Origin of the sequence: Staphylococcus sp. 11511212 (genome assembly GCF_011394755.1) — a bacterium.
Taxonomy (GTDB): Bacteria; Bacillota; Bacilli; order Staphylococcales; family Staphylococcaceae; genus Staphylococcus; species Staphylococcus chromogenes.
On sequence record NZ_JAANBQ010000003.1, the window covers coordinates 1 to 57,671 of the forward strand.

51 protein-coding genes, 34 tRNA genes, 1 rRNA gene and 1 pseudogene (1 of these 87 running past the window's edge) are annotated in these 57,671 nt (G+C 34.4%); 76 read left to right on the forward strand and 11 right to left on the reverse strand.

The genetic code is table 11. From position 1 onward, the window contains the following. Window positions 1–14: 14 nt before the first annotated feature. The 39 genes from rrf to G8Y84_RS01490 all read left to right on the forward strand — a co-directional run bounded on the left by rrf (window position 15) and on the right by G8Y84_RS01490 (window position 16,450). Window positions 15–129, forward strand: a 5S ribosomal RNA gene (rrf, locus tag G8Y84_RS01300). A 10-nt stretch (window positions 130–139) separates the two neighbouring features. After that, window positions 140–215, forward strand: a tRNA-Val gene (locus G8Y84_RS01305). Between the two features lie 8 nt (window positions 216–223). Next, window positions 224–299 (forward strand) — tRNA-Thr (locus G8Y84_RS01310). A 5-nt stretch (window positions 300–304) separates the two neighbouring features. Continuing rightward, window positions 305–380: transfer RNA gene (locus G8Y84_RS01315), tRNA-Lys, on the forward strand. Window positions 381–385: 5 nt separating this feature from the next. Next, window positions 386–467 (forward strand) — tRNA-Leu (locus G8Y84_RS01320). 4 nt (window positions 468–471) lie between these two features. Next, window positions 472–546 (forward strand) — tRNA-Gly (locus tag G8Y84_RS01325). Window positions 547–553: 7 nt separating this feature from the next. Continuing rightward, a tRNA-Leu gene (locus G8Y84_RS01330) sits at window positions 554–642 on the forward strand. An 11-nt stretch (window positions 643–653) separates the two neighbouring features. Next, a tRNA-Arg gene (locus G8Y84_RS01335) sits at window positions 654–727 on the forward strand. A 14-nt stretch (window positions 728–741) separates the two neighbouring features. Next, window positions 742–815, forward strand: a tRNA-Pro gene (locus G8Y84_RS01340). Window positions 816–837: 22 nt separating this feature from the next. Next, window positions 838–913: transfer RNA gene (locus G8Y84_RS01345), tRNA-Ala, on the forward strand. Window positions 914–943: 30 nt separating this feature from the next. Then, window positions 944–1,017, forward strand: a tRNA-Met gene (locus G8Y84_RS01350). A gap of 28 nt (window positions 1,018–1,045) precedes the next feature. Beyond that, window positions 1,046–1,119 (forward strand) — tRNA-Ile (locus G8Y84_RS01355). 9 nt (window positions 1,120–1,128) lie between these two features. Beyond that, window positions 1,129–1,221 (forward strand) — tRNA-Ser (locus G8Y84_RS01360). A gap of 18 nt (window positions 1,222–1,239) precedes the next feature. Beyond that, window positions 1,240–1,313: transfer RNA gene (locus tag G8Y84_RS01365), tRNA-Met, on the forward strand. An 11-nt stretch (window positions 1,314–1,324) separates the two neighbouring features. Then, window positions 1,325–1,401 (forward strand) — tRNA-Asp (locus G8Y84_RS01370). Window positions 1,402–1,411: 10 nt separating this feature from the next. Continuing rightward, window positions 1,412–1,487: transfer RNA gene (locus G8Y84_RS01375), tRNA-Phe, on the forward strand. 14 nt (window positions 1,488–1,501) lie between these two features. Continuing rightward, a tRNA-Thr gene (locus G8Y84_RS01380) sits at window positions 1,502–1,577 on the forward strand. Window positions 1,578–1,582: 5 nt separating this feature from the next. After that, a tRNA-Tyr gene (locus G8Y84_RS01385) sits at window positions 1,583–1,666 on the forward strand. A 7-nt stretch (window positions 1,667–1,673) separates the two neighbouring features. Beyond that, window positions 1,674–1,747, forward strand: a tRNA-Trp gene (locus G8Y84_RS01390). Between the two features lie 2 nt (window positions 1,748–1,749). Beyond that, window positions 1,750–1,822: transfer RNA gene (locus tag G8Y84_RS01395), tRNA-His, on the forward strand. 16 nt (window positions 1,823–1,838) lie between these two features. After that, window positions 1,839–1,910, forward strand: a tRNA-Gln gene (locus tag G8Y84_RS01400). 8 nt (window positions 1,911–1,918) lie between these two features. After that, window positions 1,919–1,993: transfer RNA gene (locus G8Y84_RS01405), tRNA-Cys, on the forward strand. An 11-nt stretch (window positions 1,994–2,004) separates the two neighbouring features. After that, window positions 2,005–2,079, forward strand: a tRNA-Gly gene (locus G8Y84_RS01410). Window positions 2,080–2,104: 25 nt separating this feature from the next. Further along, window positions 2,105–2,179, forward strand: a tRNA-Gly gene (locus tag G8Y84_RS01415). Between the two features lie 23 nt (window positions 2,180–2,202). Next, window positions 2,203–2,277 (forward strand) — tRNA-Gly (locus tag G8Y84_RS01420). Window positions 2,278–2,314: 37 nt separating this feature from the next. Then, a tRNA-Leu gene (locus tag G8Y84_RS01425) sits at window positions 2,315–2,398 on the forward strand. A 426-nt stretch (window positions 2,399–2,824) separates the two neighbouring features. Beyond that, window positions 2,825–3,328, forward strand: a complete 504-nt coding sequence (locus tag G8Y84_RS01430) for a hypothetical protein (RefSeq protein WP_103159615.1) — start codon at window positions 2,825–2,827, stop codon at window positions 3,326–3,328. Between the two features lie 43 nt (window positions 3,329–3,371). Beyond that, entirely contained in the window at window positions 3,372–4,430 is a 1,059-nt protein-coding gene (locus tag G8Y84_RS01435) for a PTS sugar transporter subunit IIC (protein WP_037577252.1), read from the forward strand. A gap of 129 nt (window positions 4,431–4,559) precedes the next feature. Next, on the forward strand, window positions 4,560–6,017 hold the full coding sequence (locus G8Y84_RS01440; protein WP_107367489.1) for an ABC transporter substrate-binding protein/permease: 1,458 nt from the start codon (window positions 4,560–4,562) through the stop codon (window positions 6,015–6,017). Beyond that, entirely contained in the window at window positions 6,010–6,732 is a 723-nt protein-coding gene (locus tag G8Y84_RS01445; RefSeq protein WP_037577247.1) for an amino acid ABC transporter ATP-binding protein, read from the forward strand. Before G8Y84_RS01440 ends, G8Y84_RS01445 begins: the two co-directional genes overlap by 8 nt. 287 nt (window positions 6,733–7,019) lie before the next feature. Then, a complete protein-coding gene (gene queG, locus G8Y84_RS01450) occupies window positions 7,020–8,153 on the forward strand; it encodes a tRNA epoxyqueuosine(34) reductase QueG (RefSeq protein ID WP_037577244.1) in 1,134 nt (377 codons plus the stop codon). After that, window positions 8,150–8,620 carry a tRNA (uridine(34)/cytosine(34)/5-carboxymethylaminomethyluridine(34)-2'-O)-methyltransferase TrmL gene (gene trmL / locus G8Y84_RS01455; protein WP_037577242.1) on the forward strand — a complete coding sequence of 157 codons (471 nt, stop codon included), beginning with the start codon at window positions 8,150–8,152 and terminating at the stop codon, window positions 8,618–8,620. The genes queG and trmL overlap by 4 nt, the downstream gene beginning before the upstream one ends. Window positions 8,621–8,637: 17 nt before the next feature. Further along, on the forward strand, window positions 8,638–9,807 hold the full coding sequence (nagA, locus tag G8Y84_RS01460; protein ID WP_107372125.1) for an N-acetylglucosamine-6-phosphate deacetylase: 1,170 nt from the start codon (window positions 8,638–8,640) through the stop codon (window positions 9,805–9,807). An 18-nt stretch (window positions 9,808–9,825) separates the two neighbouring features. Continuing rightward, window positions 9,826–10,425, forward strand: coding sequence for a 6-phosphogluconolactonase (locus tag G8Y84_RS01465; RefSeq protein ID WP_037577237.1), 600 nt, complete (start codon window positions 9,826–9,828; stop codon window positions 10,423–10,425). Window positions 10,426–10,442: 17 nt separating this feature from the next. Beyond that, window positions 10,443–10,607: an SAS053 family DNA gyrase inhibitor gene (locus G8Y84_RS01470; RefSeq protein WP_157946077.1), complete on the forward strand. Its 165-nt coding sequence runs from the start codon at window positions 10,443–10,445 to the stop codon at window positions 10,605–10,607. Window positions 10,608–10,706: 99 nt separating this feature from the next. Then, complete coding sequence (locus G8Y84_RS01475; RefSeq protein ID WP_105963531.1) at window positions 10,707–11,117, forward strand: hypothetical protein; 411 nt, start codon at window positions 10,707–10,709, stop codon at window positions 11,115–11,117. A 144-nt stretch (window positions 11,118–11,261) separates the two neighbouring features. Beyond that, window positions 11,262–12,647, forward strand: a complete 1,386-nt coding sequence (gene fumC, locus G8Y84_RS01480) for a class II fumarate hydratase (RefSeq protein ID WP_165806071.1) — start codon at window positions 11,262–11,264, stop codon at window positions 12,645–12,647. Window positions 12,648–12,668: 21 nt separating this feature from the next. After that, a complete protein-coding gene (gene ppx / locus G8Y84_RS01485) occupies window positions 12,669–14,195 on the forward strand; it encodes an exopolyphosphatase (protein WP_105963530.1) in 1,527 nt (508 codons plus the stop codon). A gap of 92 nt (window positions 14,196–14,287) precedes the next feature. Further along, entirely contained in the window at window positions 14,288–16,450 is a 2,163-nt protein-coding gene (locus G8Y84_RS01490; RefSeq protein WP_037577230.1) for an RNA degradosome polyphosphate kinase, read from the forward strand. Window positions 16,451–16,488: 38 nt separating this feature from the next. Here the strand turns inward: G8Y84_RS01490 and G8Y84_RS01495 are convergent, their stop codons facing one another. Further along, window positions 16,489–17,319 (reverse strand): RluA family pseudouridine synthase, encoded by an 831-nt coding sequence (locus tag G8Y84_RS01495; RefSeq protein ID WP_037577228.1) that lies wholly within the window; start codon window positions 17,317–17,319, stop codon window positions 16,489–16,491. Between the two features lie 213 nt (window positions 17,320–17,532). On the opposite strand from G8Y84_RS01495, the gene G8Y84_RS01500 reads away from it, so the two are divergent. The 3 genes from G8Y84_RS01500 (at window position 17,533) to G8Y84_RS01510 (ending at window position 22,637) form a co-directional block, all read left to right on the forward strand. Beyond that, window positions 17,533–18,654: a GAF domain-containing sensor histidine kinase gene (locus G8Y84_RS01500; protein WP_037577226.1), complete on the forward strand. Its 1,122-nt coding sequence runs from the start codon at window positions 17,533–17,535 to the stop codon at window positions 18,652–18,654. Next, entirely contained in the window at window positions 18,655–19,281 is a 627-nt protein-coding gene (locus G8Y84_RS01505; RefSeq protein ID WP_105963529.1) for a response regulator, read from the forward strand. A 356-nt stretch (window positions 19,282–19,637) separates the two neighbouring features. Then, a complete protein-coding gene (locus tag G8Y84_RS01510) occupies window positions 19,638–22,637 on the forward strand; it encodes a fibronectin-binding protein FnbA (RefSeq protein ID WP_165806072.1) in 3,000 nt (999 codons plus the stop codon). An 89-nt stretch (window positions 22,638–22,726) separates the two neighbouring features. Here G8Y84_RS01510 and G8Y84_RS01515 read toward each other — a convergent pair whose 3' ends face one another. Further along, window positions 22,727–23,602, reverse strand: a complete 876-nt coding sequence (locus G8Y84_RS01515; protein ID WP_105963527.1) for a cation diffusion facilitator family transporter — start codon at window positions 23,600–23,602, stop codon at window positions 22,727–22,729. A 278-nt stretch (window positions 23,603–23,880) separates the two neighbouring features. On the opposite strand from G8Y84_RS01515, the gene G8Y84_RS01520 reads away from it, so the two are divergent. Together G8Y84_RS01520 and G8Y84_RS01525 are read left to right on the forward strand one after the other, a co-directional pair. After that, window positions 23,881–26,820 carry a fibrinogen-binding adhesin SdrG C-terminal domain-containing protein gene (locus G8Y84_RS01520; protein WP_165806073.1) on the forward strand — a complete coding sequence of 980 codons (2,940 nt, stop codon included), beginning with the start codon at window positions 23,881–23,883 and terminating at the stop codon, window positions 26,818–26,820. 212 nt (window positions 26,821–27,032) lie between these two features. Next, window positions 27,033–28,319, forward strand: coding sequence for a dicarboxylate/amino acid:cation symporter (locus tag G8Y84_RS01525; RefSeq protein ID WP_165806074.1), 1,287 nt, complete (start codon window positions 27,033–27,035; stop codon window positions 28,317–28,319). An 88-nt stretch (window positions 28,320–28,407) separates the two neighbouring features. Here G8Y84_RS01525 and G8Y84_RS01530 read toward each other — a convergent pair whose 3' ends face one another. Continuing rightward, on the reverse strand, window positions 28,408–28,833 hold the full coding sequence (locus G8Y84_RS01530) for a hypothetical protein (RefSeq protein WP_165806075.1): 426 nt from the start codon (window positions 28,831–28,833) through the stop codon (window positions 28,408–28,410). A 371-nt stretch (window positions 28,834–29,204) separates the two neighbouring features. Between G8Y84_RS01530 and G8Y84_RS01535 the strand changes: the two genes are divergently transcribed. From G8Y84_RS01535 to G8Y84_RS01545, 3 genes are all read left to right on the forward strand, one after another. Beyond that, entirely contained in the window at window positions 29,205–29,471 is a 267-nt protein-coding gene (locus G8Y84_RS01535; RefSeq protein WP_103159564.1) for a fibronectin binding protein, read from the forward strand. Beyond that, complete coding sequence (locus G8Y84_RS01540; RefSeq protein ID WP_103159565.1) at window positions 29,416–29,736, forward strand: LPXTG cell wall anchor domain-containing protein; 321 nt, start codon at window positions 29,416–29,418, stop codon at window positions 29,734–29,736. Before G8Y84_RS01535 ends, G8Y84_RS01540 begins: the two co-directional genes overlap by 56 nt. A 684-nt stretch (window positions 29,737–30,420) precedes the next feature. Beyond that, window positions 30,421–30,633: a DUF6007 family protein gene (locus tag G8Y84_RS01545; protein WP_037574590.1), complete on the forward strand. Its 213-nt coding sequence runs from the start codon at window positions 30,421–30,423 to the stop codon at window positions 30,631–30,633. A gap of 123 nt (window positions 30,634–30,756) precedes the next feature. Here G8Y84_RS01545 and G8Y84_RS01550 read toward each other — a convergent pair whose 3' ends face one another. After that, window positions 30,757–31,002, reverse strand: coding sequence for a hypothetical protein (locus tag G8Y84_RS01550; protein ID WP_105963606.1), 246 nt, complete (start codon window positions 31,000–31,002; stop codon window positions 30,757–30,759). A 389-nt stretch (window positions 31,003–31,391) separates the two neighbouring features. Here G8Y84_RS01550 and xdrA point away from each other — a divergent pair, with 389 nt between their 5' ends. The 6 genes from xdrA to yhaM all read left to right on the forward strand — a co-directional run bounded on the left by xdrA (window position 31,392) and on the right by yhaM (window position 38,874). Continuing rightward, window positions 31,392–31,856, forward strand: coding sequence for an XRE family transcriptional regulator XdrA (gene xdrA / locus G8Y84_RS01555; RefSeq protein ID WP_037574584.1), 465 nt, complete (start codon window positions 31,392–31,394; stop codon window positions 31,854–31,856). Window positions 31,857–32,012: 156 nt separating this feature from the next. Continuing rightward, complete coding sequence (locus G8Y84_RS01560) at window positions 32,013–33,143, forward strand: DUF445 domain-containing protein (protein ID WP_105963605.1); 1,131 nt, start codon at window positions 32,013–32,015, stop codon at window positions 33,141–33,143. Between the two features lie 86 nt (window positions 33,144–33,229). Next, window positions 33,230–33,574, forward strand: coding sequence for a YlbF/YmcA family competence regulator (locus G8Y84_RS01565; RefSeq protein ID WP_105963604.1), 345 nt, complete (start codon window positions 33,230–33,232; stop codon window positions 33,572–33,574). 221 nt (window positions 33,575–33,795) lie between these two features. Continuing rightward, on the forward strand, window positions 33,796–34,983 hold the full coding sequence (locus tag G8Y84_RS01570) for a metallophosphoesterase family protein (protein WP_103159567.1): 1,188 nt from the start codon (window positions 33,796–33,798) through the stop codon (window positions 34,981–34,983). A gap of 3 nt (window positions 34,984–34,986) precedes the next feature. After that, on the forward strand, window positions 34,987–37,914 hold the full coding sequence (locus G8Y84_RS01575; RefSeq protein WP_105963603.1) for an AAA family ATPase: 2,928 nt from the start codon (window positions 34,987–34,989) through the stop codon (window positions 37,912–37,914). Window positions 37,915–37,932: 18 nt separating this feature from the next. Further along, window positions 37,933–38,874, forward strand: coding sequence for a 3'-5' exoribonuclease YhaM (yhaM, locus tag G8Y84_RS01580; protein WP_037574571.1), 942 nt, complete (start codon window positions 37,933–37,935; stop codon window positions 38,872–38,874). Between the two features lie 314 nt (window positions 38,875–39,188). On the opposite strand, the gene prsA is transcribed toward yhaM, so the two are convergent. The 5 genes from prsA to G8Y84_RS01605 all read right to left on the reverse strand — a co-directional run bounded on the left by prsA (window position 39,189) and on the right by G8Y84_RS01605 (window position 42,461). Then, window positions 39,189–40,163: a peptidylprolyl isomerase PrsA gene (prsA, locus tag G8Y84_RS01585; protein WP_037574569.1), complete on the reverse strand. Its 975-nt coding sequence runs from the start codon at window positions 40,161–40,163 to the stop codon at window positions 39,189–39,191. A 209-nt stretch (window positions 40,164–40,372) separates the two neighbouring features. Beyond that, window positions 40,373–40,912 (reverse strand): DUF3267 domain-containing protein, encoded by a 540-nt coding sequence (locus tag G8Y84_RS01590; RefSeq protein WP_105963602.1) that lies wholly within the window; start codon window positions 40,910–40,912, stop codon window positions 40,373–40,375. Window positions 40,913–40,964: 52 nt separating this feature from the next. Beyond that, window positions 40,965–41,495, reverse strand: a complete 531-nt coding sequence (locus G8Y84_RS01595; RefSeq protein ID WP_105963601.1) for an HTH-type transcriptional regulator Hpr — start codon at window positions 41,493–41,495, stop codon at window positions 40,965–40,967. A 99-nt stretch (window positions 41,496–41,594) separates the two neighbouring features. Next, window positions 41,595–41,951 (reverse strand): YtxH domain-containing protein, encoded by a 357-nt coding sequence (locus G8Y84_RS01600; protein ID WP_037574561.1) that lies wholly within the window; start codon window positions 41,949–41,951, stop codon window positions 41,595–41,597. Between the two features lie 84 nt (window positions 41,952–42,035). Further along, entirely contained in the window at window positions 42,036–42,461 is a 426-nt protein-coding gene (locus G8Y84_RS01605; protein ID WP_105963600.1) for an HIT family protein, read from the reverse strand. Between the two features lie 128 nt (window positions 42,462–42,589). On the opposite strand from G8Y84_RS01605, the gene ecsA reads away from it, so the two are divergent. After that, complete coding sequence (ecsA, locus tag G8Y84_RS01610; protein ID WP_037574557.1) at window positions 42,590–43,327, forward strand: ABC transporter ATP-binding protein EcsA; 738 nt, start codon at window positions 42,590–42,592, stop codon at window positions 43,325–43,327. Continuing rightward, on the forward strand, window positions 43,324–44,538 hold the full coding sequence (gene ecsB / locus G8Y84_RS01615) for an ABC transporter permease EcsB (RefSeq protein ID WP_165806076.1): 1,215 nt from the start codon (window positions 43,324–43,326) through the stop codon (window positions 44,536–44,538). The genes ecsA and ecsB overlap by 4 nt, the downstream gene beginning before the upstream one ends. Before the next feature lie 256 nt (window positions 44,539–44,794). Here ecsB and G8Y84_RS01620 read toward each other — a convergent pair whose 3' ends face one another. Further along, window positions 44,795–45,331 carry an antibiotic biosynthesis monooxygenase family protein gene (locus tag G8Y84_RS01620; RefSeq protein ID WP_037574551.1) on the reverse strand — a complete coding sequence of 179 codons (537 nt, stop codon included), beginning with the start codon at window positions 45,329–45,331 and terminating at the stop codon, window positions 44,795–44,797. Window positions 45,332–45,527: 196 nt separating this feature from the next. Between G8Y84_RS01620 and hemE the strand changes: the two genes are divergently transcribed. The 18 genes and pseudogenes from hemE to G8Y84_RS01710 all read left to right on the forward strand — a co-directional run bounded on the left by hemE (window position 45,528) and on the right by G8Y84_RS01710 (window position 54,927). Then, window positions 45,528–46,571, forward strand: coding sequence for a uroporphyrinogen decarboxylase (gene hemE / locus G8Y84_RS01625; RefSeq protein WP_037574549.1), 1,044 nt, complete (start codon window positions 45,528–45,530; stop codon window positions 46,569–46,571). A 21-nt stretch (window positions 46,572–46,592) separates the two neighbouring features. Further along, window positions 46,593–47,525, forward strand: coding sequence for a ferrochelatase (hemH, locus tag G8Y84_RS01630; protein WP_037574547.1), 933 nt, complete (start codon window positions 46,593–46,595; stop codon window positions 47,523–47,525). Between the two features lie 5 nt (window positions 47,526–47,530). After that, window positions 47,531–48,928, forward strand: coding sequence for a protoporphyrinogen oxidase (gene hemY / locus G8Y84_RS01635; RefSeq protein WP_103159613.1), 1,398 nt, complete (start codon window positions 47,531–47,533; stop codon window positions 48,926–48,928). 324 nt (window positions 48,929–49,252) lie between these two features. Then, the gene (locus G8Y84_RS01640) at window positions 49,253–49,807 is read left to right on the forward strand and encodes an RBBP9/YdeN family alpha/beta hydrolase (RefSeq protein ID WP_037574544.1); all 555 of its coding nucleotides are present in this window, start codon (window positions 49,253–49,255) and stop codon (window positions 49,805–49,807) included. A gap of 167 nt (window positions 49,808–49,974) precedes the next feature. Beyond that, window positions 49,975–50,049 (forward strand) — tRNA-Glu (locus G8Y84_RS01645). Between the two features lie 97 nt (window positions 50,050–50,146). Then, window positions 50,147–50,220 (forward strand) — tRNA-Met (locus G8Y84_RS01650). A gap of 11 nt (window positions 50,221–50,231) precedes the next feature. Then, window positions 50,232–50,308, forward strand: a tRNA-Asp gene (locus G8Y84_RS01655). Between the two features lie 10 nt (window positions 50,309–50,318). Beyond that, a tRNA-Phe gene (locus tag G8Y84_RS01660) sits at window positions 50,319–50,391 on the forward strand. Window positions 50,392–50,403: 12 nt separating this feature from the next. Continuing rightward, a tRNA-His gene (locus tag G8Y84_RS01665) sits at window positions 50,404–50,476 on the forward strand. A 13-nt stretch (window positions 50,477–50,489) separates the two neighbouring features. Beyond that, a tRNA-Gly gene (locus G8Y84_RS01670) sits at window positions 50,490–50,563 on the forward strand. Window positions 50,564–50,572: 9 nt separating this feature from the next. Next, window positions 50,573–50,647, forward strand: a tRNA-Asn gene (locus G8Y84_RS01675). A gap of 1 nt (window position 50,648) precedes the next feature. Then, window positions 50,649–50,720 (forward strand) — tRNA-Glu (locus G8Y84_RS01680). A gap of 48 nt (window positions 50,721–50,768) precedes the next feature. Then, a tRNA-Ser gene (locus tag G8Y84_RS01685) sits at window positions 50,769–50,857 on the forward strand. Between the two features lie 331 nt (window positions 50,858–51,188). After that, window positions 51,189–51,404 (forward strand): hypothetical protein, encoded by a 216-nt coding sequence (locus G8Y84_RS01690; protein WP_037574542.1) that lies wholly within the window; start codon window positions 51,189–51,191, stop codon window positions 51,402–51,404. A 226-nt stretch (window positions 51,405–51,630) separates the two neighbouring features. Next, complete coding sequence (locus G8Y84_RS01695) at window positions 51,631–52,365, forward strand: halocin C8 precursor-like protein (protein ID WP_105996567.1); 735 nt, start codon at window positions 51,631–51,633, stop codon at window positions 52,363–52,365. 178 nt (window positions 52,366–52,543) lie between these two features. Next, window positions 52,544–52,927: a hypothetical protein gene (locus G8Y84_RS01700; protein WP_182474549.1), complete on the forward strand. Its 384-nt coding sequence runs from the start codon at window positions 52,544–52,546 to the stop codon at window positions 52,925–52,927. Window positions 52,928–53,025: 98 nt separating this feature from the next. Further along, window positions 53,026–53,169: pseudogene (locus G8Y84_RS01705) on the forward strand (hypothetical protein); the annotation flags it as partial. A 1,038-nt stretch (window positions 53,170–54,207) separates the two neighbouring features. After that, window positions 54,208–54,927 carry a PrsW family glutamic-type intramembrane protease gene (locus tag G8Y84_RS01710; protein WP_198644536.1) on the forward strand — a complete coding sequence of 240 codons (720 nt, stop codon included), beginning with the start codon at window positions 54,208–54,210 and terminating at the stop codon, window positions 54,925–54,927. 512 nt (window positions 54,928–55,439) lie between these two features. Here G8Y84_RS01710 and G8Y84_RS01715 read toward each other — a convergent pair. Then, window positions 55,440–56,186, reverse strand: a complete 747-nt coding sequence (locus tag G8Y84_RS01715; RefSeq protein ID WP_105965360.1) for an SDR family NAD(P)-dependent oxidoreductase — start codon at window positions 56,184–56,186, stop codon at window positions 55,440–55,442. Window positions 56,187–56,506: 320 nt separating this feature from the next. Here G8Y84_RS01715 and amaP point away from each other — a divergent pair, with 320 nt between their 5' ends. The 3 genes in view from amaP to G8Y84_RS01730 are tightly spaced (at most 47 nt apart) and all read left to right on the forward strand, a layout consistent with a single transcriptional unit that may run on beyond the window. Beyond that, a complete protein-coding gene (gene amaP, locus G8Y84_RS01720; RefSeq protein WP_210433434.1) occupies window positions 56,507–57,052 on the forward strand; it encodes an alkaline shock response membrane anchor protein AmaP in 546 nt (181 codons plus the stop codon). A gap of 20 nt (window positions 57,053–57,072) precedes the next feature. Further along, window positions 57,073–57,315 (forward strand): DUF2273 domain-containing protein, encoded by a 243-nt coding sequence (locus G8Y84_RS01725; protein ID WP_037574531.1) that lies wholly within the window; start codon window positions 57,073–57,075, stop codon window positions 57,313–57,315. Between the two features lie 47 nt (window positions 57,316–57,362). Beyond that, window positions 57,363–57,671 carry the 5' portion of an Asp23/Gls24 family envelope stress response protein gene (locus G8Y84_RS01730; RefSeq protein WP_037574529.1) on the forward strand. It continues 186 nt past the right edge of the window, so the window shows 309 of its 495 coding nt (coding positions 1–309); the start codon lies at window positions 57,363–57,365; its stop codon lies off the right edge, out of view.

Below are 57,671 nucleotides of genomic sequence, written 5' to 3' on the forward strand. Positions count from 1 at the left end.
AAGTAAAAAAATTGTTTGGTGACAATAGCAAAGAGGTCACACCTGTTCCCATGCCGAACACAGAAGTTAAGCTCTTTAGCGCCGATGGTAGTCGGACTTACGTTCCGCGAGAGTAGGACGTTGCCAAGCATAATAAATCGGAGAATTAGCTCAGCTGGGAGAGCATCTGCCTTACAAGCAGAGGGTCGGCGGTTCGAACCCGTCATTCTCCACCATTTTAATAGCCGGCCTAGCTCAATTGGTAGAGCAACTGACTTGTAATCAGTAGGTTGGGGGTTCAAGTCCTCTGGCCGGCACCATCTAAGAGCCATTAGCTCAGTTGGTAGAGCATCTGACTTTTAATCAGAGGGTCAGAGGTTCGAATCCTCTATGGCTCACCATTCAAGCGGGTGTGGCGGAATTGGCAGACGCACTAGACTTAGGATCTAGCGCCTTACGGCGTGGGGGTTCGACTCCCTTCACCCGCATAAAGCAGAAGTAGTTCAGCGGTAGAATACAACCTTGCCAAGGTTGGGGTCGCGGGTTCGAATCCCGTCTTCTGCTCCATTATTTTGCCGGGGTGGCGGAACTGGCAGACGCACAGGACTTAAAATCCTGCGGTGAGAGATCACCGTACCGGTTCGATTCCGGTCCTCGGCACCATTATTAAATATGCGCCCGTAGCTCAATTGGATAGAGCGTTTGACTACGGATCAAAAGGTTATGGGTTCGACTCCTATCGGGCGCGCTACCATAGCATTACGGGAAGTAGCTCAGCTTGGTAGAGCACTTGGTTTGGGACCAAGGGGTCGCAGGTTCAAATCCTGTCTTCCCGACTTCTTATAAAATACCTTTAATGGGGGCTTAGCTCAGCTGGGAGAGCGCCTGCTTTGCACGCAGGAGGTCAGCGGTTCGATCCCGCTAGTCTCCACCATTTTTAATTAAATATTTACCAACTTTTTAAGGCGGCGTAGCTCAGCTGGCTAGAGCGTACGGTTCATACCCGTGAGGTCGGGGGTTCGATCCCCTCCGCCGCCACTATTATAGTTGATAGAAATTATTATTCGGACCTTTAGCTCAGTTGGTTAGAGCTAACGGCTCATAACCGTTCGGTCGCAGGTTCGAGTCCTGCAAGGTCCATATAATTTTGGAGGAATACCCAAGTCCGGCTGAAGGGATCGGTCTTGAAAACCGACAGGGGCTTAACGGCCCGCGGGGGTTCGAATCCCTCTTCCTCCGCCATTTTTAAATTTCTATTAACGCGGGATGGAGCAGTTCGGTAGCTCGTCGGGCTCATAACCCGAAGGTCGGTGGTTCAAATCCGCCTCCCGCAATATTTTATTTAGGTCCCGTAGTGGAGCGGTTTAACACGCCTGCCTGTCACGCAGGAGATCGCGGGTTCGATTCCCGTCGGGACCGCCATTCTTAATATGGTTCAGTAGCTCAGTCGGTAGAGCAAAGGACTGAAAATCCTTGTGTCGGCGGTTCGATTCCGTCCTGAACCACCATTTTTATGGTTTTTGCCGGCCTAGCTCAATTGGTAGAGCAACTGACTTGTAATCAGTAGGTTGGGGGTTCAAGTCCTCTGGCCGGCACCATTATCGGAGGGGTAGCGAAGTGGCTAAACGCGGCGGACTGTAAATCCGCTCCTTCGGGTTCGGCAGTTCGAATCTGCCCCCCTCCACCATCTTAATAGGGGCATAGTTCAACGGTAGAATAGAGGTCTCCAAAACCTTTGATGTGGGTTCGATTCCTACTGCCCCTGCCATGGCGGTTGTGGCGAAGTGGTTAACGCATCGGATTGTGGTTCCGACATTCGTGGGTTCGATTCCCATCAACCGCCCTTTATTTAAAATTAATGGGCTATAGCCAAGCGGTAAGGCAACGGACTTTGACTCCGTCACTCGCTGGTTCGAATCCAGCTAGCCCAGTTCCTTTTGGCGGCATAGCCAAGTGGTAAGGCCGAGGTCTGCAAAACCTCTATTCACCGGTTCAAATCCGGTTGCCGCCTCCATTTTACGACATGCGGGAGTAGTTCAACTTTTAGAACACTTTCCTTCCCGGAAAGAGGTACAGGTGTAAATCCTGTCTTCCGCTCCAAAATTATTTTATTGTTTTACGACATGCGGGAGTAGTTCAACTCTTAGAACACTTTCCTTCCCGGAAAGAGGTATAGGTGCAAATCCTATCTTCCGCTCCAAATTATTTTATTATTCTACATATGCGGGAGTAGTTCAACTTTTAGAACACTTTCCTTCCCGGAAAGAGGTATAGGTGTAAATCCTATCTTCCGCTCCAAAGTTTGCTTCCAAATATGGGAGTTTTTTTGTACCTTGCCGGTGTGGCGGAATTGGCAGACGCGCGGGACTCAAAATCCCGTGTCTTCACAGACGTGTCGGTTCGACCCCGACCACCGGTATATATGCTTGTAAAAGTCGCATTGATTTGCGGCTTTTTTGGGCTCTTTGTCAACGTCGGTTGGTGAAGATAAAACGTGCTAAGTGGCAAGGTTTTGTTGCTTAGTACGTTTTTTAGATTCTATACTTTTAACGGTTGGTGAGTTGTTCACTAGCCGTTATTTTGTTTTAGTACAATATTTAGCACATACATCACTATAGGTTATCGTCACGACTTCCTTATCTTTAACATCACGGAAAGTAGGCTAATTCTGTTTAAAAGATCATATGATACTCGGTGTGAGAAAATCCGTAATAAGAGGCGTGTCATCGCAATTTATGTTGAATTCATGAGAGAACGATTTTTACATATATTGGATACATATTGACTAGTATTTTATTTAAATAACAGTATATAATGAAAAAAATGATATAGAATGAGGCGTCTTATGTTAGAAAAGTTATTAAGTCAACATCAAATTGATGTATCGAATATTGAAGTGACAGGCTGTTTTTACCATCTAAATACAAACTATGAAACGTCAAAAACCATTGAGGGAATCTATCGTTTCAAACCAAATGAATGTCCATATTGTACTAACCAAAATTCTAAAATGTTTAAGCTGTATAAATATCAAACTGTAAAAATCAAACTCAAGTCAGAGCCTATATTACCTACAGTTTTAGTATTAAAAAAGCCGGCATTTAAGTGTTTACATTGTATGCGCAATTTTAATAGTCAAGTCGATTTTGTAGATAAGCATTGCAATATTAGTAATGATTTAAAGGATTATATTTTTGAATTATTGCAAGTGAGACCCAAATTGAGCCATAAACAAATATCGATGAAAACGCATGTTTCTCAAAATCGAATTGCTTATTTAAATACGTTATTAAAAGAGCAGAATATTAAAGAAAGTAATTCACAAATAACGGATTGTGACTTCTCTTAGAATGTATTATGATATACATATTAGTTTTTAGGAGGGGCAAACATTGCCAAATATTAAACAATCAAAAAAGCAATTTTTTTCAAACATACTAAATGCGGTAGGAGCAGGTGTTGTTATTGCATTGCTTCCTAATGCGTTACTGGGAGAGTTTTTAAAGTTTTTTAAAGAAGGTCAACCCACGCTTGAACTTATGTATCAACTTGTGGTGGTTATTCAATCTTTCATGGCTTTTATCATTGGTGCTTTAGCTGCGAATGCGTTTAAATTCTCGGGTCCTGGAGTGGTCATCACGGGGGTCTCAGCAATGTTAGGCTCTGGCGCTATTCAATTTAAAAATGGACAAATCCTGTTGCAAGGTATTGGTGACATCATTAATGTGATTATTGTGGTAACGCTCGCGTGTTTTTTGTTTATTCTACTCAAAGATAAATTTGGATCATTGGAAATGATTATTTTACCTGCCGTTATTCCGGTAGTATCTGGCATGATAGGTTTATTATTACTACCACATGTGAGAAAAGTGACACAGGCTTTAGGTTCAATGGTTGAGTCATTTACGGAGTTAAATCCACTAGTGATGAGTATATTGATTTCTATGACTTTTGCTTTACTCATGGTGACGCCAATCTCATTGGTTGCTATTGCAACTGCAATTTCTTTAGAAGGGTTAGGGAGTGGCGCAGGGAATATGGGAATCGTTGCAGCTTGTGTCACGTTCATCTTTGGCTCACTCGGTGTTAACAAAATCGGAGTGAATATCGTACTTATTATTGGTGCTGCTAAAATGATGATTCCTGTGTACTTGAAGCATCCTATTATAATGGTTCCACTTGCGATTAATGGCGCAATTGCTGGCACATTAACTTATTTAATAGGTATTAAAGGGACACCGATGTCTGCCGGTTTTGGCTATACAGGTTTAGTAGGACCACTCAATGCATTTTCGAGAATGAATGGTGACCCAATCATGAACATCATTTTACTTATTTTTGGTTACTTAGTCATTCCTTTTACTTTAGGGTTTGTGGTTCATCAAGTTTGTAAAAAGGTAATACCAGGGTATTCGGATGATATTTACCGTTTTGACATTCCAAAGCAATAAGAAAATTTTTATATGAATTATACAGAAAAGACGTAGCTTATGAGCTTCGTCTTTTCTTTTTAAAATACTATTGCATAAAATTTCATGTATATGTATAATAATGAATATTATTAAGAGGGAGGTTACGTTATGAATTTTTGGGGAAAGTGTCTAGCCATTTTTATGATTGCAGTAATTTTGTTTTCAAATATTTCTGTTTCACTAGCAAAAGCTGCATCCACTGATCAATGGGATAAAATTAAAGAAAGAGGAGAATTAAGAGTAGGTTTATCAGCTGATTATGCTCCGATGGAATTTGAAAGAACAGTCAACGGACAACGTGAATATGCTGGAATTGATATTGAACTGGCTAAAAAAATTGCTAAAGATCACGGTGTTAAATTAAAAATCGTGAATATGCAATTTGATAGTTTATTAGGGGCTTTAAAAACAGGAAAAATTGATGTTATTATTTCTGGAATGACGCCAACTGATGAAAGAAAAAAAGAAGTCGACTTTTCTAATTCTTATATGGCTGTTGATCAAAAAATAATTATCCGTAAAAAGGATGAAAATAAATATCAAACATTAGATGATTTAAAAGGGAAAAAGATAGGTGCACAAAAACAAACGACACAAGAAGAACTTGCGCGTACGGAAATACAGGATGCTGATGTTCAGTCATTAACGCGTGTACCCGAAGTAATCCTCTCATTAAAAAGTAATAAATTAGATGCAATAGTATTAGATAGTGCAGTTGGAAATGCTTATTTAAAACAAAACAAAGAACTTACTTTTTCTAAAGCGTCTTTTGCGGATGAGAAAAAATATACCGCAATTGCCGTACCTAAAAATTCACCAGAGTTGTTAAATAAGGTCAATCAAACGATAAAAGAAGTTGATGATCAAAACTTGATTAAAGATTATGAAGAAAAAGCCGCAAATGCGATGAAAGATGAAGGAAACTTTTTCACAAAATATGGCAGTTTCTTTTTAACAGGTTTGAAAAATACCATTTTAATTTCAATTATTGGTGTCGTCTTTGGCGCAGTGTTTGGAGCGATGTTTGCTTTAATGAAAATTAGCCGAATTAAACCATTAAAATGGTTAGCAGCTGCGTATATTGAATTTATAAGAGGGACGCCTTTACTTGTTCAAGTATTTTTAGTTTATTTTGGAACAACAGCCGTTTTAGGCTTAGATATTTCTGCATTTATATGTGGTGCTATTGCGTTAGTCATAAACTGTACCGCATATATCGCTGAAATTATACGTGCGGGTATTAATGCTGTAGATAAGGGTCAAATGGAAGCGGCGCGTAGTTTAGGATTGAATTATAGTCAAACAATGAAAAATGTCATCATGCCTCAAGCAATCAATAATATTCTTCCGGCGTTAGGCAATGAATTTGTCACGGTGATAAAAGAATCATCCATTATTTCTGTTATCGGGGTTAGTGAAATTATGTTCAACGCACAAGTTGTTCAAGGTGCTTCATTTGATCCGTTTACACCGTTATTGGTTGCGGCGATATTGTATTTCATTTTGACATTCACTTTATCAAGAATTATGAATGTCTTTGAAGGGAGAATGAAAATCAGTGATTAAAATTAATAAACTCTATAAATCGTTTGGAGAACATGACGTACTCAAAGGAATTGATTTGAATATTCAACAAGGAGAAGTTGTCGCAATTATTGGACCTTCCGGAAGCGGAAAAAGTACATTATTACGTTGCATGAACTTATTAGAACAACCCACTAAGGGTCAAGTTATATTTGAAGGAAAAGATTTAACAGAAAAAAGTACGAAAGTCGATCAACTTCGCCAAGATATGGGCATGGTTTTTCAAAATTTCAATTTATTTCCTCATAAAAAAGTAATTGATAATATTATTTTAGCACCTAGTTTGTTAAAAAAAGGTCATAAACAAACGTTGAATGACCAAGCTTTGACTTTACTAGATAGAGTGGGGTTAAAAGATAGAGCAAACGCTTACCCTAATCAACTTTCTGGTGGTCAAAAACAACGGGTTGCCATTGCTCGAGCGTTAGCAATGAATCCGAAAGTGATGCTTTTTGATGAGCCAACATCAGCACTTGATCCAGAGGTTGTAGGTGAAGTACTTACTGTTATGAAGGATTTGGCGAAAGAAGGTATGACAATGGTGGTAGTGACGCACGAAATGGAATTTGCCAAAAATGTGAGTGACCGTGTAATTTTTATGGCTGATGGCAACGTTGTTGAAGAAGGGAAACCGGAAGCGATTTTTGAACATCCTCAACATCAAAGAACGCAAAGCTTTTTAAAACGGGTCATGTAAAAAAGTACATTTATTCATGTGATTAACCGTATTTTTTATTAATACGACCTTTATATAAAAGAGCGTAGAGTAGCAAATCATAGATTATTGCTATTCTACGCTTTTTAACTTCAGCCAATAAATGAGGTACTTCACAGAATTACGGTGATCATGACAATTTTTTATCGTCATTATTATTTAAATTTCTCTAAATAAGAGAGATTTTTCAAACAGATATTCGACAAATTTTTGAAAGGGTTATTTAGAATTATGTTAAAATGGTAGAGTGGTTTTGAGAGGTGAAAATATTGGATATTAAAACATTAAAACAAGAAATCATTGATTATGCACAACAAATTGGCATCGATGATATCGGTTTTACGACGGCTGACCCTTTTGATGAATTGAAAAATAAGTTAATCGACTATCACGAAAATGGCTATGCCTCAGGATTTGAGGAATCTGATATTCAATTAAGAACCGAACCTAAATTATCGATGGCTTCTGCACAATCCATCATTGCGATTGCAGTAGGTTATCCGAATAAACTTAAAAATGCACCTAAAAGCGTTCGTGGTGATCGTCGTGGAATGTTTGCGCGCGCTTCTTGGGGACAAGACTATCATACGATTATGCGTCGACGCCTTGATGATTTGGCGACATTTATTTCCTCAAAAGTACCAGAAGCAGAAATGATGTCTATGGTAGATACGGGGGTTTTATCTGATCGTGCTGTCGCTGAACGTGCAGGACTCGGTTTTACAGGACGCAATGGTTTTGTAATCAATCCGAAGCTAGGCACATGGTCATATCTTGGTGAGATGTTAATTAACATTCCATTTCCACCTGATGAACAGATTATGGATAGTTGTGGCACATGTACCATTTGTGTCGATCGTTGTCCAACAGGAGCATTAGTCGGTGATGGTCAACTTAATAGTCAAAAGTGTATTAGTTTTTTAACACAAACTAAAGGCTATTTAAAAGATGAATATCGCTATAAAATAGGGAATCGTCTTTATGGATGCGATACTTGCCAACAAGTTTGCCCTAAAAATAGAGGAATAAATACTGAACAAGAGGATATTATTTTAGAACCTGAAATATTAAAACCAAGACTTATTCCATTATTACAAATGACAAATAAAGAATTTAAAAACACATATGGTCACTTAGCAGGGGCTTGGCGTGGCAAGAAACCTATACAGAGAAACGCTATTATTGCATTAGCTCACTTTAATGAAGTTTCTGCGATCCCAGAATTAAAACAAGTTGCAGAAAATGATCCCCGACCCATGATTAGAGGGACAGCGTATTGGGCAATTGGTCAAATTTTAGGTGTGGATGCTAAAGAGTATATTATGTCGCATTATGACGATGAACTAGAAGAGGTTCAAAATGAAATGTTAAAAGGTTTAGAAATGAGGAGACAAACAAAATGACGATACACGTAGTACTATATCAACCGGAAATACCCGCAAATACAGGAAATATTGCACGAACATGTGCGGCGACAGACACCCATTTGCATTTAATTCGCCCATTAGGTTTCAGTACAGATGATAAAATGCTTCGCCGTGCCGGGTTAGATTACTGGAAATTTGTTAATATTACCTACCATGATAGTATCGAAGAATTTTTCGAAGCTACAGAGGGTGAATATTATCTACTTACGAAATTTGGGTCAAAAAATCATACCTCTCAAGATTTTTCAGATGCAACTAAAAACCATTACTTTATTTTTGGGAAAGAAACGACAGGACTACCTGATTGGGTAAAAGATACTTATCAAAATACTGCGTTACGTATCCCAATGACTGATAAAGTTCGTGCCTTAAACTTATCGAACACAGCTGCAATTTTAATTTATGAAGCGTTAAGACAACAGGGTTATCCTAATTTACAGTAAATTTTAGGGGCGATATTATGACAGAATATGTTATTCAAGGCGGTACCATTTATACTGAAGATGGCAAAATTGAGAATGGACATATCATCATCAAAGAGGGATATATTTCACATATTGGTCATATGCCTTATCAGGGCCATTTAGAAACGATTAACGTTCCGAACAGTCATATTTTACCTGGGTTTATTGATATCCATATTCATGGGGGATATGGTGAAGATGCGATGGATGCCAAGACGCATGGCTTGAAACATTTATCTGAGCAACTATTATCAGAAGGCACAACGAGTTATTTGCCAACTACAATGACGCAATCCAATGAAGCCATTACTAATGCGCTACAAACTATTGCACATTATCAACCCAATCAATCGCCACGTGAAGCAGAAATACTCGGGGTGCATTTAGAAGGTCCTTTCATTTCAGAACATAAAGTGGGCGCCCAAAACCCTAAATTTGTGCAACCTCCAACTTTAGAGCAATTGAAAGCTTATCAACAAGCAGCACAAGGACTCATCAAAATTGTCACTATTGCCCCGGAAGTTTCAGGGGCCTTAGACGTTATTCGAAATCTAAGTGATCAAATTATTTTTTCAATTGGCCATACGGTTGCAACTTTTGATGAAGTAAATGAAGCGGTGACGTTAGGTGCTAGACATGTCACTCATTTATACAATGCTGGTACGCCATTTACACATCGTAATCCAGGTGTATTTGGAGCGGCATGGACGAACCCATTTTTACATTGTGAACTGATTGCAGATGGGATTCACTCTCATCCCGCATCAGTAGATATTGCTTTTAAGATGAAGGAAACGACACGTATGTATTTAATTACAGATGCGATGCGCGCTAAAGGATTAGGTGAGGGAACTTATGATTTAGGAGGACAAAATGTGACTGTCGCCAATCATGAAGCTCGATTAAAAAATGGGTCATTGGCAGGGAGTATTTTGAAAATGAATGTGGGTTTGAAAAATTTAATTCAATTCACGGGACGTTCTTTAGAAGATTTATGGCGTGTAACAAGTTATAATCAAGCTAAAGCATTAAACATTCTCCATCAAAAAGGCAGTTTGCGAGAGGGCAAGCATGCGGATATCGTTATTTTGGATCAAGAGATCAATGTTTTAAAAACAATCAAGATGGGGTATGTAGTTAATAATGTTAAAGACAAGAATGCATAAATAGAGGAGTGTACGAATATGGCAATGAACTTTAAAGTTTTTAAAGACAAAGATACTGCAGCAATTTATGCAGCAGATATCATCAGAAAACAATTTAACAATAATCCTACGACAATTGCTGGATTTCATTTGAGTGGTGAAGAAGCACCAGTATTAGACTATTTAAAACGCAATGTAGATAATCATGCCGTAGATTTTAGTCAAATTCATGTGCTAGATTATGACAAGCAAACATCATATTTTAAAGCGTTAGGTGTACCAGAAAAACAAATTCATGAAATTCCAGAAGATGACGATGTTGAAAAATTTATCGAACATAAAGCGAAAACAAAAGATAATAAAGGCAAATTGACACTACAAGTTGTTTCTATTAATCAGAATGGTGAATTCGGAGTACCAGTGAACAATGGTTTAAAACCTGCGCGTGAAATTTTTGTCATTGTGACAGGACATGATAAAGCTGATGTTATTAAAAAGTTATATGAAGATAATGGTAATACAAGCTTTATTCCATCAAGCTTAAAAACGCACCGTATGGTGAATGTCATTTTAGACGAAGCTGCAGCTCAAGGTTTGCCAGCTGATGTCAGAGAATATTTCACTTCTCTATATGCATAAAGAATAGGGGTGCCATTATGACAGAAGAAAAACATATCGAACATGAAAACGAAATGGTCGATGATTTTGATGATCTTGTCAGTTTAGGGAAAGAAATGGAACAAATTTCTGAAGCGAATGACGAAGAAAAAGAGAACCAAACACATGACGCATCTATTCGTTCAGATAAAACTGAAGAATAATCTAAAGGCAATGACGTAAGATGTTCTTATGTCATTGTCTTATTTATGTGTATGCATTAAAATGAAATAAACTGTGACTTAAATGAAAGGTGTCAAAATATGAAACTTCATCGTTATTGGGGGCCCTTGCTCATTTTTTCTACATTAATCAATTTACTATCGATTAAAGGATTTCCGCTCGCTTTAGGAACCCTCTATTTGCCTGTGTTGTTTAAAGTCGTTCAAATGCAAATGAATTTATCTGAGGGATTATTAGAAGAAAAAGTGCATGCCCGCGTATTTATACATAATAACCAAAAAGGGATTATCATTAGCGTAATATGCTGTTTAGCAATCACGGCGGTTTTATTTGTATACTTAAATGATTTTTATACAACACTCACAGGGTTTTTAGGCGTATTGATTGCGATGAGTCCTGTGACTTTAGCACTAGGAGTTATTCTATATATTGTTTCAGCTATAGCAGTTGTTCAAGCTGTAAAATACAAATTTTCAACTGAAAATAACTAAAAGAATAGATTGATCTCAAAAGATGAAAGTTCAAAAGCGCTTTCATCTTTTTTATATTCTCATAGATGGGCAATTGAACCTACTTTTTGTTTAATGCTATAATTTAATTGAAGATACATATTTCATAAAGGGGAGCGAATCAATATGTCAGTAAGAATTGAACACGATACATTCGGCGAAATTGAAGTACCTGCAGAAAAATACTGGGGTGCACAAACACAACGTAGTAAACAAAATTTTCCAGTAGGTAAAGAAAAAATGCCCATTGAGGTCATATATGGGTTTGCACAACTCAAACGTGGTGCAGCATTAGCAAATCACGAACTCGGCAAATTAAGCGATGCTAAAAAAGAAGCTATTGTTCATGCATGTGACCGCATTTTAAATGGGGGATTAGATGAACATTTCCCTCTTGTTGTTTGGCAAACAGGAAGCGGTACTCAAAGTAATATGAATGTAAATGAAGTCGTAAGTTACGTTGCGAATGACTATTTAAAATCTAAAGGAAGCGACGAACATATTCATCCAAATGATGATGTAAACAAATCTCAAAGTTCTAATGATACTTTTCCAACGGCGATGCATGTCGCACTATATCACGAAATTGAATCTAAATTAGAGCCAGCCCTTAAAGGATTACGCGATACATTTCATGAAAAAGAAACGGCATATAAAGACATTATTAAAATTGGTCGTACACACCTTCAAGATGCAACACCTATTACGTTAGGACAAGAAATCAGTGGTTGGCGTTATATGCTAGACGTGTGTGAATCGTTGTTAGCGGATTCTAAAAAACATATTTTAAACTTAGCTATTGGAGGCACAGCTGTAGGGACAGGTATCAATGCGCATCCTGAATTTGGTGATAAAGTTGCACATTACATTTCAGAAAATACAGGTTATCCATTTGTCTCTTCAGAAAATAAATTCCATGCATTAACAGCACATGATGAAGTCGTTCAATTACACGGATCTTTAAAAGCGTTAGCAGGAGACTTAATGAAAATTGCGAACGATATTCGTTGGTTAGCGTCGGGGCCACGCGCAGGTTTAGCCGAAATTAAGATTCCAGAAAATGAACCAGGTTCTTCAATTATGCCAGGTAAAGTTAATCCAACGCAATGTGAAATGTTAACGATGGTTGCCGTTCAAGTGATGGGAAATGATACGGTTGTAGGTATTTCAAGTTCTCAAGGTAACTTTGAATTAAATGTGTTTAAACCTGTTATTCTGCATAATACGTTACAATCGATTGATTTACTTGCTGATGCTATGAATACATTTAACAAAAACTGTGCTGTTGGTATTGAACCGATTGAGGAACATATTGATGACTATTTAAATCGCTCATTAATGCTCGTCACAGCATTAAACCCACACATTGGCTATGAAAATGCAGCTTCTATTGCTAAAAAAGCGCATAAAGAAGGGTTAACTTTAAAAGAAGCAGCCATTCAATCAGGTCACTTAACAGAGGAACAATTTGATGAATGGATTAAACCGGAAGACATGGTTCATCCAAAATAAGCAAGGAGGCTTTTCTTATCAATGGAAAGGAACGGATTAATTGATATCGGATCCAACACGATTCGATTAGTAATTTTTCAATTTCATCCTGATATCGGACTTAATGAAATACAAAACATCAAAACACCTGCAAGATTAAGTCAATATTTAGATAAAGATCAACGTATGTCAGAGGAAGGGATTGAAGTATTGACGGATGCTTTACACAGTTTTAAAAAAGTGGCTGATAAATTTGAAGTCGATCATTTATATCCTATTGCAACAGCGGCCATACGACAATCTACAAATCAAAAAGACATCATTAAACATGTAAAGAAAAAAGTTGGTATTGATATCATTATTATTCCAGAAGAAGATGAAGCCTTTTATGGGTCTTATGCCGTCACGCATACCACAGGTATTGACGATGGAATTACAGTTGATATCGGCGGTGGCTCAACAGAAGTGACCTATTTCGAAAAGCGTAAAATTAAAGAGGCAACGAGCTTTCCATTCGGTGTCGTGACTTTATCACGTATGTTTTTTGAAGGTAAAGATCACAATGACAAAGATGCCATAAAAAAAATGGAAAAATTTTTGAAAAATGAATTTAGCCAATTAGATTGGATTAAAGATAAAGATATTCATCTTGTGGGCATCGGAGGGTCAGCACGTAACTGTGCACGCATTCATCAGTCTTTACATCAATATCCTATTGCTGGTGTCCATGGATATACAATGAATCACGATGGATTAAAGGAAGTTTACCAATTATTGAAGAAAACATCCCGTGAGGATTTAACCAATTTAGATGGTTTAAGCCGTGACCGCGCAGATATTATTCTACCTGCCGTTGCTGTATTTAATGTTTTATATGAAATCATCGATGCGGATGCATTTACTTTTTCAAGGAAAGGGATTCGTGAAGGTTTCATTATGAATCAAATTGCGAATGCATATCCAGGAGAATTTTCGAAAAATCATGTACGCCAAGATGCGCTAAAACATCTTGCAAATGAATATCACATTGAACAAAGCGGTGCAAAACAACGTGTGAAACTTGCCTTATCATTATATAATCAAATTTTAAAATATAAAAAATTAGATATTGATGAACCATTAAAACAACTCTTCTTAGAAGCGGCATATCTCTATTATTTAGGCAAATTTATAGATTCTGACTCTAGTTCACAACATACGTATTACATTATTGCAAACTCTAGCATCAATGGTCTCACACATAAAGAACGTGTCACATTGGCATTACTCGCAAGTTTTAAAAATAAAACCCTTTTAAAATTTTATAGCGATGAGACAGGATGGTTTAATTCTGATGAAATGAATCATATTCAAGCACTAGGTGGGATTGTCAAATTTGTTAACGCCATGAATATTTCAAACACGAACACCGTTAGTCAATTAACTTTATTAAAACAAAAAGAAGGGTTCCAACTAGATGTTTATTATCAAGGGGAACCTATTGCTGAAGCCTACCAAACACTACGCCAAAAGAAACACCTTGAAAAAGTTTTAAAAGACGAAGTTAAAATTAACTTTACAGAATCTTAAGCTTAGCTTTATGTTTATCGAAATATGGGTTGTGTTATTCTAAATTAAGCATAAAGGACCTTTGGGATCTATTAATGAGGTGAAAATTAAAAGTGACAAATACGAATAATCATTTAGACATCAATCACCCAAGTTATTATAACAATCGGGAAGTCAGTTGGTTGGATTTTAACTATCGTGTATTGCAAGAATCATGTGATAGTTCTAATCCACTATTAGAACAGCTTAATTTTATCGCGATTGGAAGTTCTAATTTAGATGAATTTTTCATGGTTCGCGTTGCAGGATTAAAAGATCAAGTGAAAATGGGGTTCGACAAACCAGAAAATAAAACACAAATGACCCCTCTTGAGCAGCTGTCAGCAATAGAAAAGAAAAATCGAAAAAATGTCGCATTTCAATATCAAAGATATAATGAACTTATTGAAGAGTTAAGAGATTATGATGTATTTTTAAGTCAACCTGATGACTTAAATGAATCTCTCATAGAACAGTTAGAGACTATTTTTCTAAATGAAATTTTGCCTACGTTAACACCGTTAGGCATTGATGCGTATCGTCCATTCCCAAAACTCAACAACAAAACATTGAATATATTTGTAGACATAGACACTGGTAATGAAATCAATTCGGCGATTGTGCAAATTCCTACATTGTTGAAGCGATTTATCTCCATTAATGAAGGAAATCATCATTATATAGTACTGATTGAAGATTTGATTACGTACTTTATGGGGCACTTATTTCAAGGGTATGAAATATTAAATACGTATACATTCAGAATTACTCGAAATGCTGACTTAACCATTCACGAAGATGGCGCAGAAGATTTGCTCATTGAAATAGAACGTTTTTTAAAGGAACGTAAGAGTGGTGCTGCCGTTAGATTAGAAATCGATAACCGTACACATCCTGAAAATAATTTAGATTGGCTTGTTGATATTTTAGAATTAGAACAAGAAGATGTTTATCTGACAGAAGGACCACTGGATCTCACAATGGTTTTTGAATTGGTCGATCATCTGTCTAATAAATTAAAAGACTTAAAATATCCACGCTATACACCACAAGTGCCGCAATCGTTGGGGAATAATAATATATTTGAATTGGCGATGAAAAGAGATATCTTTTTCCATCATCCATACGAATCTTTTGAGCCTATCGTTGATTTCATTCAAGAGGCTTCAGAAGATCCCAATACCATAGCTATAAAGCAAACATTGTACCGTGTAAGTAGCGATTCTCCAATTATTGAAGCGCTAAAAAATGCGGCAGAAAATGGAAAGCAAGTGACAGTTCTCGTTGAATTGAAAGCACGTTTTGACGAAGAAAATAATGTGCACTGGGCACGAATGTTAGAAGATGCGGGATGTCACGTCATGTATGGAATGACGCATTTAAAAACGCATAGTAAGATTACTTTGATTGTTAAACGTATAAATGGTCAATTAGTTCCATTCGTGCATTTAGGTACGGGGAACTACAACGATAAAACAGCCAAATTGTATACAGATATGGGCATCATCACAACGAATAGCGCTATCGGTAAAGACGCAATGAGTTTCTTTAATTATCTGAGTGGATACTCCATTAAACCAGATTATCAACAATTAAATGTATCTCCGTATGAAATTCGAGATTTATTTATTGAACGTATAGAGGAAGAAGTTCAAAGTCATTTGAAATATGGTAATGGTAAAATGATGATGAAAATGAACTCTTTGACGGATAAAGCATTAATCAAAAAATTATTTGAAGCTTCACAAGCAGGCGTTCAAATAAAATTAATTATTCGAGGAATTTGTTGTTTAAAACCGGGGATACCAGGAGTCAGCGAAAATATTGAAGTTGTCAGTATCGTTGGTCGACTTTTAGAACATTCTAGAATTTATTATTTCTATAATAACGGCAACGAAAAAGTGTATTTATCATCAGCAGATATGATGACGCGTAATATGATTAAACGTGTAGAAATTTTATTCCCAGTACTCAATCAAAAAATAGCAAAACGGTTAGTTTCTTATTTAGAGCTTCAACTCTCAGACAATCAAAAAGGACGATACCAAGATCGATATGGCGTTTATCACTATGTGCAAAATGACTTCCCTCCAATCAATTCTCAGGAAAAATTAATGGAGGAAGCTGTGGAATTTGGTTTGCATCTAAAAAAAGAAAATATTGTTGAAACCGGTCAACCCGTGCGTCCAAAATCGAATTGGGTGAACCGTTTTAAAAAGAAATTTAATAGAAGATAAAAAACATCTGTCATGCTTTTCGCGCATGACAGATGTTTTTATGATGGCACGTCATCTAGTGTGACATTAATTTCTTGTTGAAGAATAGGATGTTTAAACTGAACTTGATAACTTTCAAGTTGTAATTGACGTAACGTGGATTGACCATATAAAGGGTCTCCGATGACAGGATACCCTAACGAAGCCAAGTGAACTCTAATTTGATGTGTCCGCCCAGTATCTAATTTTAGTTGTACTTCACATACGCCTTCTTTTACCATTTTGGAGGCGATGACATGAGTAATTGCGCGTTGTCCAGTCGGTGAAATACGTCTTTTATTGGGATGAAACTTATCTTTTCCAATAGGTTGATCAATGGTTTGTGGTTTGAGAGGTAAAAGGCTCTTTACTTGCGCACGGTAAATTCGATGTATTTCATTCTCTTCTAACATACGGTCCAGTATCTTTTTGACAATAGGATCTTTAGCAACAATAAGTAATCCCACTGTTTCTTGGTCTAAACGATGAATAGGTTCCACGTAATCTTCATTTAATGTATAAATTAAATGATTCATCAATGTATTACTTTCTTTTAAATCATTCGGGTGTGTTTTTACGCCTTTAGGTTTATATGCCACAGCTAGATACTCATCTTCGTAGACCACTTGAGCATGACGATAACTAGGGACATACTGACTTTTGTCATGATAATCAGGAAGTACAACGTGATCATTTGTATAAATTATTGTGTTTAATGAAGCGGATTCATCGTTAATAATAATCTCTTTTGACATATTTAATAAATGCAATTCTTTTTTTGGTAATTTTAAAGATTTAAACATGTCTCGTAATGACATATCATTAAACGGTTCTGCTACTGTAAATTTCATAATAGCCTCCTTACCTCAATCATCATACCATATTTGTAGACTTAAATAACTAAAAAATTTGACGATCTTTGAGTTGAATCGGACAATTAATGGTTTATCGACGTGTGAGTAATATTCATCGCATTATTCAATATGATTAGTCAAATGATGATTTTGAAGTCGCTTGGATTCAAGTGTATACTAATATAGAAGTCGATAAATGGAGTGAAGAGTATGGAAAAACCAACACGACTTGCCTTATTGAAAGAAATTGCTGAATTTTTAAATGAAGAAACGGAATTGGAACCGATGTTGCATGGGGCACTTGAATCTTTAATTCAAGGGAGTGACTTTACGACCGGCTGGGTCTTTTTTATTGATGAGAATGGGGCCCACACGTTAGAAGCAGATGTCGCATTACCCAAAGCCTTAACGAATCACAATTGTAAATATATGACAGAGGGTTCATGTTGGTGTGTGCAATCCTACCATAACAAAAAACTAACAAAAGCTTCTAATATCATCAACTGTTCAAGAATCAACCTAGCGAGCCAAGAGTTTAAAGATGAGACTGAAGACATTACACATCATGCGACAGTTCCTTTAAGATCAGGCAATGAACAATTTGGTTTACTTAATGTCGCAACACCTCACACCCAACGCTATTCAGATGAAGATTTAGAATTGCTTGAATCAGTTGCGTTCCAAATTGGTTCTGCAATTAAACGCATTTATTTAACAAATCAAGAAAAAGAAGCGGCCCTTATCAATGAACGTAATCGACTGGCGCGGGATTTACATGATTCAGTAAATCAAATGTTGTTCTCTTTAAAATTGACTGCACATGCTGCAGGTCAAATTTCTCAAGAAGCAACCTCAAAAAAGGCCTTTCGCCAAATAGAACAAACAAGCCAAAATGCCGTGAATGAAATGAGGGCGCTCATATGGCAATTAAAGCCCGTGGGTTTAGAGCAAGGTTTAGTACATGCAATCAAGCAATATGCGAAATTAATTCATATCAATGTCGATATTAAAGTGCATGGTTTAATTGATTTAGACCGAAAAATCGAAACACATACGTATCGTATTATTCAAGAGGCGATGAATAATAGTAAAAAACACGCCAATGTGTCTATAGTATATGTCCATCTGAATCAAACGGATGACCAATTACAAGTTCAAATTTCTGATAAAGGTCAAGGATTTAATCCGTTACATCTTGATGAGCGAGGGCATCATGGTCTTTCACATATGAGACAACGTGTCGCACTAATGAATGGACATATCAATGTGCGCTCAAACTCAGGGGTTTGTATAGATTTAGATATTCCAATTCACCACAAAGGAAGTGATTAGATGAAACAAATTGCACTTGTAGATGATCATTATATTGTAAGACAAGGGTTAGAGTTTTTATTATCGACAAAAGAAGATATAGAGGTTGTGGGCAGTTATGGAAATGGCTATGATGTTTTAACAGCATTAAAAACATCCCAAATTGCTCCAGAGCTTATACTTGTTGATCTTGTCATGCCTGAGATGAATGGAATAGAATTGATTCATGAGCTGAAACAAAACTATCCCACGATTAAAGTATTAGTATTGACGAGCTATGTCGACGATGAACATGTTATGTCTGCCTTAGAAGAGGGAGCAGACGGGTACCAAATGAAAGATGTAGAAGCAGAACAATTGATCGATGCGATTGAACGTGTAATGGCAGGGGAGCGTGTGGTACATAAAGAAGCTGAAGCTGTTATGAACAATGTACAAAGTAAACCCCATCACTTAAACAAGCTCTCTAAACGAGAAACCGAAGTATTGAAAGAAATGGCGCAAGGTAAAACAAATAAAGAAATTGCAGCACAGTTATTTGTCTCAGAAAAAACAATTAAAACACATGTCAGTCATATTTTTAATAAATTAGAAGTATCCGATCGAACGCAAGCAGCGATATATGCTATGGAAAATCATTTAATATAGGCAACATCACTATCTTACAAAACGTAAGGTAGTTTTTTTGTGCAAATGTTGAAAAATATTTAATGGTTATATTTTAGCAGTTAATTAAAAGGAGAGAGAATAAGCATTAGAAGGATAAAAAAATTGGGTATCTAATATATAAACTATTGCATAATTAAAATAAAAGCAATTTAATTGATGAATAAAATAATAAGGTGTAACATGTCAGGAATAAAGTAAAAATAAGTGGAAAGTGTAACTTTAAATTTCACTTAATTAATGTCATTTTGGATATCTATTTTTTATAAATGGTGATAAGATGCATGAATGACAAAAAAATTAGGGAATATTAAGGGAAAATATTGGAGGAACATATTTTGAAAAAAAAGATAAAACAAAAACATGCGATTCGTAAATATAAAGTGGGAGCTTCATCGGTATTGTTAGGCCTTTTCGTGTTTCTGGGATTAATGACGGAAGAAAAAGCGAAAGCGGCGGAAATTATCCCAGGTCAAAGTGAGATGACAAAGAAAAAAAACGAAGGTGCGACAAATAACGAAACTACTGGAAGTACAAATTCGAGTTCAAGCATGACAACGACAGACGCTGTCACAACTACTGAGGAAAGTTCTTCTAATGTCAATGAGTTGGCAACTGAAGCTGAGAACAATAAGCCTGTTCCATCCGAAGATCGTGTAGAAGCAAATTCTACGATAGGCGCTCAAGTTTACACTAATACGAATGATTCTAACATAACGAATACTCAAACAAATACTAATGAGACATCTACTGAAATTAAACCCAAAAATCAAACCACTACAAGTTATACAACTCAAGACATTCCTCAACAAAGAATTACACCATCGCAAAGCAGTGCATCCGCCACTCCTCAATCATCGGACATGTCACAACAAAAAATTGTACCCACGCCAGAAGATACGTTTTCATCAAGCCAAACATCAGCAGATAAGATTCAACAAACAGCATTAGACAACACCTCCTTAACAACACCAGAAACCACTCAAAGCCATTCAACAACTTCTATTTCTACAGGCAACGACATAACGCAAAATGTTCAAATTATTAAGTCAGAAATAGAAGGTAAAGACACAGTCAATCCTCATAACGCTGAACGTGTAACGTTGAAATATGATTGGCAATTTCCAAATGGTATGAAAGAAGGAGATTACTTTGATTTTTCAATCTCAAATAATGTGAATACCCATGGGATTTCATCTACACGAAAATTGCCTGAATTAAAAAATGGCTCTGTCGTCATGGCAACGGGGCAATTATTAGACGAGCATAATATTCGATATACATTTACAGATTATATTGACAATAAAGTAAATGTTGTTGGTTCATTAAGTTTGAATTTATTTATTGATCCTAAAGAAGTAACGACTGAAGGAAAGCAGACGATTACTTCACAATTAAATGGAAAAGCGACAACTAAAGATGTAAATATCGCTTACCTCAATGGCATTAATAATAGAGGTCTGAATATTAACGGTTCAATAGAATATATATATAGAGAGACAAACACTTTTAAACATATTGCTTACGTAAATCCAATCAAAAATACCATTCAAAATCCAATAATAAATGGAAATGTGACAAGTGGTATACCCACAACTGGTCAGCCGACTGTGAAAGTATTTGAATATATAGGGCAATCCCCATTAAATCAAAGTGTTTATGCGGATACTTCTGATACGCAAAACTTTAAAGATGTCACTTCGACATTGACTGATAAACTCTCAATCACTAATGGTAGTTACACATTAGCTATGAATCAGCTTGATAAAACTTATATTATCACTTATGAAGGTCAATATATGAGTGAGGCGAATGAATTAAATTTCCTTACTCAGTTCGCAGGCTATCCATCAACATATCCTTATTACTATACAACAGTTAAATGGGAAAATGGTGTTGTATTCTATAAAAATAATGGAACAGGTCAAGGTACAGACCAGCCCCTTTTAGAATCCAATTTGATTAGCTTTACAGAAGATAGTGGTGACGGCGTGATCCGTGGTCAATATGAGGGGCCAATGGTAGAAGTTGAGGAAGACGAATACAATGAAACATTTGATTCTCAACCAGATGACGTTACAGGATTCAATCCAAATATTATTGAAGAACATGAAGACAGCGCCCCAATCGATTTTGAAGAAGACACAGGCACAGAAGAAATAACAGGTGCATATAATGGTGCGATGGAATTTGAAGAAGAGAGTAACTATATCGACTTTATTGAAGATACAACGCAAGAGGGAATGAGCGGTTCAAACACGAATGAAGTGACAGAAGAAATAGAAGAAAATAACCTTGTGGAATATGAAGAAGAGACAACACCAGAAGGAATGAGCGGCTCAAATACTAATGAAGTGATAGAAGAGGTAGAAGAAAATAACCTCGTAGAGTACGAAGAAGACACAACACCAGAAGGAATGAGTGGCTCGAATACAGGTGAAGCGACAGAAGAAGTAGAAGAGAACAACTTAGTTGAAACAGAAAGAACACTCGAACCTAAAGAAGATACACCTAGGGGTGGAGCGCCTACAATAAAATTGGATTTTAATTCTAAAATGAATCATTTTAACGCACCAAAAACAAATAAGAATGCATATGAGACACCATCAGAGCTTGAAAATAATCAAAAACAACCCCTGTTAAAAGAGCAAACTTCTCCACAAAATGAGGATTCAAAAATTACAGAAGAAAATGAACTTACTGAAATAGTTCCTGAAAATCCAATAGTAGAAGAGGATACTGAAAATAAAATTAACCATTCTATAATTGAAGAGGATACTGAAAATAAATTAAACCACTCTATAGGTGAAGAGAATGAAACACCTTCTGAATCAAATATAAATGACGCTTATATTGATAGTAATAAGAACCAAGACAGAAATACTAAAACGAAGCGAAATCAAAATAAATTAGAGAAGATTCCTCAAAATGAAATTAATCAAAATCATCAACCTAAAGAGACAATAATAAGTGAAAATCAACCGGAAATTGATGAGAATAACGATTCGAAAAAAACGAACACAACAACAACTTCTCAGGATGCTCCTAAGAAAGTTAAATCTGTGAATCCAATTAATAATGTGGCTAACAATAGTTATAATGCTGAGCATGATTCAAAATATACGTATACTAAAGTTTCTAAGGAAATGAATACTCAAGCAAATGAGGATAGATTTGGTTTAGAAGAAAAAGAGAAAACTTCTCAAAATACAACACAAGATAAGAAAGAATTACCAGAAACTGGAAATACATCAAAACCAACTGGCTTAATCGCTTTCTTCATGGCATTGACAGGATTAATTTTAGTCTTTAGAAAACGTAAAAAAGAAGACAAATAGAGATTGAAATATAAAAAAGGTACGACAGAATTTTAAATAGATTCTGAACGTACCTTTTTTTGATATAGATAAATCAATGAGGTAAAACCTTAAAATTCGGATGTATGCGGTTCGATATGAACAATGGTTTCTACTTCGCCTAAACGCTGTTGAAGTTTATGTTCAATGCGATCAGAAATTTCATGACTTTCAACAACATTTAATTTTGGGTTTACGGAAACAGTAACGTCAATGAATGACATAACGCCATGACTTCTTGCTTTAATATCTCTAATTTCATAAATGCCATCAATATGTGAAATAATACGATGAATATGGTCTAATTCCTCTTCATCATACCCATCAGTGAGTGTAATCGCTGTTTCTTTAAAAATATCAATACTCGTTTTCATAATGAGTAAACCGATAATAATGGCTGCAATTGTATCCAACATCGGAATACCCATATAAACTCCTAATACACCAATAACGGTTCCCACTGATACGAGTGCATCGGACAAATTATCATAGCTGGCTGCCTTTAACGCACTACTGTTCACTTTTTTAGAAATATTTCTATTGATAACAAACACAATAAACATGATGACTGCTGACAGGACGCCGACAATGACCGCTGAGTAACTAGGTTGTTGAAAAGATCCTTCATAAAAGTGACGAATGCCCGTCGTAATAACTTGTATACTCACCGCAAACATAATAAATGATGCAATTAAGGAAGCGATAAATTCAGATCGGTAATGCCCATAAGGGTGGTTCTTATCAACGGGCTTTTGAGAAATATACAATGCGATAAGGATTGCAACGGAACTGATAACATCAGTTGCATTATTTATCCCGTCAGCGGTGAGGCCGTGACTGTTTGCTAACCAACCATAGACTATTTTTAAAATTGTTAATGCTGTATAAGTCACGATACTTAAATAGGCTCCCTTTTTAGCCTGAGAAATTTTATATTCTATCTGCACTTAGAACACCTCAAAATTTAACGTTCTTTTATTATGCCTCTAAAATATTTCAAATGCTAGTACATTCAATTAAAAAAATGACTTCTATGTAATATTACCCTAATAGGAAGTGTTATCACAATGAACCTTAAGAGAATCATAAATTATCTAAAGCTATATTTAAAATATCTTAAATATAGAGTTTAGCACTATTTATTATTTATTTTTGGTGTTATGGTGTACCTAAGTAGTAAAAATTATAGAAAATTAATAATAATTTTTAAATGGAGGTAAATCGAATGAACAACAAAGTCAAAACAACACATGGAATTCGAAAATACAAAATTGGAGCAGCGTCTGTCGTATTAGGGACAGTCATCTTTTTAGCAAACCATAGTTCAGGTGAGGTTAAAGCTGCAGAAGTTGATACTGTAGGACCAGACACACTACAACAAACAACCCAAGTCAACACAAATTTAAAAAATGAAAATTTAACTAAATCAGAGACTCCAGTACAAAGTAACCAACATCTGCAAAAGAACGTAGATTTAAAAACGAATGAAGGTATAGAGCGTCATCAATCTAAATCAATCGCACAACCAGTAAAACATGAAGCATCTCAAATGACGCAAAATGAAGATATTCAAACAACTAAAGTTGCTAATGATGTTCAACCAACGATATCACCAAGATCTTCAAACCCTCAACCACAGATTCAAAAAGCATCGCCTATTTCTCAAGACACTATCAACACTGCGCAAATTAGACAAGCAGCGCAAAAATCACAACAGAACGACAATAGTGTTCAACTGATTCCTAAAGGTCAGGACATAAGCCAAAAAGTCAAAGTTCAATCAGCAGTCATTCAAGGAAAACATAAAATAAAAATTAATCCACATAATGGTGAAAAATTAACATTAAAATACAAATGGCTTTTTGATAATAATATACAACCAGGAGACTATTTTGATTTCGAACTCTCTAAAAATGTCAATATTAATGGTGTATCAAAAGGAAGAAAAATCCCGCACATCTTCCATGGTAAAGAGATTGTTGCAATTGGTGAATTGCTAAATGATCATAGAGCACGTTATATCTTTACGAATTACGTAAAAGATCATAAAAATGTACAGGCTAATTTAGACTTAAATCTCTATATTGACCCTAAAGTCGTAACTCAAAATGGTTATCAAACAATTACATCAAAATTAGGACAAAATACGGCACAAAGAATAGTTAATGTTGAATATTTAAAGGGGATTTCTCAAAAGGGGGTGAATATTAACGGCGCTTTCAGAGAAATCAATAAAGCTAACAATACATTCAAGCATATTGCTTTCGTCAGTAACCTAAACAACCAAGTGAAAAGTGGGACGCTTATTGGCAACGTTCTTAGTCAACAAGTTAAGGCAGGTAACCCTATAGTAAAAATTTACGAAGCCATGGGTCATGGGTTGTTAAATCCGAGTGTATTTGCAGATACAACGAATATAAAAGCATTTAAAGATATTACACCTAAAATGGTAAATAATATTTATTACACAAACAATGGATATCAAATGGACATAGAAGATTTAAGCAAAAATTATGTCGTTGTCACTGAAGGAAAATATGCAAAAGATGCGCACCTATTAAAATATCAGACACAACTTATTGGTTATCCTAATATGTTTAGTGGCTACAGAACAGCACATATGGGTTGGACGAACGAACTAAAATTTTATAAAAATAATGCAGCTGGTTATGGCACTACAACTTCCAATTTAGATAAAGACGATTTCATTGTAAATGACGAAAAATCAAAAGAGATTTTAAAAGGTAAAGAAAATACACGAAAAACAGATTCATGGAATGACGGCAACATCAAAATTGTTGAGCCTAAAAAAGATCCATGGAACGACGGCAACATCAAAATCATTGAACTAAAGAAAGAAACACCGAATGTAGATTTAGATGATTTTATCTTAAAAGATGAAGACTTAAATAAAATTTTAAAAGGTGAACCAAAAGCGCCTAAAAAAGATCCATGGAACGACGGCAACATCAAAATCATTGAACCAAAGAAAGAAGCACCGAATGCAGATTCAGATGATTTTATCTTAAAAGACGAAGACTTAAATAAAATTTTAAAAGGTGAGCCAAAAGCACCGAAAAAAGATCCATGGAACGACGGCAACATCAAAATCATTGAACCAAAGAAAGAAGCACCGAATGCAGATTTAGATGATTTTATCTTAAAAGATGAAGACTTAAATAAAATTTTAAAAGGCGAGCCAAAAGCACCGAAAAAAGATCCATGGAACGACGGCAACATCAAAATCATTGAACTAAAGAAAGAAGCACCGAATGCAGATTCAGATGATTTTATCTTAAAAGATGAAGACTTAAATAAAATTTTAAAAGGCGAGCCAAAAGCACCAAAAAAAGATACATGGAATGATGGCAACATCAAAATCATTGAACCAAAGAAAGAAGCACCGAATGCAGATTTAGATGATTTTATCTTAAAAGATGAAGACTTAAATAAAATTTTAAAAGGCGAGCCAAAAGCACCGAAAAAAGATCCATGGAACGACGGCAACATCAAAATCATTGAACCAAAGAAAGAAGCACCGAATGCAGATTTAGATGATTTTATCTTAAAAGATGAAGACTTAAATAAAATTTTAAAAGGCGAGCCAAAAGCACCAAAAAAAGATACATGGAATGATGGCAACATTAAAATCATTGAACCAAAGAAAGAAAAAGAGCAGCCTAAAAATGAAATGCCTCAACCAAATGGACCATCAGAAAAAGAAAATAAACCACAACCTAAAGATAAAATGGAAACTCCGAAACCCAAACTTGAGAAAAAACAAGAAATGATACCGAAAAAAGAGAATTCTGGAGAAAAAGCACCTAAAAACGAAACACCAAAAATTTTAGAACCAGAAGTTGAGAAAAAAGCACCACACATGGAGCGTCAGTCAGACACAAACGTACCAAAGGTGCATTTGGAATCAGAAATGCATCATTCAATGAATAATCAATATGAAATGCACTCTAAAATGATGACACCACAGAACACGCATAAAGAAAACAAACAGATGAAAAATCAGGATTCTGAGTATAAAAACGACAAAATGTTACCAGAAACGGGAAATGATTCATCTACGCAAACAACAGGGATTATAGGGGCATTTTTAACTATCTTTGGTTTAGCTACTTTGATAAAACGTCGTAAACATTCAAAACAGTAATCTATTAATTCGAATACTTCTCAAAAAATCCTCCTAACCAGTTTAGGGGGATTTGTTGTTAATGTCATACAATATCACCTTAAAATGCCGTTTTACATTTTTAGTATATATTTAACCTCAACCTTTTTTAGTTGACATAAAACAAAATTTTTATTGCTCTTTTGCTAATTTTCAGATTATAATATCTTTATTGAGTAAAGGGGGATGAATATATGAAGTTTAAAGGACTTACAATGAAGATTGTAATTGCACTTATTTTAGGGATTTCAATCGGTTCGTTATTTAATTTCTTTGAAGGGGCTCAGTGGGTTTCATTCATCGATAAATATATTTTAAATGTAATTGGACAAATCTTTTTAAATTTAATCTTTATGCTTGTTGTGCCTGTTGTTTTTGTATCAATAGTGCTAGGCGTAATTGGTGTAGGTGATCCGAAGTTGCTAGGTGGCATTGGATTAAAAACAATGGTTTTCTTCTTAACAACGACTGCGTTAGCGATTACACTTGCCATGATTTTAGCTTTAATTGTTAAACCAGGTGCAGGGCATTCGGATTTATTAAAAAGTGAAGAAGTAGCATCTTACCAAAAACAATTAGATAGTCAAAAATCAGGTGCTGACTCACCGATGAATCAAACATTTGATCAAACGTTAATTAATTTCTTCCCCAAAAATGCTGTACAAGCAATGACTGAAGGGAACATGCTTCAAATTATTACATTTGCCATCTTTATCGGTATTGGAATTATGATGGTTGGTGAAAAAGGAAAAATTGTACATAAATTCTTTGAACAATTTAATGAAGTCCTAATGTATATAATTTCCATGATAATGAACGTTTTTGCGCCAATTGGTACTTTTGGTTTAGTCGCGCATGCTTTTACAGAAGCAGGTTTTGGGGCAATACGACAACTCGGATTATACTTTATCGTCGTCTTAGCTGCGTTATTTATCCATTTCTTCGTTGTCTATGGAGGTGCTGTTAAATTTCTTGCACGTCGTAGTCCAATGGAATTTTTCAAAGGGTTTTTACCAGCGATTACAGTAGGATTTGGTGGATCAAGCTCAAACGCCGCATTACCAGTATCTATGGAATGTACGAAACGTTTGGGGGTTCGTCCTGAAATTGCAAGTTTCCTACAGCCTCTCGGAGCCACAATAAACACGGACGGTACAGCCATTATGCAAGGTGTGGCAACTATTTTTATCGCGCAGTTAATGGGTGCGGATTTAACGTTACTTCAATTGATTACTGTAGTAGCAATTGCGGTTATCGCATCGGTTGGAACAGCAGGTGTTCCTGGCGTGGGTCTCATTATGTTAGCAATGGTATTAACAGCAGTAGGTTTGAACCCAGCGGCAATTGGTATCATCTTGGGTATTGACCGATTATTAGATATGACACGTACAGCGGTTAACATTACTGGGGATGCAGCGTGTGCATTAATTTTATCTGAACGTGAAGGACGTAAATTAAAAGGAAATATGCATGTTGAGTAAATAATGCGAAAGCCGAATCTCTCGTAAGCTCCTTATGAAGTAAACACTTTATAAGGAGCTTTTTGTTGTTTTTTATTTCTTCAAAGAATTAAACATCGATATTTTCTACAGATAACAAATCATTAATAAATTTTTCAAAATCACTTTTAGTGACATTAAGGCGTAGGGAAATACCAGAGTTTGTTGCACAATTATTTAATCTTAATCCTGAATCCATATTGACATACAGACACAGTTCCTGAGATTCATATTCTATCAAAGTAAATGATAAATCAGGTTCAAAGAAATAAATTTCACTCACAGGCGCTGGGTAGTCAAACTTTTTCAATTGATTAATGTCATGACTAAATATCGCAAATTCATTGGTAAGTTGTTGTTCTTCAAATTTTAATATTGTGTCTATATAATAAATTTTCTTCCCATAATCCTCTAAAATCTTTTTTAAAACTAATTCTAACGAAGTATTGCTCGTTCCATGGTACACGTCTTTTAAAATAAGCGTTTTTAGGTGCATTATTTGTGCCTCTCTCCCACTTGAATTTTGGATTTATAAATATCAACTACTAATCGTATACTTGTCTCTTTATGATTATATAAATTTGGTACTTTTCTGACACATCTATAAAACATTAAATTGCCTTCTTTAACTTCTCACAAAACAAACACTCTTACGTTTTGCTTATTTCTTAATTTAATGAAAAGTATCTTTTTCCTATTTGCTGAATGGATTAAACAAAAATTAAGAAACATATTATGCAATTACAAGATTAAAAATAAACTTTATTTATAGTTAATATATATCTAATACAACCATATTTTAATACATAATTTAGCACTATATAATGAGTGAAGTCTAATGTTAATGCAACTCAAATACTGGGATTTTTGGTTGCAGACACAGAAAAAGATAAACCTTCGTTCAAAACAGGCGCACATCACCCAATTGAATTTGTAGAAGATACGACGTCACATTTTGGTGGTTCTAATCAAGGGCGCGTAGAGGAAGAAGATACTTTACCGAACAGCTTTGTTCCTCCTATAACTCCAAAAGAGGACGAGCTAGAGATGCCTTCAGAACCTGAAGTTCCGAAAGTGAATGCGCCAAAAGAAAATAGTGAAATCCCTCCTGTGCCAAAAACAGATTTTGTCTAATTCACCTGAAGTAAACCAGGTTAAAGTGAAAAATGAACATTCAATTAAAACAACCGTTGTAGGTGAAAGGCCAAAATTTAAAAGATTTAACACAGTTCAAATAAGTGATTCAAATAAAATGACTGAGACAAGAAAAGACGTAAAATTAAAACAGAAAGCCTTACCAAATACTGGTAAAAGTTCTAATAAAAATGCTGTTTTATTAGGAGGATTAATGAGTTTATTAGGATTAACGCTATTAAGAAGAAAAAAGGTTAGTAAATAATGGTTATGGGGCTGGGACATTATTCCTAGCCAAAAAAGAGAATCGATTAGGTAAAATCATTTTTACTTAATCGATTCTCTTTATATATTATTTCAAAAAAATAAAGTCCTCGCGTATAATAATGAATAACCACAAACAAAATGATACGGAGGAACTTTATATGTATAAAATTTATAACATGTCTCAACTAACACTACCAATTGAAACCGAAATTACTCGAAAATGTCCTACGTAAACTTAACTTGTCAGATTCAGAGGAAAAACAGATTAAAAATCTATATAAAAACCGTAATTGTATCGCTTGGAAAAATATGGCGAGTGATCAAAAAGAATAGATTATGAACATATTGAAGAAATGCCCACGGTAAAAATTGATGGAAAAAAGGTTAAGAATGCTTATGATTATAGTGAAATAAAATGGTTATTAGAAGAATAAATGAGGAAATTTTATGAGAAATGGATTGAAGAAATTATTCTTAAAGTTGGCTTTTCTTGTTATAATTTCGATATTTTCGTACATATTTTTAGATATAGAAAATACAACACAGTTACTCTTTGTTTAGTTGGTGACGCTTTTCGTGTTTTTCTTTATAGAAAATTACGACCATTTTAAATCAAAAAATAAATAGATTGTATTTGGAGTTACAAAGTCATAAAAGATAGTAATGATTGAGGTGAGCATTAATGAAAAGAAATACTAGTGAATTAGACCAAGCATTGAAATGTATGGGATGGATGGATCTCTTATGGTTTATTCCAAGCGCATTTCTTTTTTCTTATTTACCTGATGATTATTTATGGCAAATTTTCTTGAATTTATTTATTGTTATTTTTACAGCAATTGGTATTTGTGTAAGTGTGCAATATATTTATAATCGCTTTAAAAAACGTCAGTAAATAACTAGACAAGTTTATATTTTGTAGTAGTTCACACTGTTTAGGAGAATTAGCGTCAAAATTAGAAAACCAATGATCACTTAAAAAGATCAACGGTTTAAAAAATACTATATTTAAATAATATTAACGTTTAGTACCCATTTGTCCCATCTTAACTTTGATGTGATACACTTCAAAGACAATAATAACGATACAAATCAAGATAATTTTAAATGACTCTTTGTGCCATCCATACAACCAAAAATCAACAACGAATATGAAGATAGTCATCAATATCGCACTCAAATTAAATATCTTTTTAGTACTTCGAAATACTCCTATGACGATACTCACTGCTAATAATAATGAAAGTAACAATATTAATATCATAGTTCACCTCGCTATGTATAACTATTCATTTTTAATTCATATTATTTGAAAAAGCATATAACTGAAAATGTAAAAATTAGCCTTCATTCTATTTTATTGAATAATAATATTACAACCCCGTCAATAGATGTCTGTTTTCACTTTGGAAAAATCATGAGTTTCAAACGTTGAACATACTGATATTTAGCTGTTATGTATCAGTAAAATTAAAAGATGATGATTTTGATTTTTGCGACAATTGTGGCTATTACAAATTATAATGTTTCTACAAAAACGCTCTTTTCATTTTTCGGATTTTGTATTAATATGTAATTTGTGTTTCAAGAATTGTGTAGAATTGCAATTACTTGTGTGCGGATAAATTACAAACTAGAAAGGTAGATAGAGTAATGGATAGACAAAGTTTTACTGATTTAATTCAAATGAAATTCAAAATGGTGCGTATTGAAGCAGGTTATACGCAAGATACAATGGCTCAAACAATTGGTTTATCAAAAAAGACTTTAGTACAAATTGAAAAGGAGCGCGTTTTACCTAACTGGACGACTTGCGTTTCTATTTGTTCTTTATTCAGAGATTCAGAAGTGCTTAATAGTACGTTCGGTTGTGATCCATTAGAAATGGTTCAAACAATTTCACGTGGTCAATCTGCATACCCAAATTATTCTACAATTAGTGATATTTATTGGGATACCCTTGACACTAAAGGTGGATATATCTTACAAAGTAATAAAGTAAGTGAACTTTATCGTATATTAGACACTGAAAAACAACCTGTATTCGGTACACCGAAATTAAGAGAAGCAGAAACTTACTTTCAACGTAATGTGAAAGAAGATCTTATTCGCGCATAACTTATATACATTCAGAGTTGACTCTTTACCCCTAGAGAGTCAACTTTTTTTGTTTTAAATTTCCAATTGTGGAAAAATATAGGAAGTATATGAATAAGAAATGACGATTGTTTTATATTTCTTATTCTATAACTTTGGTGAAAAGGTGATGGATGAATGAAAGTGGTGTTAATAATTTTAGGAATGACGTTAATAGGGGCTTTAATAGGTGGGGTGACGAATATGATTGCGATAAAAATGCTATTTCATCCGTTTAAGGCCTACTACATATTCGGAAAACGTATTCCATTTACACCGGGACTCGTACCTAAAAGAAGAGAAGAGATAGCATCAAAAATTGGACAAGTCGTTGAGGAGCACCTATTAACAGAATCTTTAGTTAGAGAAAAGATAACGAGTGAAGCGATGCATACCTCAATTTATAATACCGTTCAACAACAAATTACGGCATTGCAATCCGATAAAGTTACACTCCAATCACTTGTTCAAGATTTTCATATTGATTTACATGAAAAAACAGAAACATGGATAAAACATTTTCTAAATGAACGTTTGAACAAAAAATATCTCGAGATAGAAAATGAACAAATAGAAACGCTTGTTCCTCAAAATTTGATGCATACTATAGATGAAAAAGTACTTCAAATAGATGAAGTTATTTTAAAGCGTGCAAGATACTATATTTCGTCAGATAAAGGATATCATGATATTTTTGAGATGATTGAGACCTTTTTTAATGAGAAAAGTCGTATACTGTCAATGTTACAAATGTTTATGACAAAAGAAGCGATTGCTGAACGAGTGCAAGCAGAATTATTAAGATTATCTGAACATCCTAAAGCAAAACGAATACTGAAAACACAAATTCAAGAAGAATATCAGCGTCTTAAATCGATGCCAATTCGTGATATCGTTACTAAAGACCAATTTAATGATAAATTAGAGAAGTTTATTGAAGAATGCATATCCCATTTGCAGATTAAACAAAAAATGCATACCCCATTAAATCGATTAGTACCAGATATGTTCACTTATCTAAAAAGTGAGGGAGCCGAAAAATTGACAGCGTTTATCATTTCTACGCTTGCCAAACGTTTAACCTCCATCTTTAAAAAGGTCAATATTGCTGGCCTTGTCGAAGAACAAATTAATCGTTTTGATTTAGATTATATTGAAAGACTGATTTTCGAAATTGCGAATAAAGAACTTAAATTAATTATGCTTTTAGGCTTCATATTAGGCGGAATTATTGGATTTTTCCAAGGATTGATTGCAATTTTTGTATAACCCTTTAAAATATGGTATTGTAAGCAAGGAGTGAGATTGGTAGGTTTAAACCAATCTTCTAATAAACAACTTAAGGAGAGATTCCAATGGCTGTAAATTTATACGATCATGCAAACAAATTAGAACAAGCTTTACGTGAAAGCGAAGAATACAAAGCGATTCAAGACGCATACGCAAAAGTAAACGAAGATGAAAATTCAAAAAAATTATTTGATGAGTTCCGTGAAACACAATTAAACTTCCAACAAAAACAAATGCAAGGTGAAGAAATCTCAGAAGAAGATTTACAAAAAGCGCAAGAACAAGCGCAACAAATCGAACAAGACCAAAACATTTCTGAATTAATGGCTGCAGAACAAAAAATGAGCCAAGTATTCCAAGAAATCAATCAAATTATTGTTAAACCTTTAGATGAAATTTACGCTAACTAATCGTTGGTTGAGTTTCAAGGCAGGGAGAACATATTGTTCTGCCTGCCTTTTTCTTTTGAAACATCAACATATACATTGTTCAAAACACTTTGAACTCTTAGGCTTTTCACTTGTTTTAGCATTGAAACTGCTCACCTAAATACACATAATTATGGTAAAATAAATGAATACATATGATGTAATTGACTTGTTAAAGATTATTAATAAAGGAGTATGCATGTATGGTTAAATTTTTGCATTGTGCAGATTTACATTTAGATAGTCCATTTGCCTCCAAACAATTTTTAAGTCCTAATATTCTTAAAGATGTTGAAAATAGTGCATATGAAAGCTTTAAGTCGATTGTTGATTTGGCGTTACGTGAAGAAGTTGATTTTATGTTGATTTGTGGTGATTTATTTGATGCTGAAAATCGAACTTTAAAAGCTGAAGTATTTTTAAAACAACAATTTGAAAGATTAAATAAAGAGCAAATTTTTGTCTACGTTATTCACGGAAATCATGATCCACTCTCTGATAGTTTAATCTCGGATTGGCCACAAAATGTAACTGTATTTTCTAATCAAGTTGAAACGTATCAGACGATTACGAAAAATGGTGAAAAGGTATATTTACATGGTTTTAGTTATCAACAAAATGAAAGTTACGAAAATAAAATAGATGATTATCCGACAAGTGATAGTCACTCTGTCATCAACATCGGTTTGCTACATGGTACATATAGTAAATCTGGCGTATCAGATCGTTATACTGAATTTCGACTCGAAGACTTGAACGCAAAATTATATCATTATTGGGCGCTCGGACATATTCATAAACGTGACCAGTTGAATGACCTGCCTCAAATTCATTATCCTGGCAACATTCAAGGTCGTCACTTTAATGAACAAGGTGAGAAAGGGTGCTTGATTGTTGAAGGAGACTATGTGTCCTTAAAGACACGTTTTGTGCCGACGCAATTTATAAGATTTGAATCAGCGGTGATTGAGACAGATCAAATCGGACAGCATCATTTATATGATATCATTCAAGCGTTTAAAGATAGTGTGCGCCCTCAAGGAAGAGCATTTTATCGATTACGTATTGACGTCAGTGGCGATGAACGTATCGATCCTCAAACGTTAATCCAATTAAATGAAATGATTACGGAATATGAAGAAAACGAGCATCATTTTGTGCTCATTGATGAATTATCAGTGCATTACACTGAAATTGAAAAGTCTTCTATCATTAATGAGTTTTCACAAGAAATGTTAGCGCAAGATGATTTATTCGAAAATGCTTTGAATGATTTATACATGAATCCCAAAACTTCACGATATCTCAATAATTTTACTAATTTAGATCGTAAAGCACTCATCACACGTGCCGAAGAGATTATCGATGCTGAATTGAAAGGGGGCCACTAACACATGAAAATTAAATCCGTTGAAATTTATGGTTATGGCCAATTTGTCCAACGAAAAGTTGAGTTTAATACGCATTTCACAGAAATTTATGGTGAAAATGAAGCGGGCAAATCCACGCTTCAAGCATTTATTCATTCTATTTTATTTGGGTTCCCTACAAAACGTGAGAACGAACCACGATTAGAGCCTCGCCTAGGAAATCATTATGGGGGACGAGTGACTTTATTGATGGATGATGGTTCTGAAGTCGACGTTGAACGCGTAAAAGGTCGAGCACAAGGAGACGTTAAAGTCTTTTTACCTAACGGTTCTATCAAAGATGAAAGTTGGCTTGAACAAAATCTTAATTTTATCAACAAGCGCACCTACCAAGATATTTTCTCATTTAGCGTCATGGGGTTACAGAACATACATCAAAATATGAATGAGCAACAGCTGCAAAATTATTTAATGCAAGCAGGGGCTTTAGGTTCAACTGAGTTTATTGGGATGCGCGATTTAATCAATCAAAAAAAGCAAGCGCTATATAAAAAAACAGGTCAAAATCCTCAAATAAATAGACAAGTAGAAGAATTAAAACAATTAGAAACACAAATAAGAGAAGAATCTTCTAAATTGGATACCTATCAACGACTTACGGATGAACGAGATAAAACTTCTCGTCGGTTAGAGCATGTTAAAGCAAATTTAAATCAACTCACAGGCTATTTTGAAGCAAAGCAAAAAGAGTTAGCCTTACATGATCAAGTTCAAGAATGGAAAGGCTTAGAGGCAGATTTAAATATTGAGCCGCTAGAGTTTCCAGAACAAGGGATTGACCGTTATGAAAATGCGAAGTTTCAAACAGAACAATTGAAACGAGATATCGGATTGCGTGAAGAAAAACAACAACAATTAGCACAGGAAAACAACGGACTCTTTATCCCCTCTGATGAGTTGACGCAAGCATTTGAATCCTTGTCTAAAAAAGAGGAATCTATCAAACAACAAACATTAGACTATCGACAAACAGAAAGAGAAATCGAAAATACTGAAAGACAAATCGATGGATTAATGTCAAATATCGGATGGTCAGCCATTCATACTGATGTGGAGACTTCTGATGTTCAAAAAAGCCATTTGAGTGACTTGTTAAAAGAAAAACGCGATTTACATTATGCTGTTCAGCAAGCACAACAAAATAATGAAAGCTTAAAGGTCGATCATCAATCCGCAGAATCTGAAATTGGGTCATTGCAAGAGCAACTGGTTTCTGAAGAAAATTTTGCTAAAAAGAAAGAGTATGATAAGCGTGCATTAGAATTACGTGAAAAGAAAAATCTTTTTACGAAAATGAAAGAAGCATTTGACACAGAGCAACGTCAAAAAGAAAAACAACAGAAAACTTTAAGGATTGCGATGATTATTCTCGCATTAATATCGGCAGGTTTGGCAGTGTATTCATTTGTTGCACAGACACTCCCTTTTGTAATTGTCTTTGCAGTTTTAGCGGTAATATTCATTATTGGTTGTTTCGCCATACGTACTAAAACGGTTGGACATACTGAACGCTTTTCAGAAGAAATTGTTCAGCTAGAAAATGAAGTCAATCGTTTAAGAAAACAATATGATTTGAATTTTGATTTGACAGATCAATATCAATTACGCGATCAAGTACATCAACGTAAACAAAATTTAATTGTGCTAAAAACAAAACAAAAACATGTGGCACAACAACTAGAAACTGCTCAATCAGAATTACAAAATGTGAACCAAAAAATCAATCATGCGAAAGCAGAAATGCATGTTTCTGAAAAATTGTCTGATGATTTATTAATAGATGCGATGATGACGATTCATCACATTAAAGAACAACATGCCCATCTACAAGCTTTAGAGATGAAAAAGCAACAACTAAAAGAGGGGCTAAACACATTCTATGACAATGCACATACACTAGTTTCTGAATCACTTCCAAATACAGGTCGTGAAACTCTATTCCATGATATTCGAGAATGGTTAAGTCGTACGAACAGTAATCGTGCACAACATCATCGAAATCATGAACAATTGGAGTTACTTGATAAAGAGTTAAAGCATTTGAAACATCGCCTTAATGAAAATCAAGGTATCATCCAAAAGTTATTTAATTATATCGGGGCAATTGATGAAGAAAGTTATTACAGACATCATGAAAATTATCAATCTTACCATCAGCGACTCTCTCGATTTAATGATTTAACGCAATACCTTGAAAATCAAAATTATGGGTATGAAGAAAGCTCTAAATTAAGTGATAAAACGACCGCCCAATTAGAAGAAGAGCACACAAAACTTTCTTCACAAATTGATGATTATAATGATAGATATTTAAAATTACAAAGTGAAGTTAGCGACTTAAATGCGCAAATTAATCATATGGAAACAGACGATACATTGAGACATTTACGTCATCGTTATCAACTTTTACGTAATCAATTAAATGCAGCAGCAGAAGATTGGGCAGCATTAAGTTACTTAGAAACGCTGGTCGATGAACACATTAAACAAATAAAGGACAAACGATTGCCACAAGTTGTTAATGAAGCGACGGACATTTATCATACTCTTACTGATGGCCAATATGTGCAAGTGACATATCAAAATGAGCAAGTAATGGTGAAACACCAAGATGGTCAAATGTATCAACCTATTGAACTCAGTCAATCGACGAAAGAGTTGTTATACATTTCACTGCGATTAAGCTTGATTAAGATTTTAAAACCTTACTATTCGTTACCAATCATTATTGATGATGCGTTTGTTCATTTCGATGTGACACGTCATAATAGAATGATTAAATATTTAAGAGATTTACCTGACGCATATCAAGTCTTATATTTCACTTGCTCAAAAGATAATCATATTCCGTCAAAACAATTGGTAACGTTGGAAAAAATAGAGAAACATTAATAAGAAAGGCGTTTTAATATGAGAAATGTAGAAAAACTTCAACCCGGCGATGCCGTGGATCAGTTTTTCCTCGTGCATAAAGCAACACAAGGTGTGACGGCTCAAGGTAAAGACTATATGACTTTGCACCTTCAAGATAAAAGTGGAGAAATTGAAGCTAAAGTATGGACAGTCACAAAAGAAGATATGGCAACTTTAAAGCCTGAACTGATTATTCATGTTAAAGGCGATGTGATTAATTATCGTGGTCGAAAACAAATGAAAGTGAATCAATTTCGTGTTGCAACCGAGGCAGATGGACTTAAAACACAAGACTTTATTGATGGGGCACCTATGAGTCTAGATGAAATCAAATCACAAATGCAATCTTTCATTTTTGAAATTGAAAATGCAAATTTACAACGGATTACACGTCATCTACTTCAAAAATACGATGAAGCATTTTTTACGTTTCCAGCTGCGAGTTCACATCATCATAATTTTGTAAGTGGTTTAAGTTATCATGTTCTTACGATGTTACAAATTGCTAAAGGACTATGTGAAATTTATCCAAACTTAAATAAAAGTTTACTGTACAGTGGAATCATCTTACATGATATGGGGAAAGTGAGAGAACTCTCAGGCCCCATCGCTACAAGCTATACTTTAGAAGGTAACTTACTTGGCCATATTTCTATTGCGAGCGAAGAAGTAGCAGAAGCAGCGCGAGAACTAGGAATCCAAGGAGAAGAAGTCTTATTGCTTCGCCACCTTATTTTATCTCATCATGGTAAATTAGAATATGGCTCGCCAAAATTACCTCATGTGAAAGAAGCGGAAATTCTTCATTTTATTGACAATATTGATGCACGTATGAACATGTTTGATAAAGCGTTTAAAAAAATTGAAAAAGGGCAATTTACTGAACGTATATTTGGTTTAGAAAATAGACAATTTTATAAACCTGAAAAGTTAGATTAATCTATGAAAGACAGGCGTACTTCTTTTGAAAGTAACGCCTGTTTTTTATGGCACTCTGTCAAACCGGACTGGTCATATTAAATGAAGGAGTTAGGCAATAATGGATTGCTAAAGTCCTTTTTTCGTTGTGGGAACTTAAAGACTTGACCATTGATGGCTATTTTAATATCACTCACCTGAGTAAAACAGTTTTTATAACTTATACACCAGTTCGAAATAAAAAAAACCCTTTTTTATAAAAATTTGATGGTAATTCATGAAAATAGGTATAAAAAAGTGCTAGGATATGAGATTATCCTAGCACCTTTGCAATTTTACATGCCCATATTTTGTTGTCCGCCTTGCATATCGCCTTGGGCAGCTTGTTCTTTTAAGGCTTCAGGATTTAAAATGTTATCCTCAATCGCCTTTTTAATATCACTATCTTTGTAATCCACTTTATATTCGTCTAAAAGTTTTTTATAAGCATCAGTTAAAATTTCAGGTTTTTCTTGTAATTTATTTTGAGTGATTTTTTCTTTTAATTTTGATTTTTCTTTATTAAAGTCAGTCGGTTGATCTGCACGAATGATATGATAGCCGTAGTCTGTTTTAACGACATCAGAAATTTCGCCATCTTTTAACTTGAATAGCGCTTTTTCGAACGGCTTAACCATTTGGCCTTTTACAACATAACCAAGACTGCCATTTTTATCTTTACTTGAATCCATAGACTCTTCTTTGGCTAGTTTATCGAAGTCTTTAGGGTTCTTATCGAGTTGCTTTTTAATTTCGTCGATTTTCTTTTTAGCTTCTTTATCGGAAAGGCCTTCTTTGTCATTTTTGTCTTGCTTAACTTTGATTAAGATATGAGAAGCTTTTTTCGTATTATCTTTAATTTCTTTGTCAGAAATATCTACTTTTTCATTTAATAAAGCTTTTTGATATTCCATCATTTTACGTTGCTCTTTATATTTATCCATCGTCATGCCTTGTTGTTTTAAAAGGCTTTCAAATTGATCTTTACCACCGTATTTTTTAACTTCACTATCAATTTGTTTTTCAATATCATCATCATTTACTTTGTCACCATATTTGTCTTTTAAAATTTTACTTAATAATACTTTAAACGAGTTGCTAGCGATTTGGTCTTTACCTATTTCTTTCATCACATCTTCTACTTTAACATCACCAGCTTTTGAAGAAATGAGCGTTTGATCTTTTGATGAAGGTGTATCATTCCCACAAGCCCCTAAAAGAACGGCACTCGCTGTAATAGGGATAATCATTTTCTGTAAACCTTTCTTCATTGTGTTAGCTCCTTTATTTTTGAATTATCACAAATTATATTACCACAATGTTAACCTCATACCAATGAAGAAGGATAAATCTAAGACTATTTTACGAGAAACAAAAAAACCGTGAAATAGACCTCAAAAAAGTATGAGGGATAAATCACGATTTAATATAAACTACATTTATAAAATGATAATTACAAAATTCTGAAGATGAAAAACAATTACTTCTCATCAAGGATCATGAAACCATTGATATGTTCTTCTATGTAATCACCTTGACGGGAAAATACAATGATTTTTAAATATAGAATATCCATAACAGAATAGCCTGCATTTAAAGCGAGTAAAAACATAGCATAATGACCATACTCAGGGAAACTTCGCGCTATAAATGCCATTGCAATAGTAATAATACACAAAGGCATAATAAGACATATACAAAAATAAATTTTGTGTATAGGTTTATCGATATAGATATTATAAAACGGTAACCAACTGTGTCTTATGAGTTTATGCATTCGAAAATGTTTGAAATAGGGGGAAACCGTTAACAAATGTATCGCTTTATGAATAGGATATAATAAAAATAATAAGACTAAAAATAGAAAAAAATGCTTGTCTGTGAGTGTCACATTTTGTCTGAAATGAAAGATTTCAAAACTGATAAAAAATGTAATCACCATTGTGACAAAACTTATAAAAGCGATACGTGGTAGCCCAAAACGCGAATGTATATCTATTGAGCGCGAGCAATTTAACATAATGCATACTCCTTTAAATATTTAATAGATAAACTGTATTATCTACTTTGAATTACTCCGCGTCAAGTAAATGTTTTCTTAAATGATCATGACACGCATTAACGTCATCAATAAAGTCTTTACCATGTATTTTAGCCACTAAATAATGGGCATCACTAAAATTAGGTTTATGGAACATTTCTGAACTGAATTGTTCAGAGGCTTGAAAAACTGAATTATTATCAATGTTATATTGTTCAAATATATTCTCGATAAGTACAGTGCCTTTATCTGTTAAATGTATAAACGTATTTCGCTTATCATGGGTGTCTTTTTCAAGCGTTAAAAGCCCTTGTTGTTCTAAACGTTTAGCAAAATTGTAGGCTGTTGAAACATGCATGACACCATAACGTGAGATATCGGAAATTGTTACGCGATCAAATGCGTAAATAGTCATTAAAATAAGGTGTTCATTCATCGTTATGCCTGACTTGCGTAACCACTTTTGCCAATCACGTTCAGCATTTTTCCAAATGACTTTAGACAACATGGCTGCTTTATGCGTAAAAAGGATACTTTCGATTTGCTTTTGTTTTTCAGTCATACGTACCGCTCCTTTCTTTAGCTATAAAAAAACATGATACTGAGCGTATCATGTTTTAATACTATTATATCGAATTATTTGTTGATAAACACTACAAATTTACTTTTTAGATGGAAAATTTGTGATTTCTTCGCCACGATTTTGTAAATTTTCAATGTGGGATTGTAAACGTTCAATATTCGGGTTGATATCAGATTGAAATTCACTAATCATTGTTTTGATTTCGTCACCGATTGTACCTGCAACGCTTTGACTTTCTGTTTTGATGTCATTGACATAACCTAAAATGTCATTCACACTGCGCTTAATATTATCAACTTCTAATTCTAATTCGGATTTAGGCCGTTCTACAGTTGTACTTTCGATACGTGTACTTTTGCTACGTTGCGTTAGCGCTACACCCAATCCAGTTGCCACGCCAGCTGCAAGGCCTAGTGATATTTGTAAGGCTCTCATACTTTTCCTCCTCTGAAGCACTTTTAATTTAACATACCCATTATAACCGAAAATTATTCATTCATGGGGTGAAGTATATATTGATTATTTGATTTGATCTGCAATTTGTTTCGCAATTGCTGCTTTTTCTTCATCATTAAAAGCATCCTCATGCGTTTCCCATTGATAGTCAAATCCGTCCATCCCTTCTTTATAACGTGGAATTAAATGGAAATGAATGTGAAAAACAGATTGCGATGCGTATTCACCATTATTTTGAACAATATTTAGTCCGTCTGGATTAAATGCCTCTTTAATAGCATTGGCGACTATAGGTAAAGCTTCTCCTATATGTTGCATTGTTTCCGCATCGGTTTCATAAATATTGGGTGAGGCTTTTTTAGGAATGAGTAATGTATGCCCTTTAGACAGTTGTGAAATATCTAAAAATGCATATACATATTCATTTTCATAAATTTTATAACTAGGGATTTCTCCGGCGATGATTTTTGAAAAAATTGTTTCAGACATGGTATCCGCTCCCATCATTTTTTTAATATTATAGCATTTGTTGAATCACATGTAACGTGAGAAAAACGTTTAAAGATGGTAAAGAAAGCTGTTTTTTTGTACAATAAATTTCACGGAGGTGCAGGATAATGACTGTACAAGTTACTGATTTGACGGGGGGCTATGGCCAAACTCCAGTCATCAAAAATATTAGTTTTACACTTCAACCTGGAGAAATTGTTGGACTAATCGGGTTAAATGGTGCCGGAAAAAGTACAACAATCAAACATCTACTTGGATTACTTACACCAATGGAAGGAGAAATGTCTATTTCAGGTATTAATATAAAAGAAAATATTGAAGCTTATCGTAAGCGTCTATCTTATATTCCAGAGTCTCCGGTCATTTATGATACGTTAACTTTAAAAGAACATATCGAAATGACGGCAATGGCTTATGGTATCGATGCAGAAACGGCAATGGAACGAGCGAAACCACTTCTAAAAAACTTTAGACTCGAAAGTCAGCTCGATGTCTTTCCAAGTCATTTTTCTAAAGGTATGAAACAAAAAGTGATGATTATTTGTGCTTTTATTGTAGACCCTGAATTGTATATCATTGATGAACCTTTTTTAGGGCTCGATCCACTGGGAATCCAATCTATGTTAGATTTAATGGAATCAAAGAAAAAAGAAGGGCGCACAGTATTAATGAGTACACATATACTGGCAACTGCAGAACGATATTGTGATCGTTTCATTATTTTGGACCAAGGTGAAATTGTAGCCATGGGAGATTTAGAAGAACTTAGAGCACAAACAAAAATGCCTCATCAAACTTTAGATGAAATCTACATTAAAGTGACTGAAAGAGGCATAACAACATGAACAATGCAAAACAGCTTTATGTGAAACGCCGGCAAAAAGATCAAAAGGAAAAACAATACTATAATAAATTCATCTTTAATGGGCATTTTTCTGTTTTTCTTGTTATTTTATTAGGTGCATTTATTTTAGGATATGGTCAATGGTTACGCACCATTCCAACTGGCATTAATTATTCACTCATCATTTCAATCGTGCTTGGATTGAGTTCTATTTTTCCGTTAAAAACATTGTTACAAAAGGCTGATGAACTATTTCTTCTCCCATTTGAAAAGCAAATGAGACATTACATTCAACAAAGTGTCTATACAAGTTATTTTAAACGTTTGCCATTACAAATTGTTTTATTAATTATTTTTTATCCTTTATTAAACGCCCTACATCCGAACGAGCTATTCTCGTTTATCGTGCTAGTATTACTCGCTTTTGTGTTACCTTTTATCGGATTACAATTGCGATGGCAATGGTTTTTATTTGGTTTAGAAAATGCTTCCATTAATCTGTTGCTTTTTATCTTTTATGTTTCAAGTTATTATGTTTGGTTAGACGGCCAATCTTATATGGCAATGGGAAGTCTTGTATTTATTATCATTCTTATCTATATGTTTAAAAGCTTTAATGATAAGAAACACTTTCCATGGGAGTTAATGCTTAATCAGGCCAAACAACATCAATCGAATTATTATAAATTTGTCAATATATTTACAGATGTGAAAGGGATTGAAGCGCCTGCCTCAAGACGTAAATATTTAGATGTATTTCTTAAAAAACCTAAAGAATTTAACCAAAAAGGGATGTACCTCTATTTATTTAAACGAAATTTCTTGCGTGGGAAAGATGCTTTTCATTTAACCATTCGATTATTTATTATTGTAGTAGCACTCATGATTTGGTTACATCAACCTATTATTAGTATCCTCATTGCTGTATTAGGAATGTATATAATTATTTTACAAATGTCTCAATTTTATACGCAAGAAGCATACGGATTATGGCCACAAGTTTGGCCGGCATCAGAGTTATTAGTGATTAAAGGATATGAGCAATTTCTTTATCGCACTGTTATAATCGTCGGGATTCTATTTAGCCTTATCTATATCATCATGAATCCCACCGAGCTATATTTAGTCATGTTCATTTTTGCAGTAGGGATAGCAACTGTGAAATCAACCATTAGAAAATTAAAATATCAAGAATCCTTGCTTAAAGATTAAAACAGAAAAAAGTGGAATTCGACCCCTCAGGTTTAATATTGTCACATATAAAAATGTTATGTTTTAACTGATTGTTCTAGAGTCATGATGAATCAATGATTTAAATAAAGATATTCTTCTGAAATGACTGCAAAATAGGGATACCTAAATGTCAGTAATTTATTTAAACCATATTTTAATAGCCAACAAAATTTATCTCACGGTAAATTTTGATGGCTATTTTTAAATTTATCTCTTATTATATTTTATCTTGCTTTTACTGTTCAACATTTTGCTGTTGGTTTGCGATTTCTTCCTCAGTAATTGGATAGAAATAGCGTTCTAAATATGAACTGTGAGTGCTTGTGACACCTGCTAAAGCGCGTACAGCTTCTTTCGAAAAGTTTTCGCGGAAGACGGATGATTTTTTAAAATCTTCAAAAGCAGTACGTGATTCAAAACCAAACATTACTTTATATACATTATCCTTGACTGGTTTGAGTAATCTGAAGCTTTTATAACCTTCATATTCCGAAAGATTAGGGTAATAACTATCCAATTTTTTCTCAAGTTGATATTTATGGTCTTCTGATGTTGGTATTGAGATTACTGCCTGAAAATCTTCTTCTGAAATGTCTCCTACACGCGTTAAAGAACGAAAAGATTTAGGTTGTTGAAAAACACTTTCTTTATCCGTTTCTTCTATTAAGACTGAACGCTCTTCTGAAGAAAAAATCATTAAATTTCTATCTTTATTATTGAGTTGGATTTGATGGATATATCCATATGTTCCATAAGTGATATAGAGTTTCATGGTGTTCGCCTCCTTAATATTGAACTTATTATACTTTCTTTTATAGTAAAAGACCACCATTTATATTACCCAAATAAAATGATTGTAAAAGTGTAAATTGAGATTTTAAACTTTTATGACATTTGAGTTCCTTGAAAGCGTTATGAAGCGGAAATATGCTATAGTTAATAAGAATGAAGTTTAGAAGGAGGTTCTCATGAATACACCGTTTAACGATACGATATTACGAGCTATAAAAGGGGACATAATTACACATACACCCGTGTGGTTCATGCGCCAAGCCGGACGCTCACAACCCGAATATCGAAAATTAAAAGAGAAATATTCATTATTTGATATTACACATCAACCTGAACTGTGTGCATATGTCACAGCATTACCTGTTGAACAATATCAAATCGATGCGGCAGTTTTATATAAGGATATTATGACGCCACTTAAAGCGATTGGGGTGGATGTGGATATTAAATCGGGAATAGGTCCTGTGATTTCTAACCCTATTAAGTCATTAAGTGATGTTGAAAAGTTAGGTCAAATTGACCCTAAAAGAGATGTGCCGTTTGTCCTAGAAACTATCAAATTGCTGACAACTGAAAAGTTAAATGTGCCACTTATTGGTTTTACGGGTGCACCTTTCACTTTAGCAAGTTACATGATTGAAGGAGGTCCCTCCAAAAACTACAATAAGACGAAAGCACTTATGTACAGTGATGAGACAACTTGGTTTAAATTAATGGACACGCTTGCAGAGATGTCGATTACATATGTAGGGGCTCAAGTTGAAGCTGGTGCACAGTTAATACAAGTTTTTGATTCATGGGTGGGTGCACTGAATCAAGCAGATTACGATTATTATATTAAGCCATGTATGGAAAAATTAATTAACGGCATCAAAGCGTTTCAAGTGCCGGTGATTATGTTTGGTGTAGGGGCAAGCCATCTGATTACCTCATGGAATGATTTACCTATTGACGTATTAGGATTAGATTGGAGAACCTCAATACTTGAAGCGCATCATCAAGGTGTTTCGAAAACTATTCAAGGTAACTTAGATCCAAGTATTTTACTTGCACCGTGGCCAGTGATTGAAGAACGTTTGAAACCTATTTTGAATCAAGGGTTAACGCATGGTAAACATATTTTTAACTTGGGACATGGTGTTTTTCCAGAAGTTCAGCCAGAAACATTACAACGCGTATCAAAATTTGTACATGATTATACAGGGGCAAAATTAAAATAGAGTGAAAAAGGACGGATTTGGATGAAAAAAGAAGTCGGTTTACTTGTCATGGCTTATGGCACACCGTATCAAAAAAGTGATATCGAACCTTATTATACAGATATACGACATGGCCGTAAGCCTAGCGAGGAAGAATTGAATGATTTAATTTCTCGCTATGAAGCGATAGGGGGGCTTTCACCACTTGCCAAAATTACGGAACGTCAAGCAGAAGCCATACGTGATGCATTAAATGAACGATATGAAGATATAGAGTTTAAATTGTATATCGGTTTAAAACATATCCACCCATTCATAGAAGATGCTGTTGAAAAGATGAACAACGATGGTATTACAGAAGCGGTAACAGTTGTATTAGCACCACACTACTCTAATTTTTCAGTGGGGTCTTATAATCGACGCGCAGAAGAAAAGGCGAACGAATATGGAATTCGTCTTTTCCATGTCAAACATTACTATCAACAACCAAAGTTTCAAGAATATTGGACGATGCGCGTAGATGAAATTCTTGCTAACATCCCTCAGGAAGAACATGCCAAAACTGTGCTTGTTGTTTCGGCACATAGCTTACCAGAAAAAATGATTAAAGAAAGCAATGATCCTTACCCTATGGAGCTTGAAAATACAGCTAAAGCCATACAACAACAATCGGTCATTCAAAATGTCGCTATCGGTTGGCAATCTGAGGGCAATACGGGGACGCCTTGGTTAGGACCAGATGTCCAAGATTTAACAAAAGCACTTTACAAAGAAAACAAATATGAACACTTCATTTATACACCAGTAGGATTTGTCGCCGAACACCTCGAAGTACTATATGACAATGATTATGAATGTAAAGTGGTTTGTGATGAAATAGGTGCAACTTACCATAGACCGCCTATGCCGGATATCCACCCTTTATTTATTGGTGCTATCGTGGATGAAATTTCAAATATTTACGAGAAAGTGTGAATGAGATGACTAAAATTGCTATTGTTGGTGCAGGCATTACTGGGCTTTCTAGTGCTTATTTTATAAAAAAACATTATCCTCATATTGACGTCACAGTTTATGAAGCGACTCATCAACCTGGTGGTAAAATTAAAACTGTACAACGAGACGGTTACACTATTGAGCTGGGTCCTGAATCATATTTAGGTCGTAAAACGATTATGACGGAATTGGCAAAAGATATTGGTATTAAGGATGAGGAGATTATTACCAATAAAACAGGGCAATCGTTTATTTTTGCGCGAAACAAACTTTATCCGATACCAGGTGGTGCTATTTTAGGAGTTCCAACGGACATAAAACCTTTCATGTCTACAAAACTCATATCAATGAAAGGGAAATTGCGTGCATTAAAAGACTTGAAACGTAAACCGATTGAAATGAAAGAGGATTTATCGGTAGGTAGTTTTTTTAGATATCGATTGGGTGATGAGATTCTAGAAAATTTAATCGAACCATTACTAAGCGGTATTTATGGTACTGATATTGACCAACTCAGTTTAATGAGTACATTTCCAAATTTCAAAACGTTAGAAGATACACATGGGAGTATCATTAAGGGAATGCAAAAAGTACGATTGGATCGTGAAAAAAAACATTCTCACAATACAGAAGGGCCACAAGGCCAATTTAAACAATTTCGTAATGGTCTTTTCTCGTTTATCGAACAGCTTGAAAAATGGTTAAAACAAAACAACGTTCATTTTAAATATCAAACACCCGTCACTGATTTGATTAGCGAACAAAAAGGGTATAATGTGGAGACAGCACAAGAGGCGCCGACTTTTTATGACGGTGTTATCGTTGCAACGCCACATCAAGTCTTTCATAAATGGTTTGAAACAGATCCTGGATTTGATTATTTCAGCCGACTTGAAGCATCATCTGTTGCGACGATTGTTTTTGCGTTTGACGAAAAAAATATCAAAAATACATCGAATGGAACAGGATTTGTTATCGCAAGAACAAGTGATACGTCTATAACAGCTTGTACTTGGACGACAAAAAAATGGCCGCACACAACACCAAAAGGTAAAGTTTTGATAAGAGCCTATGTCGGTAAGCCAGGTGATGATATTGTTGAAACACATAGTGATGAGGAATTGGTCGAAATTGCCAAAAAAGATTTATCACAGATGATGACTTTTTATGGCGAACCTGATTTTACAATCGTCAATAAAATGCCACATGCCAGTCCTCAATATCACGTAGGTCATATTCATGAAATTAAAAAAATACAAGAACATATTTACAGAGAATATCCACATTTACAAATAACGGGGGCACCATTTGAAGCGGTAGGGTTGCCAGATTGTATTCGACAAGCACAAGATGCCGTTCAGAGACTTATTCCTAGAATATAGTTTATAATACATCTTAGACGAGGGCAGTGCATGTCTTCGTCTTTTTCTATTATTAATGGTTTATCAATGTCAGTTTTATTAGATTAAAATTACTTTTTGTTTCTTAAAGATAGATTCAACATTGTTACGTGATGTAATGAATGCTTGACGCTACATTGATAAAATAAAACATTAATTTTACGCATCTATCAATTTGGGTAAACCCCTTTTATGAAATATGTATTGTGATTTTTAACGATTTACAATGATTTAATGTGAGTTGATTTTATATATAATTGTTTACTATCACGTATATGTTGATGAATTGGGAAGGAGCGTATTTAAGTGACAAATGTTTATATTGTATATGGGTACCATGCAAATGAAAATAAGCACTGGTTTAAATGGTTAAAAAATGCTTTAGAGCTTGAAGGCCATGATGTTAAAATTATTGACTTGCCAAACCCAGATGCCCCTGATGTAGAGGAATGGCTACCAGCATTGAAGACACAAGCCACGTCTATTGATGGTGATACATTATTTGTTGCTCATAGTTTGGGAGTGATTACTACTTTAAAATTTATAAATGACTTAAATGTATCGCACATCGGGGGTATAGCGATGGTTTCAGGATTTAAAGATTATCTCCCACATTTACCAGAACTTAATCCATTTATGGATCAAAATATTGATTTCGAAAACTTAAAGCAAAAATTAAACCACAGATTTTGTATCGCATCCAAAAATGATGAAACTGTACCTTATTCATATACGGAAGAGTTAAGTCATATGCTAGATGCAAAATTATATACGATTGAGCAAGGTGGTCATTTTTGTGAGGAAGATGGCTATGAAACTTTTAGCTTCTTAAAACAAAAAATCATTTTAAAACTTGATTGAATGAGTCATTACGAAAGAATAGGGTACTTTTATGGTATTATTTTGAAACAAATCGTGTTCTTTTTACGTAAATAACGGTAGAATTACACGAATTCTTTGTAAAAAAGCGTTGACCTTTTAATGAACTATATATATACTAAAAAAGTCCTTAAGAGTTCAAACGCTTTGGCTCCTTGGTCAAGCGGTTAAGACACCGCCCTTTCACGGCGGTAACACGGGTTCGAGTCCCGTAGGAGTCACCATTTCTTTATTAACAAAATTAAAAGAAATTTAAAAAAGCGTTGACATTCATTACAAAAATTGGTATTATAAAAAGGTAGCCGATTTTAATAATATTACCGCGGGATGGAGCAGTTCGGTAGCTCGTCGGGCTCATAACCCGAAGGTCGGTGGTTCAAATCCGCCTCCCGCAATATTTCATTTAGGTCCCGTAGTGGAGCGGTTTAACACGCCTGCCTGTCACGCAGGAGATCGCGGGTTCGATTCCCGTCGGGACCGCCATTCTTAATATGGTTCAGTAGCTCAGTCGGTAGAGCAAAGGACTGAAAATCCTTGTGTCGGCGGTTCGATTCCGTCCTGAACCACTTTCAATCACGGCGGCTGTGGCGAAGTGGTTAACGCATCGGATTGTGGTTCCGACATTCGTGGGTTCGATTCCCATCAGCCGCCCATATCGTAAAATGCGGGTGTAGTTTAATGGCAAAACCTCAGCCTTCCAAGCTGATGTTGTGGGTTCGATTCCCATCACCCGCTCCATTTTATTGTTCCACAGTAGCTCAGTGGTAGAGCTATCGGCTGTTAACCGATCGGTCGTAGGTTCGAGTCCTACCTGTGGAGCCATGGCCCCTTGGTCAAGCGGTTAAGACACCGCCCTTTCACGGCGGTAACACGGGTTCGAGTCCCGTAGGGGTCATCAAATCAGAAGTGAAACATCGCTTCTGATTTTTTTATTTAATATCATGGAGAGTTGTCCGAGTTGGCCGAAGGAGCACGCCTGGAAAGTGTGTAGGCGCCACAAGCGTCTCGAGGGTTCGAATCCCTCACTCTCCGTTATTTGCTTATATTCTGTTAATTTACCGTTGTATCACGTATCTGTATACGTTGATATGACGTTTTTTTGTTTTATTTGGCTATCTCTTGTTAAAAGTCGTATTTAATATTGAACCTCCTTGAAGCGTCCCGAGAACGTGATTTTTTACTTATTACGTACCTGACAATTACATTACTTCTAAAGCATAAATCTTCTTATTAATTTTTCTATTTAGTTTCATGATGTAAATGTAAGTAGACTTCTGTATAGTAATGAAAAGAAATCCATTGTATTTAAAAGTAATAGGAATCCACTTGTTGTAAGCCGTGCTCATGGAAGAAGGTAAAACAAATGGATGAAAGGTCGTGGATTAATTCTGGCGAATGGGTACCGTTTGATCAAGAGATAAAAGATGTAGAAAACAAATTATGGTGGGTACGTTTTAAATACGCTGCAAAAGGTGCAAATCAGAAAGATAACTTCTTTATGCCTATTGGTAAGATAACAGATAAAGAAGAAAAGTTACTTAAAGAAAAAGCTCTGTGGGGTAAATTAGAAGTTAAATAAGAATAAAAAACAGGCTAGCCATAACGGATAGCCTGTTTTTAATTACGTAAATTTTAATGTGTATTAAATAAAATCAACTTTTCTAATTAAATAAAAGATTTTTCATAGCTATAAAAATAACACTTAAGAATAAAAATACAACACTTCCGAATTTAAAACTAAATAAATTTTAAAGTTTGATAATATGAAAGTGTTTTCATATTACTATTAAAGGAGAGTAATAAAAATGAAAAAAGTAGTTTTCTCTACTTTGTCTATTGTCATGCTTTTAAGTTTTTGTTTTTCCCTAGGGATTCGAGATGCAAGTGCTGAAAGTAAAGCGGTAAGTAAACCTACAAGTAATGTTGATAGTAAATCTAAGCAAGATATTATTAGAAAGATTAAAAAATCAGATATTTATAAGAAACATGCAAATTCAACTTCTATTAATTCGATAAAAGATGAAAATATTATTGTTCACTTAGATAAAGGTGAAAACACTAATGTATATTCAGTTAATTTTATATTTGGTAAAGAATTAGCTAGAAAGAACAATAATCTCTCTATGATTGAATTAAAATATAATGAATCAAACAAAGATATTTTTTATAATCACATGATGTATTCAAAATTTGTTAAACATAATAATAAAGAATATATTAACATGAAAGGTATTTTAAATGATAAACCATACTATGAGTTTAACATAGACCAAAAAGGTCATTACTATGATCAAAATTTTAAAATTACTTCTAAAGATAAAATCGAAGAAGAATCCTTTAAAAATTTACCACCTAAAGAACGTGGTTGGTGCGAATGGGCAGTCGGTGCGTTATGTGGTACTGGTGGAGCAGGAGGATGTTGGGCCGCTGCTGCAGCATTAGGTATCACTACCGGTTGGGGAGGATTTTCATTAGCCGCAATTTGTGGTCTAATAACTTCTCTTGGTTGTACGGGTGCAACAAACTATATTTGTAAATAGGAAAAGGTGATTACATGACAATGTTTATAATGATATTTCTCTTTGTATATTCTATTGTAATTACATTGATGTATTTTAATAAAAAGAAGTAATAAATTTGAGGCCTTAAGTTACTTGGAATTTTGAATTTTAAAATGAGCTTCTTATTATATTAATAATATCGGAACATTATTAATGAGTGCAGTTTTTATTATCAACGATTAGTCCATTGGCGGATGCTAAAGACAATAGTGTTAAAAATGAGCATTCTAGAACAACAACTAATACTAATATTCAACCTCAATATATAACGGTAGATGGAGTAAAAATAAATAGAAACCCTATTTTACCAGTGAATCCAGATGCTCAAAATCGAATTGGAGCAACAAAGATTGTTAAGACTACTATTAAAGTAATAATTAATAATAAAAGTAAGGCAGTTAAAGTGGTAGAAAAAGTTGGTGGAAAGAAAGCTGCTAATGCTTTTAATAAAGCTTATAATCCTTTAGTTAAAGAATTGAAACCGATGTTGAAGTGGAGTGAGGTTCCTGCTAATTCTGTGAGAGATGTGCTATCAGAGTAGGGCGAGCTGCTCACTTATCAGAATCTCAAGCTCATACATTGGGAGTAACATTAAAAGAAGCTGTATCTTGGTGATTCTAATATGTTAGGAGTATTTCTATGTTAAAAGAAAAAGAAAGTTTTCGATTACTTTATCAAGCAATAAAAGAATTGTCGGTTAGAATTGGTGAAAATCAGTTAGAAACTAATTCTGTTAGCTTATTGTTGTTAGATTTTGATTTTGAGCACCAAGTATTTGATGATAACGTTGATATGACGGTGTATTTATGGGGTCTATACTTTTAACGGTTAGTGAGTGGTTCACTAGCCGTTATTTTTTCTAAATAGAAAAGTTTGTACAAACATTAAAAATAGAGGAGGGAGAATAAAAAATAAAGATAATGCCCCGATAATAAATTGTAATGTCAATGAGGCAATCGTTATACCTAATATCATTATAAGTAGTACTTTTACTTTATATTGGTCTTTTTCAATCAATGAATAGCGCTCCTTTCATTGGTCAAATATTAATACAACACAGCCCCTCAAGTAACAGTAAAAAATGGATGGTAAGTACCGTTTCTATCAACAGGCTTAATTTTATTAAGTGATTCAATAAAGTGATCATTGTTAGTACCAAAATATATATGAGAAAATCATCATTAAACTTAGCCTCAATCGAAACTTATTTTGTGAATTGCTAGATTTAATTAAAAAAATGAACTTACAAAAGCATAACAAATCAGAATTGAATTTCAATCTTTCTTATAACATGAATCACTATTCTTTTCTTTAAGTTAAATTTTCTTCAAAAAGGACACGGGAATATGCCAAAAGAATGAACAGTGTTCTTCAATGTAAGGGCTTTGATATGAATCTTAAAATTTCATTAACTTATAGCCTATTTATAGATTTTAAATATATAATACAGTTAATGAATTTATAGTAATTCAATATAGCACCGATGATGATTAAAAGCTAAAAGCCAAATTTATAACATAATCGCTCAGCATTTTAGAAAATGACTATTGATGGGGAAGTATTCCCACGATTCGATACTACAATGTTTAATAGTTATTAACTTCATCTTTTTTAGCGGTAGGAGTAATATTTGTGCATATTGTTTTATTTTATTTTCTGTCAAAATTCATATAGAAAGGGTACATCATGAAAAATTTATTTAACAAATACAAATATCATGCACTTATACTTCTGGCAGTATGGAGTTTTTTCTCTGGTTGCAAAATCTTTTATGAGAGTTTTGGTAAACCGAATGGGTTAGAAGATAAGTATCCATTATTTTTGCTTAATATCTCTCTTATTGCTATCTATGCGATACCATTAATTTTACTCACTCGTTATTTAGCAAAACGCTTTGAAATTTCTAAAAAAGTAATTCATTTAAGTTGGGTGATGGCGCTAACTGCTTCTGTCTATTTTTCTGATATCGGCCATACAATCGTAGGATATATTACAATTGTCATTTTTAAAATTCCAGATTCTATTAGAGCAGATTGGGGACCGGCGATTGGTGGACCTTTAGCTGAAGAATTCGGTAAAGGCCTCGCAGTGTTACTTGTATTGCTTATCCTCAAAAAAATGGATTTAAAGAACGCTTTAGTGAGTGGTATGATTATTGGTCTAGGTTTCCAAATTATCGAGGATTGTAATTTTACTTTCCAAGAAATATTTTTAGCTAAAGCTGATGGCTTTTCTGTGCTTCTAGAGCGAATTGCTTTTTCAGGTGGTACACATTGGGTATTCACACTGATCTTTGCCATTGGCATAGTGGCGCTTATTGCTAAAGATACTGGTATAACTAAAATACAAGGTTTAGTTTGTGTCCTTGTAGCAATACTGATGCACTTCATTTACAATACGCCTTTCAATGAAGGAATAGGTTCAAATACAGGTAACTTCACAGTGTTACTACTCACATTAAACCTATCTTTGGCACTTCTAGCATTTAAGACGGTGGATAAGGTTGTAACTCATCAAAAGGGTCAATTCCCGAATCATTAATTAATATTATAAAGGGACAAATTCATTTTTAAGATATAACATGATAGATTTCATAGGTTCTATACTTTTAACAGGTGAACGATAGCTTCACGAATTTATAAAAGTATAGAACCTATTTTTATTAAGTTCTAGCACTTACGCTAAGTAATAGTTTTTTAACAAGATTGACTTCACAAATGAAGTTTAAGGAAAAAAATGATATGAAAGATGTAAAAAAAGAAATTGCACAACTTTTATATTACATTTAAAATGAAAGGACACACATAGACATTCTCTGAATTCCAATCAGTGTATATGACATAAAATTAATAATGAGATGTTAATATTGACCAATTTAACTAAAATCAAAATAAGAACGGCTATCAATTATATCATTGGTATCGTAGCCTTGGATGCAGCATTTTACATACTTTTCATTTTGTAAAAACTAGTGAGTCCATCATAAAAGTAGGCCAGTTTTTCAACTGACCCATGATGTTGTTTATTTAATTCAAATATTAAGTTTTACAATTCTAAATTGCAGTATAGCCACCATCGACTAAAAGTGTCGTACCATTGACAAAGCTCGCATCATCACTTGCTAAAAATAGAACAGATTTAGCCACCTCTTCTGGTCGGCCTAATCGACCTTGTGGATGCAGACTTTCTAAATATTTTTTGCTGTCTTCTTCAATATCCTTTAATAGCGGTGTCTCAATATAACCTGGGCACACTGCATTAATACGTACTCCTTCTTTGGCATAAGCTGTACATAAATTTTGAGTTAGCAATTTAACGCCACCTTTTGCTGAGGAATATGCCGTTGTATGTGGTAAAGAAACAAAACTATGAATGGAACCACAATTAACGATGACACCCTTACTCTCCTGTTTTAAAAATTGTTCAATGGCATATTTATTTGACAAAAATACTCCAGATAAATTGACATCAATCGTTTTTTTCCAATCTTCAAATGAGAGATCTACAGCTTTTGTATCTTTTGCAATGCCCGCATTTGCAAACATGATGTCTAATCTACCAAAATGTTCAACAGTTTTTTTAATTAATCGGCTAACGTCTTCTTCGACAGTGACATCTGTAGAGACAAAGAGGGCATCTTTACCATTCTTATTAAGCTCCTCTACAAACTCTTCACCATGATTCCCTATATTTGCAACAACTACTTTAGCACCTTCTTCAGCAAATAATTCAACTGTTGCTTTTCCGATTCCACTTGCGCCTCCAGTGACTATGGCAACCTTATTTTCTAGTCTTTTCATTTTCAAAACTCCCTTAATTAAATTTGTAATTCTACAATTTGAATTACTGTATATATACCACGTTAAATCGATGGTTAAAACACTTTCAAATCGTTTTTCTGAATAGATGTGGAGATTACCTTAGGAATATAAATGTATTTAACGATTTTTTAATAAACAGTATTTAATGTGAGGGAGACTTTATGAAAACGTATTTTCTAATCAAGAAAGCATGATGCGGTTTTCGATACTTTTAATAAATTTTATCATATTAGGTTTTTTATTATTTTTTTAAGGGTAGATTTAAGAGTAGTGAATGCTTTCAGGAGGTGAGAATAATAATGAAAAGATTGAAAAATTTCATTCTAGGGTTGTTAATTGTTGTGATTGTTGGTTTTCTATTATTTATGTACATAGATCATCAATTGATTAAACAATATCAAAATTATTTTTACCAGTTCAATTGGTTCCAACCATTATTAATTGGATTGGCAGGCTTTTTAATTTTAATCGGTTTAATATTATTCTTTAGCGCATTTAAACCGACACATCGAAAACCAGGTTTATATAAAGATTATAGTGACGGTCATATCTATGTTTCTCGCAAGTCTATCGAAAACACAGTTTATGATACTTTGAAACAATATGATGATATTCGTCAACCTAACGTCATTTCTAAACTTTATAATAAGAAGAATAATAGTTATATCGACATCAAAGCAGATTATTTAGTACCAACAAGTACAACAAATGTACAAACTCTCAATGAGAAGATTCGTAACGATATTAAAGAAAGTGTTGAACACTTTGCTGAGATACCTGTTCGTAAACTTGAGATAAATGTACGTGATCAACGTAAAAATTCAAATGAGCCACGTGTTGTATAGTTGTGAAAAGGAGGGTTTCCATGAATAATAATGAAAATCACCAATCGAACCAAGCTGCAGTTGAAACGTTAGCAAATTTTTTCAATGCATATAAATGGCGCATTATTGGCTTTCTCTTATTTCTAATTTTAGCTATTTTGTTTATTACACTTGGTTTTTGGAAAACTATCCTTATTGCCTTTTTGTGTTTAGTAGGAATAGGATTAGGGTATATTAAAGATCGTACGCAAGATTTCTTGAATTTCATAAATAGACTTAGTTAGTTTAGATGAAAAAAAGAGAAAGTATTAATTTAAAAGGAGTGTTTTAAATGGCTAATCAAAATTTCAAACAAGCTTATAATGAACAAACAGGTGTAAATGATAAAGTACGTGAAGAAAAAGAAAAAAACGCTCAAAGTGAACCTCAATTCAAAAATAACCTTACTTTCACTGATGAAGTCGTTGAAAAAATTGCTGGCATTGCTGCACGTGAAGTCAATGGTATTTTAGATATGAAAGGCGGCTTTGTAGATAGCTTAAGTGGTTCATTTTCAAGTGGCAATAACGTTACACAAGGTGTAAGTGCTGAAGTTGGCGAAAAACAAGCTGCTATTGATTTAAAAGTTGTATTAGAATAT

What these genes read in the sequence shown, in the direction of transcription:
- fumC (WP_165806071.1), top strand. Translation starts at nt 11,262, where the DNA reads ATGTCAGTAAGAATTGAACACGATACATTCGGCGAAATTGAAGTACCT.
- G8Y84_RS01520 (WP_165806073.1), top strand. Translation starts at nt 23,881, where the DNA reads ATGAACAACAAAGTCAAAACAACACATGGAATTCGAAAATACAAAATT.
- G8Y84_RS01495 (WP_037577228.1), bottom strand. Translation starts at nt 17,319, where the DNA reads ATGAAATTTACAGTAGCAGAACCGTTTAATGATATGTCATTACGAGAC.
- hemE (WP_037574549.1), top strand. Translation starts at nt 45,528, where the DNA reads ATGAATACACCGTTTAACGATACGATATTACGAGCTATAAAAGGGGAC.
- amaP (WP_210433434.1), top strand. Translation starts at nt 56,507, where the DNA reads ATGAAAAGATTGAAAAATTTCATTCTAGGGTTGTTAATTGTTGTGATT.
- G8Y84_RS01530 (WP_165806075.1), bottom strand. Translation starts at nt 28,833, where the DNA reads ATGCACCTAAAAACGCTTATTTTAAAAGACGTGTACCATGGAACGAGC.
- G8Y84_RS01600 (WP_037574561.1), bottom strand. Translation starts at nt 41,951, where the DNA reads ATGAGAGCCTTACAAATATCACTAGGCCTTGCAGCTGGCGTGGCAACT.
- ppx (WP_105963530.1), top strand. Translation starts at nt 12,669, where the DNA reads ATGGAAAGGAACGGATTAATTGATATCGGATCCAACACGATTCGATTA.
- G8Y84_RS01540 (WP_103159565.1), top strand. Translation starts at nt 29,416, where the DNA reads ATGCGCCAAAAGAAAATAGTGAAATCCCTCCTGTGCCAAAAACAGATT.
- G8Y84_RS01620 (WP_037574551.1), bottom strand. Translation starts at nt 45,331, where the DNA reads ATGAAACTCTATATCACTTATGGAACATATGGATATATCCATCAAATC.
- yhaM (WP_037574571.1), top strand. Translation starts at nt 37,933, where the DNA reads ATGAGAAATGTAGAAAAACTTCAACCCGGCGATGCCGTGGATCAGTTT.
- trmL (WP_037577242.1), top strand. Translation starts at nt 8,150, where the DNA reads ATGACGATACACGTAGTACTATATCAACCGGAAATACCCGCAAATACA.
- nagA (WP_107372125.1), top strand. Translation starts at nt 8,638, where the DNA reads ATGACAGAATATGTTATTCAAGGCGGTACCATTTATACTGAAGATGGC.
- G8Y84_RS01525 (WP_165806074.1), top strand. Translation starts at nt 27,033, where the DNA reads ATGAAGTTTAAAGGACTTACAATGAAGATTGTAATTGCACTTATTTTA.
- G8Y84_RS01505 (WP_105963529.1), top strand. Translation starts at nt 18,655, where the DNA reads ATGAAACAAATTGCACTTGTAGATGATCATTATATTGTAAGACAAGGG.
- G8Y84_RS01475 (WP_105963531.1), top strand. Translation starts at nt 10,707, where the DNA reads ATGAAACTTCATCGTTATTGGGGGCCCTTGCTCATTTTTTCTACATTA.
- G8Y84_RS01575 (WP_105963603.1), top strand. Translation starts at nt 34,987, where the DNA reads ATGAAAATTAAATCCGTTGAAATTTATGGTTATGGCCAATTTGTCCAA.
- G8Y84_RS01500 (WP_037577226.1), top strand. Translation starts at nt 17,533, where the DNA reads ATGGAAAAACCAACACGACTTGCCTTATTGAAAGAAATTGCTGAATTT.
- G8Y84_RS01595 (WP_105963601.1), bottom strand. Translation starts at nt 41,495, where the DNA reads ATGACTGAAAAACAAAAGCAAATCGAAAGTATCCTTTTTACGCATAAA.
- ecsA (WP_037574557.1), top strand. Translation starts at nt 42,590, where the DNA reads ATGACTGTACAAGTTACTGATTTGACGGGGGGCTATGGCCAAACTCCA.
- G8Y84_RS01440 (WP_107367489.1), top strand. Translation starts at nt 4,560, where the DNA reads ATGAATTTTTGGGGAAAGTGTCTAGCCATTTTTATGATTGCAGTAATT.
- G8Y84_RS01570 (WP_103159567.1), top strand. Translation starts at nt 33,796, where the DNA reads ATGGTTAAATTTTTGCATTGTGCAGATTTACATTTAGATAGTCCATTT.
- G8Y84_RS01605 (WP_105963600.1), bottom strand. Translation starts at nt 42,461, where the DNA reads ATGTCTGAAACAATTTTTTCAAAAATCATCGCCGGAGAAATCCCTAGT.
- prsA (WP_037574569.1), bottom strand. Translation starts at nt 40,163, where the DNA reads ATGAAGAAAGGTTTACAGAAAATGATTATCCCTATTACAGCGAGTGCC.
- xdrA (WP_037574584.1), top strand. Translation starts at nt 31,392, where the DNA reads ATGGATAGACAAAGTTTTACTGATTTAATTCAAATGAAATTCAAAATG.
- G8Y84_RS01560 (WP_105963605.1), top strand. Translation starts at nt 32,013, where the DNA reads ATGAAAGTGGTGTTAATAATTTTAGGAATGACGTTAATAGGGGCTTTA.
- G8Y84_RS01550 (WP_105963606.1), bottom strand. Translation starts at nt 31,002, where the DNA reads ATGATATTAATATTGTTACTTTCATTATTATTAGCAGTGAGTATCGTC.
- G8Y84_RS01470 (WP_157946077.1), top strand. Translation starts at nt 10,443, where the DNA reads ATGACAGAAGAAAAACATATCGAACATGAAAACGAAATGGTCGATGAT.
- G8Y84_RS01545 (WP_037574590.1), top strand. Translation starts at nt 30,421, where the DNA reads ATGAAAAGAAATACTAGTGAATTAGACCAAGCATTGAAATGTATGGGA.
- G8Y84_RS01695 (WP_105996567.1), top strand. Translation starts at nt 51,631, where the DNA reads ATGAAAAAAGTAGTTTTCTCTACTTTGTCTATTGTCATGCTTTTAAGT.
- G8Y84_RS01690 (WP_037574542.1), top strand. Translation starts at nt 51,189, where the DNA reads ATGGATGAAAGGTCGTGGATTAATTCTGGCGAATGGGTACCGTTTGAT.
- hemY (WP_103159613.1), top strand. Translation starts at nt 47,531, where the DNA reads ATGACTAAAATTGCTATTGTTGGTGCAGGCATTACTGGGCTTTCTAGT.
- ecsB (WP_165806076.1), top strand. Translation starts at nt 43,324, where the DNA reads ATGAACAATGCAAAACAGCTTTATGTGAAACGCCGGCAAAAAGATCAA.
- G8Y84_RS01715 (WP_105965360.1), bottom strand. Translation starts at nt 56,186, where the DNA reads ATGAAAAGACTAGAAAATAAGGTTGCCATAGTCACTGGAGGCGCAAGT.
- G8Y84_RS01590 (WP_105963602.1), bottom strand. Translation starts at nt 40,912, where the DNA reads ATGTTAAATTGCTCGCGCTCAATAGATATACATTCGCGTTTTGGGCTA.
- G8Y84_RS01465 (WP_037577237.1), top strand. Translation starts at nt 9,826, where the DNA reads ATGGCAATGAACTTTAAAGTTTTTAAAGACAAAGATACTGCAGCAATT.
- G8Y84_RS01725 (WP_037574531.1), top strand. Translation starts at nt 57,073, where the DNA reads ATGAATAATAATGAAAATCACCAATCGAACCAAGCTGCAGTTGAAACG.
- hemH (WP_037574547.1), top strand. Translation starts at nt 46,593, where the DNA reads ATGAAAAAAGAAGTCGGTTTACTTGTCATGGCTTATGGCACACCGTAT.
- G8Y84_RS01430 (WP_103159615.1), top strand. Translation starts at nt 2,825, where the DNA reads ATGTTAGAAAAGTTATTAAGTCAACATCAAATTGATGTATCGAATATT.
- G8Y84_RS01565 (WP_105963604.1), top strand. Translation starts at nt 33,230, where the DNA reads ATGGCTGTAAATTTATACGATCATGCAAACAAATTAGAACAAGCTTTA.